The organism is Vannielia sp. ABF1_015 (genome assembly GCF_056160745.1).
The window spans coordinates 639,377-694,270 of record NZ_JBSWXT010000001.1; the positions used below are offsets into that span (position 1 = coordinate 639,377).

A 54,894-nucleotide genomic window follows, 5' to 3' on the forward strand; every position below is an offset into this window, starting at 1 on the left:
GCGGCTGGCCGAATGCGCTGCATCTGTCGGCGCGCGGGCATGATGTGACAATCGTCGACAACCTCTCTCGCCGGAAAATCGACATTGAGCTGGAAGTGGAGAGCCTCACGCCGATCCGCCCCATCGGGGAGCGGCTGCGGGTGTGGAAGGAGTTGACGGGCCGCGAGATTGGCTTTCATGACTTCACGGTGGGCGAGCACTATCACCGGCTGCTGACCCTGTTTGCCGAGGAAAAGCCGGATGCGGTGATTCACTTTGCAGAGCAACGCGCCGCGCCCTATTCGATGAAATCCAGCGCGCACAAGCGCTACACGGTGTCCAACAACCTCAACGCCACCAATGATGTGCTTTCGGCCATCGTGGAAAGCGGACAGGATATTCATCTTGTGCATCTTGGAACGATGGGGGTGTACGGCTACGGCACCGCCGGGATGAAGATTCCGGAGGGTTACCTGAAGGTGAAGGTGGACACGCCGGAGGGGCTGACGGAAACCGATATCCTCTACCCCACCAACCCCGGCTCGATCTACCACATGACCAAGAGCCAGGATCAGCTGTTCTTTGCCTTCTACAACAAGAACGACGGGGTGAAGATCACCGACCTGCATCAGGGCATCGTCTGGGGCACGCAGACGGAAGAGACGGCGCGGGACGAGCGGCTGATCAACCGGTTCGACTATGATGGCGATTACGGCACGGTGCTGAACCGCTTCATCATGCAGGCGGCGATCGACTATCCGATGACGGTGCATGGCACCGGCGGGCAGACGCGGGCCTTTATCCACATTCAGGACACGTGCCGCTGCATTGAGCTGGCGCTGATGAACCCGCCGCAGACCGGCGAGCGCGTCAACATTCTGAACCAGATGACCGAGACGCACCGCGTGCGGGATCTTGCGCAGTTGCTGCAAGAGCAGGTGGGGGCCGAGATTGCCTATCTGGAAAACCCCCGCAAGGAAGCGGCCGAGAACGACCTGCATGTGGCGAATGACCGGTTTCTCGGCATGGGGCTCGATCCGATCCGGCTTTCCGAGGGGGTCATCGCGGAAGTGCGTGAAATTGCGCAGAAGTATGCGGGGCGCTGCGACAGGTCCAAGATCCCCTGTGTGTCGACCTGGACGCAGGACCGTTCCTAGAGCCGCATTAACCGGCTTTTCACGGCTGTCTGCAAAACTCCGAAGAGCAAGAAAGCTGCCTGCGTCGAGGCGAGGGATGGGCGATTGCGGCGGCGTGCTGCCGCAAGTCCGTGTTGGAGAACGGGCCAGTGCTCGCCCGGGCGGCTTTGCGGAGTGGAACTAGGGTTTGGGGCTGGCCATGTTGCAGGCAACGCCGGAATGGCAGACGGCAGTTTCGGGATATGCGACGCGGGCCGATTGGCCGCCTGTGACCGTGTTGATGGCGGTGCATCGCGGCGCGGCGCATCTGCCCGACCAACTCGACAGCCTGACCGATCAGCAGCACAAGAACTGGGCCCTCGTTGCCAGCATTGATGGCGAAGATGACGGCTCGGATGACATCCTTGAGGCCCACCCCTCTGCGGCTCGGATCACCCGGATTGCCGGCCCCGGGCGGGGTGCTGCGGCGAATTTTTTGCACCTGATGCGGGAGGTCGAGCCGGGGAGCTACTGGGCCTTCTCTGATCAGGATGATTTTTGGCTTCCGCACAAGCTGGGCCGGGCGGTGGAGCGGCTTGAGGACATGCCGTGGAACACGCCAGCGATGTATCATAGCCGGAGCCTTGTTACCGATGGCGGGCTCGACAATCATCGCCTGTCTGCCGCCCGCCCCAGGCCCCCGAGCTTTGCCAACGCGCTGGTGCAGAACATCGCCGGTGGCAACACCATCGTGCTGAACCCGGCTGCCAGTCGCCTTGCTCATGCCGCCTCGCATGACGTGGAGGATGTGGTGGTGCATGATTGGTGGCTGTATCAGCTGATCACCGGCGCGGGCGGCACCGTGATTCATGACGACGCACCGAGCCTGCTGTATCGCCAGCACGGCGACAACCTGATCGGCGCGAACGATGGCATGCGCGCCCGGGCGAGCCGGCTGCGGATGGTATTGGATGGCACCTACAAGACCTGGATGGAGGTGAATCTCGCCGCCCTGCAGGCCTGTGCCAAGTATTTCACCCCCGAGAACCGCAGCCTGTTGCGCCGATTGGTCATTGCCCGACACCAGCCGCTGGCTGTGCGCATGAAGATGCTGCGCAACGTGGGCATTCACCGACAAACGCAATTCGCCAGCTCGGTGATGTGGCTTTCGGTGATCTTCGGGCGCCTGTAAGCGGCGCCCGCTCTCCCGATTTGCGGTCGCCCCCGCCGCGCGCGTCAGGCGGGGGGCGCTTGATTGTCGTAGCCAAACTCTTCGCGCAGGGCCTGATTGTGCCGCTCAAACACGGCCTCGATCCAGGCGATGCGCTCTGACGTTCGGCCTGCGTCGGGTTTGGAGGGCTCGTGCAGCGCCTTCTTTACGGCGGTGACGATCTCTTTCGGGGCCTCGCCGAGCCGGATCATCTTGGCGATGCGGTCGCAGTCTTCGGTGCGCAGGGAGGGGTTGGTGAGATCGCGGGGCACCTCCCAATCCAGCGTGGCCCCCTCCAAGAACGGCTCGATGGTGGTGCGGATCGCGCGGTGGCTGGCGAGGGTGAAGCGCGCCTCCGGCAGGGTCGTTCGCCATGCCTTCATCCAGCCACGGGGGTTCATCTGGCGAGCGCGGGAGACAACGAACTGCTCAAAGCTCTTGCCGCCGTAGGGGGCGGCGGAGGCGATGAAGGTGCGAAAGTGCTGCTTCATCATCTGCGAGTAATCGCCGAAGATGTATTCGTTGAAGGGCCGTGTGAAGGTGACAATCTCCACCTCTGCGCCCAGCTTTTCCACCGCGCGGGCAAAGGGCCGGGCCTTGGAGCCGAGGCTGATGAGGTCTTCGAAGGAGAGCACGAGCTTTTGATGCGGGCCAAAGAGGGCCTCCAGCCGTGCGGCCCCGGCGCGTTCGATCCCCTCGGCATTGCCGGGGTGTCCCTTGCCGTCATGCGGGTAGGCAATGCCTGCCTTCGCGAGGGCCTGCTGATTGCGCAGGAGCACCTGCTGAAGATAGGTCGATCCGCATTTGTGCATACCGATGTGAAGAAGAATGGAGCGGGTCATGCGGCGGCCTCCGATTTGGTTTGCACCTGCGAGAGCAGGTTAGAGAGCTGGTCCATCATCTCGTCGATCGGCAGGCCGAGTGGCGAGAGGTCGATATTGCGCTCGGCGTCAGGCACCGGGCCTGCGGCCCAGGCGTGGGACAGGGCGGCAGAGAGGCCCTCCGCCGTGGGCTGGGGCGAGAGGATTGCGGGAGACAGCCGCGAAAGATCCTTGCTGCCGTAGGTGTTGGTGACCACACGAACGCCAGAGGCGGCCATTTCGATTGGCGGGTGGCTGGGGTGCGGGGAGAGCATGAGCGAAAGCCCGAGGTCGACCGAGAGCAGGTAGCCCGGATAGTCCTCCCACGGGAGTTTGCCGAGGCTGGTGAGGCGGGCCCCGGTGGAGAACTCGACCGGATCATGCTGAAGCCCGACCGAGACAAGCTCGATGTCATCGCGGCCCAGCCCCTCGGCCACCACGAAGCGCTCCAGCGCCTCGATGGCCATCGGATACATGTTGCGCTCCACCTCGGGCCGACCGTAGAGCGCCAGCCGCCGTGGCCCGCTGCGGGCCGGGCGGGTGCCGGTGCTGTAGCGCGTAACCTCGATGGAAGGGCGGAAGGCCAGCGCATCCGGGGCGCAGAGGCCGAGATTGGCGCAGTGATCGCGCAGGAGCGTGGTGTTGAACACCGGCAGATAATCCATGCCATAGCTCTCGGCCGCTTCGGCAAAGGTGGTGCCCCAAGCGTAAAAGTTGGGCTCGTAGTCCTGAATCAGGTAGATGAAACGCCACTGCCCCATGTTGTATTCCTTGGTCAGGCTCCGGGCGACATGGGCTGTCCACCATGCGGTGGCGAGGAAGTAATCATCAATGTGCTGCGAGATTTCCGGCCCCTCGGGGCCGCTGGTGTCGCCGGTGATGCCGCAATGGAGCGATATCCGAGAGGCGGTCTCGGCCCCGCCATTGCCAATGCGGCCCTCGACGAAGGCGCGAGAGGCTGCGGCGTTGGCAATGGGCAGGTCGGTGGCGATCATCCGGACCCTGTGCCCGCGCGCGGCGAGGCCGATGCCGATGTCTATCGCGGTGGCGATGCCGGCAAAGGCCTCGGTGGGGTTGAGCGTGGGCACCAGTAGGGTGAGCGCGGGCTCCGGCGCATCAAACCGGGGCCGCCAAGAGGGCAGTTTGCGGGTGTCGATAAAGCTCGACGCGGGTTTGCTGCGTTGCTGGGGCGGCGGGGCGGGCTCCAGCGCCAGCTCCTTGATGATCACGTTGCCGCCGCTGTCGAGCTCGGGGGGTGCGACGCCGGGTGACAGCCCGTAAAGCCGCGTGTCGAAGCGGCCAAGGGACTCATTGAGCCCGCTCTTGAGCGCCTCACGCAGCGAAAGCCCGAGCCGCCCGGCGGTGATGGTGGCGTGGCACATGGAAGTGCGGGCCAGATCAAGCCGCCCGAACAGCAGGAGGCGCGCGGCATCAGCCACCAGCGGCAGGCCAATCCCGCGCCGTCGCAGGTAGGGCTTGAGCGCTTGAGTGTTGGCGGCATTGGGCGCAAGCCGCCCGGCGAGCACGAACTCGGAGATGCGGGCCTGCACCGATCTGGCGAGGTAGCGGGCAAGCGCATAGCTGGTGGCACGCCGCCGCCCCCAGGACCAGAGCGCCTTGCGCCCGAACTGTGGGCGCCACCCACCCCGCCCGCGCTGCAGGGCGCCGATGGCGTTGCCCTCGTGCTGGCGGTAGTCGACAAGCGGCTCATCCAACACCACCACCCGCCCCCGTGCGGTGGCCAGAAGCCCAAGCCACAGATCGTGATAGAAGTGCACGCCCGCCTGCGCCGGAAAGGGCAGCGACAGCTCTGCCAGCTCGCGCCTGAACAGCATTGTCATCCCGGTGACGTTGTTGCGCAGCAGCAAGTCGCGAAGGCCGGGCTTGCGTTGCCGCCGCTCCATCGCGAAAAGCGAGGGATGCATCACCGTTCCGGCGGCATCGACAACCCGGGCGTCGGAGTGCACGAGGCTGACGCTTGGATCATCGAGCGCCACGGCTCCGCGCTCCAGCTTGGCGGGGTGCCAGATGTCATCCTGATCGGAGAAGGCGATGAGCGCGCCGGGGGGCGTTTGCTCGGTTGCGGCGGTGAGCCCGGCGGCAAAGGCGCGGGGTGCATCGAGCCCCTGCTCGGGCACGACAAGCGAACACTCAAGCCTATGGCGGCTGGCGATCTCTTGCACCAGCGGCCCTGATTCCAGATCGGCGATGACGGCGATCAGCAGCGAGGGGCGCAGGGTTTGGCGCGCGATGCTTGCAACCTGCGCTTCCAGTTGAGTGTGGTCGGGGCGAAACACCGCCATGATGACTGCAACGTAATCCTGCCGATCCGACGCATCCGCGATTCCCTCGGTTGTGCCTGTCGGGTATGACAAGTCAGAACCGCCGGTAGGGCGGGCTGAATTTTGAGGAAGGCTGCGCGTGGCTTCTGCATGTGCTGGATTTACGGTAACGGCAGGTTTGCACTTTTCGGTCATGTATACGCCCTAGAATGGTCATCGGGCTCGGACAGGGTCCGGCCCACTGGTTCGGAGCCCAAGCTCCGTGTTCAGGCGCAGAATGGATGGGAATAGTTTAAAATGTGTCAGCTTTGCTATCAGGCGACCCCGCAGATTTCATTTTCTCCGATTTTTGGTGCCTTGCAGGGCTCTGACCTAAACCAGCATTTCCTCAATGATTTGCCAGCGGCAGACCATTTTGAAGGCGCTGACGCGGCTGCGGGCATGGGCACGGCCTATACCATCGAACTGGGCGATACCTTTGAGGGCGAGATCAGCTCTGGCAGCGATGACGACTGGGTGGCCATTGAGCTGACGGCGGGCGAATCGGTTGTTATCAACGTCTATGGCACCAATGGCGCCGTTGCGGGAATCACCGACACGACGCTGACTCTTTACAACTCGAATGGCACGCAGGTCGCCTTCAACGATGATGCCTTCTATTCCGGGCAGAACTACTTTTCGCTGATCGAATACACCGTGCCGGCGACCGGCACCTATTACATTGCCGTCAGCGGCTATGACTCCAGTGCGACCGGCGACTACATAATCCGCACCACCACCGATGATTTCCGCATCGAAGATATCGTCAGCCAGCTGACCGAGTTTGGCTGGGGCATTCCGACTGCGATCGGGCATGACGAGAACACCGGCGATACGATGTATGTCTACATCGCCAACCTTACCCCGGCTGGCCAGCAGCTTGCGCTTCAGGCGCTTGAGCAGTGGTCGGTTGTGACTGGCATCACCTTTAGCGTGACGTACAACTCCAGCATCGCCGACATTCGCTTTGACGACGATCAGAGCGGTGCCTTTGCCGGGCCTTCGAGCTTTAATCCGAACACAGGGGTGATCAACTACGCCGATGTGAACGTGGGTGCAGGCTGGCTGACATCTTACGGCACCACGCTCGATAGCTATTCCTTCCTGACCTACATGCACGAGATCGGCCACGCTCTGGGCCTCGTGCACTCGGGCAATTACGATGGATTTGCCAATTGGGGTGTGAACAACCACTTCAACAACGACAGCACGATGTTCACCATCATGTCGTATTTCGACATGGAAGAGGCGGGCTTTGCGCCCTATGCCAATGTCATCACGCCGATGATCGCCGATATTGCCGCCGTCTGGGCGCTCTATGGTGAGCCGGTCTCGGTTTATGGCGGTGATACCACGTGGTTTGCCAACAACACCCTCGGTGGCCTGACGGGCGATGTGATGGGCGCGATCTGGGATGGCGATGCCATCTCTTCCAGCATTTACCGAGGCGGGGACGTGGCCCTGACCGTGCTCGATACCGGCGGCACCGACACCTTCGACTTCTCGACCGTCTCGGTTGCGCAGACCATCGACCTGCGCGAAGGCCAGATCAGCCTTGTCGGGCAAGACAACGGCAACGCCGCCGCGATGCACAGCTTCGTCATCGCGCAGGGCACCGTGATCGAGAATGTCATTGGTGGCTCGGGTGCCGACACGATCTATGGCAATGACGCCAACAATGTCATCGAGGGCGGCGGCGGTAACGACCGGTACTTTGAGGGCCTTGGCGACGATACCTTCAACGGCGGCAACGGCACGGATCGGGTGGTTTATACCATCGACACCGGCGGCATCACCGTCACCGACATGGGCGGCGGAACGATTGAGGTGACTTCGAGCCTCGGCACCGACACTTACAGCAGCGTCGAGTTCTACGAGTTCAGCGACGAAACACTCACCTATTCGGACATGCTTGAACTGGCGGGCACAGAGCCTGAGCCGGAACCTGAGCCCGAGCCAGAGCCGGAACCCGAGCCAGAACCGGAGCCCGAGCCCGAACCCGGGACCGGCGGTTCGACCGGCGGCGGTGGTCTGTTCGGCGGCGGCTTGTTCGGTGGCGGCGGCGGCACGGGCGGTGGCTCGACCGATGGCGGCGGCTCGGGCGGTTCGACCGGCGGTGGTGGCGGCCTGTTTGGCGGCGGCCTCTTCGGTGGCGGCGGCGGTACGGGCGGTGGCTCGACCGATGGTGGCGGCTCTGGCGGCTCGACCGGCGGTGGTGGCGGCCTGTTTGGCGGTGGCATCTTTGGTGGTGGCGGCGGCACGGGCGGTGGCTCCACCGATGGCGGCGGCTCTGGCGGCTCGACCGGCGGCGGCGGTGGTGGCCTTTTTGGCGGCGGCATCTTCGGTGGCGGCGGCAGCAGTGGCGGCGGCTCGACCGACGGCGGCGGTGGTAGCACTGGCGGCGGAGGCGGTGGCCTGTTTGGCGGCGTCCTCTTCGGCCAAGAAGAGATGATCGTTAGCGAGGCGGATGTCTTTATCTTCAAGCAAGACACCGAGAATACCGCTGCGGAGCTTGGTGAGCCGGCGATGGATTTTGACATGCCGGTGGAGCTGGACCTTGACGGCGAGCTTGTGGATGGCACCGAGGACTACGCGCTTGGCGTTTCGGACCACTTCGACTTCGTCTGAGGCCTGACGACATGAATTGGCGGGCGCGGCGGGCATTCTCGCCTGCGCCCGTTTTTGCTGCGGCGCATACACCGCGCTGTTCTATCCGTTGTCGATGATCGTTTTGTGGTGGCGCCGCAAAAACAACAGGCCAAGCGCCAGTGATATGCCTCCGCAGGCCAGAACGTAGCCCACCGAGGCATAGCTTGCGTCATAGGTTGCATAGACACCTGCCCGCATGAAGCCGATGCAGTGGATCAGCGGATTGAACCAGAGCCAATCCTGATAGGGCTGGGGCACGCTGTCGAAGACGAAGAAGATGCAGGAGACGATGAAGAGGGGCCGGTTGAGAATGGCCCATGTCCGCTCCCATGGTGGAAAGGTGGAGAGCAGATAGCAGTTGAGCGTGCCCACGCCCAAAGCCAGCCAGAGCGCCAGCCCCATCCCCAGAGACAGGCGGGGTATGTCGAGGATGACGCGGATGTCGTAGAGCAGGATGATGCCGGCCATCACGATCATGGCCACGAGGATCTGGGTGATCGAATTGAGCAAGAACCGGGCGGCGAGGGCATCGACGAAAGTGACGCCGGGATAGAACATCAGCGGGCGTGAAAACCGCATCGACAGCGAGACCTTCTGGCTCACGTCCATGTAGGCCAGAAACGGCAGCAGGCCCGAGGCGTAGAACAGCGGAAAATTCGTGCCCAGTGAGGGCGAGCGAAACGCCAGAGAAAACACCAGCGACAGCAGCGCGATTCCGGCGACGGGCTCGATCACCGCCCAGGCGTAGCCCATCGCGTTGCGGCCGTAGGTTGTGGACATTTCGCGCACGAAGAGTGCCGCAATCGTGCGCCATGTGCGAAACCGAGCAGGCCGCGAGCCTGGGAGCGGTGGTAGAGGTGCCTTTTCGTTATCTGTGGGTGACTTTGTCACAGGTAGCGCAACCTCAACGGGTTAGTTACCTCTTGATTGCATAGCGGCAGGATGAAAGCCAACAGATTGAGCGACTCGCCCCAGAGCGAGGCCGCCGCCGCAGCAGCACCCCAAAGCCCCCCCGATAAGGCACCGCCTGCCGGGCCGGTCGCGGAAAACCGTGCCGGGCCTGCGGCCTCGCCGCCCGGCGCACCCCCCGCCAAAGCCGCGCCTCCCCAGCCCGTCCGCGCCCCTGCGCCGCGTGCGCGGCCCCGGCGGCGGCATTGGGGCCTGCTCATCTCGATGATCCTGATGGTGATTGCCCCGGTGACGGTGGCGGCGTGGTATCTTTTCACGCAGGCGGAGGACCAATACGCCAGCACCCTCGGCTTTTCGGTGCGCAAGGAAGACACCGGCAGCGCGGTGGAGATCCTTGGCGGGATCACCGACCTGACAGGTGGCTCATCGACCAACGACACCGACATTCTGTTTGAATACATCCAGAGCCCGAACATGGTGCGCGCCGTCATGCAGGAGGTTGACCTTGTTGCGGCCTATACCCGCGCTTCGGACCCGGTGTTTTCGCTCGGGGAGGACACCCGCATCGAGGCGATGTCGGATTATTGGACGCGCATGGTGCAGGTGTATTTCGACCGTTCGAACCACCTGATCGAGATACGCGTTAAGGCCTTCACCCCTCAGGATGCGCATGCCATCGCTCTGGCCATCCGCAAGGAGAGCGACCGGACGATCAACGCCCTGTCTGCCGTGGCCCGTGAGGATGCCACCCGCTATGCCCGTGCAGAGCTGGATAGGGCGCTGGAGCGCCTCAAGGCCTCGCGCGCCGCGCTGACGGAGTTTCGCACCCGCAACCAGATCGTTGACCCGGAGGCGGATATTCGGGGCCGTATGGGGCTGCTCAATACGCTGCAGGGCGAGTTGGCCAATGCGCTGATCGAGCTGGATCTGCTACGCCAGAACAGCCGCAACGATGACCCGCGTATCGTGCAGGCCGACCGCCGGGTGGATGTGATCCGCCAGCGGATCTCGGAGGAACGCGCGCGCTTTTCCAGCGAGGGCGATGCCAACCAAGAACGGGAGGCCTATTCGCAGCTTATCGGCCAATACGAGGCGCTGGCGGTGGATCAGAAGTTTGCCGAAGAGGCCTATGTGGCGACGCTGGCCGCTTATGATGTGGCGGTGGCGGATGGCCAGCGCCAATCGCGCTACCTTGCCACATACATCGAACCGGAATTGGCTGAGACTCCGCTGTTTCCGCGCCGTTGGAGCATACTGATGACGCTCTTGGGCGCACTTGCCACCACATGGACGGTGCTGACGATGGTGTATTACTCGCTGAGAGACCGGCGCTGACCGGCGCGGACGGCTGAACGATGATCGAACTGCGTAACCTGACCAAGGCCTATCACGTGAAGGGGGAGCGCAAGCTGGTGGCCGACAACCTCAGCATGACCTTTCCGGCGCAGACGGCTGTTGCCATCTTGGGCCGCAATGGCGCGGGCAAATCCAGCCTGCTCAAGATGATCTCGGGCGCGATGGAGCCAGACCGGGGTGAGGTAAAAATTCATGGCACGGTGTCATGGCCCGTGGGCTTTGCCGGGAGCTTTCATGGAGAGCTGACCGGGTTGCAGAACGTGCGGTTTTTGGCCCGGGTCTATGGTGTCGATACCGGCGAACTGGTGGAGTTCGTCGAGGATTTTGCCGAGCTTGGTGGGCACTTCAGGATGCCGGTGCGCACCTATTCCAGCGGCATGCGCTCGCGGCTCGCCTTCGGCGCGTCGATGGGGATTCATTTTGACACTTACCTGATCGACGAGATCACCGCCGTGGGCGATGCGGCTTTCAAGGCGAAGTCCGAGATGATGATTCAGGCGCGACTGAAGGAGGCGGGGGCGATTTTTGTCAGCCACGCGCTGGGGCAGGTGGAGCGGCTGTGCACCGAGGGCGCGGTGCTGGAGAATGGCCAGATGCACTATTACACCGATGTTGCAGAGGCGATCCGCCATCATCAAGAACTGATGAAGAGCCCGCCACCCGCGCTGTAGGGCCTTGGCCCCGCTTCAGACGAACACAAAGTCATCTACGCCCAGATCGAGAAGCGAGACATCTTCGAGCACCATCGTGTGGCTGCCGTAGGTGAGGTGCACATCATCGCCGATCTGGGTGGCGTCGAGCGCGTTGAAGCGATCCATCATGGAGCTGCCGCTCACCCCGGCGATCTGGATCACATCGGTGCCATCGGCCTCGAAATCGGTGATCACGTCATATTCGCCCCCACCATGGGTGGCAAAAACGAAGGTGTCGGCATCGGCGCCGCCGGTCATCACGTCATTGCCGGCGCCGGCGTTGATCCGATCTGCACCGTCGCCGCCCTCGATCACGTCGTTTCCGTTGCCGCCATTGAGGGTGTCGTCGCCATGGTCGCCCCAGATCTGGTCATCACCGTCACCGGCCCCAACGGTATCATTGCCCACGCCGCCATAGACCACATCCTTGCCCGCGCCGCCGCCGATGTTGTCATTGCCCGACCCGCCGAGCACGTGATCGGCACCGGGGCCGGCTGCGATCTGGTCGTTGCCTGAGTTGCCGGTCAGGGAATCGTTTCCGTAGCTTGCCGACATCTGGTCATCGCCCGCGCCGCCGTGGAGCGCGTCATTGCCCGCGCCGCCACCGAGCCAATCGTGGCCGTCGTCGCCATAGAGCAGGTCATTGCCCTCGCCGCCGCCGAGAAGGTCGTTGCCGAGGCCGCCGTGGATTTCGTCATTTCCCAGATCGCCGGGCATGTTGTCGTTGCCCGCGCCGCCTTCCATGTAGTCATTGCCGCCGCGTCCGAGCATGTCATCGTGCCCGTCACCGCCAATCAGCACGTCATCGCCGCCGAGCCCGTCGAGCCAGTCGTTGCCGCTGCCGCCCTCCAGCCGGTTTACAGCGTCAGTGCCGGTGATGTGGTCGGAGGCGATGCAGCCGGTGAGCGACTCGATATCGTAGAAGAGGTCATCGGCGGCTTCGCCCGTGTTCTGGCTGGCGTCGGAGAGGTTGACGCGCAGGGCCTGGCCGGTGCCGGCGAAGCTGACGGTATCCATGCCAGAGCCGCCCCAATAGCTATCTGCGCCGCCGCCGGAGATCATCAGATCATTTCCGCCGCCGCCGTGCATCTGGTCGTCACCCGCCGTGCCTGTCAGCACATCGGCCTCATGCGTGCCGAAATACTCGGCCCCGGTGTTCGGGCCGGGCTCTTGCAGCGGGGCGCGCACCACATCGTAGCTGCTGGAGAAGGTGAAGGAGATACGGTTGAAATCCTCCACGGTCATTGGCGTGCCATCGGAGGAAAACACGTCGAAGCTGTTGTTGCCGCAGGTGATCCGCAGGGCGCCGGTGGACAGGGCCTTATAGGTCATCCACTGAGTTCCATAGCACATACTCCATGCGCTCAGGTCGATGGTATCGACCCCGAACTCGTAGTCGAGGATGCGGTCTCGCTCCGCATCGCCGTCGATCAGCACGAAGGTATCGGCGCCCGCATCTCCGGTGAGCCTGTCGCGGCCCTGACCGTCGACGATGATGTCATCGCCCGCACCCGCATGAACCTGCACCGGCTCGCTCCCGGCGATGATCAGATCACCATGCGCAGATCCGTGGTGGGTGCCGGAGGTGGTGAAGGTGAGGTTGCCGATGTCGGACACATTGAGGGTGAACTGCGTCACGCCGGGCGCGCCCTCGGTGGTGACAAAGAGATCGAGGCTGTCGCCGGTGAGGTTGGTGCCGATGGCCGAGATCCTGTCGAGCGGTGCATCGGTGCTGCCTTCGATCACCTGAAAGGGCACGAGGTGGCCATCGGGCAGCAGCGAATACACGGTGAGCCCGCCATCGTTGCCCCCGGCAATCACCAGCACCCGCCCACCGCCAAGCTCGACGACATCAAGCGCGGTGACGCCGGACATGCGGGTATCAAGGCTGTCGACCACGTGTTCTGCCGGGTTGAGCGCGCCGCCGGGGGCGACTTCGAGCACTGTCAGCGAGCTGGAGCCGGAGGAGGCCACCACCACGTAGTGCCTGCCGTCAATTTCCGCGCTGTCCATCGCGGTGACGGTTTGCACCGGCAGGCTCTCGTCGCGGCCAAAGCTGTCGGCCTCGGTGAGCGTGCCATTGGAGCCCACGGCATAGCTGGTAACGCCATGCTCGCTGGAAGAGCCCACGAGCAGATAGGTGGTGCCGCTCACCTCAACCACCGACATGGCAGAGATACTGGCGGCATAACTGCCCTCTGTGTCTCCGACACTGTCGCGGAACGTCAGCGTGTTGCCGTTGTTGGTGACGGCATAGACAGCCACGCCGCCGCCGTTTTGCGGGGCGACGAAGAGATAGTCGGTGCCGCTGACCGTGGCGCAGAGCACCGACGCGGCGTTGGCCTGGTTTTCGGCGGTGGAAAGATAGGCACGCTCGGAGCCACTATCGCCCGCAGCGGCCTCGGCGAGGGCTGCGTCAATCACCGTGCCCGCGAGGCTGACCCCCTGAGAGAAGAGCGAAAAACTTATGCGGCCGCCAAGCGAGCCGCTTGCGCCCACCTCTGCCAGACCGCTTGAGGTGGCATCATAGGTGCGCACCACGTTGTTGCCGTGGTCAAAGAGAATGACCCCGTTGGTGGTGTTGGCGAGGGTGCCAAGCATTGTCGGAAAATCCGTGCTCCCGCTTGCCAAAACGCCTGTCAGTACAAACTCAGCCATGTCGGCCACACTCCAAGATGCGATGGACGTGTGATGCCGCTGGCCCTTGGCAGGAGGCGGGAGGGAATGTGGCCGAAGCCGGTTAAATGCCTCGAAATCCGCTAAAACACCGTTCAAACCGAGCCGTTCGCTACGGCGCGTGGTGGCGATGCACAAAACCTATGCGTACCTGTGCCTGCCCCATCATCTAGGTTGACCCTGCGCGCTGCCCCACAGTATTTTGCGCTTATGCTGAGGCGCGAAGACCGCAGCGAAAGAGTGCAAGGGGCAGCCGTGATCAACGTTTTCCGACCTTTGGTGGTCTTTCTGCTGCTTGCGGCCTGTTCGCTTCCACGCGGCGCTGCAATCTCCAACGAGGTGCTGCGGGCGCAAAACTCGGACAACCCGCAAATCGCCGTTTATCCGGTGACCCGCGCCCTGCTGCCGCGCTTTTCCTCTTGGCCCTATACCGGCAAGAGCATTCGCTCTGACGGGTGGCTGCGCGGCTCGGGACGCACGGGCGAACCGCGGATCAGGCCCTATGACAGGGTTGATCTGATTGTCTGGGATTCGGAGGACAACTCGCTCATCGCACCGACCGGCGCGAAGCTGGTGGAGATGAAGAACCTCCGCGTCAGCCAGAGCGGCCACATCTATGTACCCTACCTTGGCCGACAGCGGATTGCAGGCAAGACGCAAGAGGCCGCGCGCCACCAGCTGGAAACCCAGATGATTGATGTCGTGCCATCGGCGCAGGTGCAGCTTTCGGTCTTGCCCGGTACGGGCAGTGCGGTTTCGCTCGTGGGGGGCGTGAATGCACCCGGCACCGTGGCGCTGCCTGATGGCGGCTTTACCGTGCTCGGGCTGATCGCGCAGGGCGGCGGCCCGCAGGCCACGCTGCGCAACCCGCGCGTGCGGCTTGTGCGCGGCGGGCACACCTATGCCACCTCGCTGCAGCGGCTCTACGACGATCCGCGCCTCGACACGACGCTGGTGGGCGGTGACAAGGTGATGCTGGTGTCGGATGATCGCTACTTCCGCGCACTGGGGGCCAGCGGAAAAGAGCAGCTGATCTACTTCGAGAAAGAGCAGATTTCGGCGCTTGATGCGATGTCACTGATCGGCGGGCTGGAAGACTCGCGGGCCAACCCCAAGGGCGTGCTGATCCTGCGGCAGTATAGCCCGCGCTCGGTGCGGGCGGACGGGGTGAAAGGGCCGCAGAACACGCGGACCGTTTTCACCATCGACCTGACCAGCGCGGACGGGCTCTTCTCGGCCGAGAAATTCGCGATTCATCCGCAGGACACGGTGCTTGTTACGGAAAGCCCGGTGACCAGTGCGCGCACTGTCTTTGCGCTTGTCGGCAGTGCCGTGGGCGTCAGCAATCAGCTTTCGAACTGAGGCGAGTTGCCCGTGCCAAGCGCGGCGGGATCAGAGAAATCCGAGCCGCTCGATCGCCTGACGGGCCATTTTGCGCGAATCGGCGCTGCCTTGGCGTGTTCCGTCATTCAACAGGTGCAGCTTGGCGCTCAGGCGCTTTTGCGACACTTCGGATCGAATGAAATCAGCCACTTCCACGTCGCGGAGCGAGAGTATTTGCTCGGCCACACCTTGCACGGATTGATCTTGCATTGCTGTCCCCCAAACGCGTTTTGCTCTCCCCGACAAGAGGTTAGCCACGCCCGCGGAGTGGCGCAATCTCGACGTGGCGGTGGGGGATTTCATTGTGGGCTGTGCGTGCGATAACGGGCCGATGAGCAGAGCGCGGGCAATAGGATGTGACGGCGGAGGCAGCGGTGCGCGGCTGGCGCTGGTGTGGGATGGCATGCGCCACGAGGTTTGTGGCGGGCCGGCCAATGTGACGAGCGACTTTGAGGGCGGCGTGGCGGAGGTTTCGGGGCTGTTGCACAGGGCGGCTCAGCTTGCCGGGGCGTCGCTGGAAGATTTGCGCGGCGTGCCGGCCCATTTTGCGCTCGCGGGAGTGGTGGATGAGCGCGTGGCCGCGCGGGTGGCGGCGGCGCTTCCGCTGGCGGGGGTGGTGGAGGAAGACCGGCGCGCTGCGGTGTGCGGGGCTTTGGGCGAGCGGCCCGGCCATGTTGCGGGCATCGGCACCGGGTCTTACCTCGCCCGGCAGAGCCCGGAGGGGTTTGAGACCATCGGTGGCCACGGACTGGTGCTGGGTGATGAGGCCTCGGGCGCATGGATGGGCCGGGCGCTGCTGAAGGCGGTGCTGGCGGTGGAGGACGGGGTGGAGCCTGCCACCGCGCTGACACGGCAGATTGCCGAAGAGATGGGCGGGGTCTCTGGCATTGTGGCCTTTGCCGCCGAGGCGGCGCCGAGCGATTTTGCCGCTCTCGCACCAAGGCTCCTCGACGCCAAAACAGATTCGGCGGCACGGCACATCATTGTTGCAGGTGCCGATTACATTTCGCGCGGCCTTCTGGCGTTGGGCTGGAAAGAGGGCGGTGCGATTTGCCTGATCGGGGGCATCGGCGACAGATACGCCGATTTTCTGCCCACGCAGATGCAGAAGGCGCTGGTGGGGGCCGAAGGTTCGGCGCTGGATGGGGCATTGGCTCTGGCGATGGAGCAGGGCGGATGACTGCAACCGCCTATATTGCAGGGGCCGTGCATGACGGCGCGGCGCTGCGCCGGGGCGTGGCGCTGGTGGTGCAGGGGCCGCAGGTGGTGACGCTGGCCGAGCCGGGCGATCTGCCCGAGGGCTGCGCGATTGTGGAGACCGGGGCCGAGATCCTCGCGCCGGGTTTCGTGGACCTTCAGGTGAATGGCGGCGGCGGGGTGATGCTGAATGATGGCCCCTCGGTGGCGCGGCTGGAAACGATGGCCCGCGCCCATGCGGCCTGCGGCACGACGTCGATTCTGCCAACGCTCATTACTGCCACGCCGGAGGTGACGGCGGCGGCGCTGGACGTGGCCGGTGCGGTGGTGCGGGGCGTGATCGGACTGCATTTGGAAGGGCCGCACCTCGATCCGGTGCGGGCGGGGGCGCATAGCCCGGCGCTGATCCGCGAGATGGGCGAGGATGACCTGCGCCGTCTGCTGGCCGCACCGGGCCGGCTGAAGGTAACGCTGGCCCCGGCCTCCGTGAGCCCGGCGCAGGTGGCGCGGCTGGTGGCGGATGGGGTGCTGGTTTCGCTTGGGCATAGCGATTGCAGCTACGAAGAGGCGACGCGCTATGTGGAGGCGGGCGCGACCTGCGTGACCCACCTGTTCAACGCGATGAGCCAGTTAGGGAGCCGCGAGCCGGGGCTGGTTGGCGCGGCGCTGGCCGAGGGGCGGTTGAGTGCGGGCGTGATCTGCGACGGGTTCCATGTGCACGCCGAAACCCTGCGGATGGCGCAAAGGGCAAAGCAGGGGCCGGGGCGGCTGTTTTTGGTGAGCGATGCGATGGCCTGCGCGGGGAGCGACGTTGGCAGCTTCACCCTCGATGGCCGCGAAATTGTGCGCCGCGACGGGCGGCTGACGTTGGCCGATGGCACATTGGCCGGGGCCGATCTGGTGATGGCGCAGGCGGTACAGAATGCGGTGCGCTTGGTGGGGCTGAGTGTGGAGGAGGCGATTGCAATGGCCACCGGCATCCCGGCGGCGCTGGTGGAGGCGGAGGTAGGGCGGCTGCGGCCCAAGGCACCTGCGGATTTTGTCGCGCTCGACGCGGAGTTGAACGTACAGAGGGTCTGGCAGGCCGGATCAGAGCTTTAGCGGGGCGCGGCTGAGGGCATTGCCCGCCTCGGTGGCCTTTTGGAGCAGGGCGAGGAAAGTGTTGCGCTCGGCGGCGTCGAGCCCGGCGAGGATTTCGGCCTGAAGCGCAGCGACCACGGGTTTGGCCTCGGCCAGCAGCGCTTCGCCCTCGGCGGTTAGCGAGAGTTCGCGGGCGCGGCGATCACGGGGAGAGACGCGGCGGGTGATAAGCCCTTTCTGCTCCATTCGGTCGAGGACGCCGCCGATTGTGACCTTGTCATAGGCCACCGCGCCTGCCAGCGACGCCTGCCCCAGCCCATCGGTTTCAGCCAGGGTGGAGAGCACGGCATATTGCATCGGGGTCAGCTCCAGCCCGGCCTCTGCGGTGCGGTCGGAGAAAACGGCAACCGAGATCTGGTTGAGCCGCCGGATCAGGTGCCCGGGAATGTGCTGGATCTCTGCCACCATGCCTCCTTGCTTGAGCGCTGCGCAACCGGCAGGCTATGCGGCGCGCGGCCTGTTGACAAGTATGCGTATAGTAAGGATGCTAACTATTGCCGCGACAGGGAGGACAGGATGGCGCAACTTGGAACGCTCGAAGAGCTGCCGGAGGACTATCGGGAGGAGATGTCAGCAGCGGGGGTGGCCCCGCTTTGGCCGATGATGCGCAACGTTCTGCCCCATGGCGCACCCAAACCCGTCACCAAACCCGGGCACTGGCGCTACGAGGCGATTCGCCCGCTGCTGCATCGCGCGGGAGAGCTGACCCCGGTGGAAAAAGCCGAGCGCCGCGTGCTGGTGCTTTCTGACCCCGGGCGGGGAGTGGGGGCGATGCAGGCGACCTCTTCGATCTACCTTGGACTTCAGTTCCTGCTGCCGGGCGAGACGGCCCCGGCCCATGTGCACACGCCTAGCGCGGTGCGGATCATTGTGGAGGGCGAGGGCGGCTATACGGTGGTGGACGGAGAGAAGCTGCCGATGCAGGAGGGCGACCTTGTGCTCACCCCCGGCGGCGAGTGGCATGACCACGGGCATGAGGGCAAGGAGCCGGTGGTTTGGCTCGATGCGCTTGATCTTCCGCTGTTTGTTTACCTCGAAGGCTCCTACGCCGAAGAGGGACCACTGCAGAACCAGCGCAACCGTCCCGATGCCAGCCAGATTGACTATCGCGCTGCCGGGTTGGCCCCGGCCCGCAAGCTCGGTGCGCAGAAAAAGCGCTATCCGATGACGCGCTACCCCTGGGCCCGCACACGCGAGGCGCTGGTGGAGACGATGAAGTACGACGGCGGCCCGGTGGTGGAGCTGGATTACATCAACCCCGAGACCGGGGCCGATGTGCTGCCCACCATGGGCTTCACCGCGATGATGATCGAGGCCGGGGGCGAGGAAAAGCCGGTGCTGCGCAGTTGCTCCAGCGCCTTCCACGTGATCGAGGGCAGCGGGCACTCCATCGTCAACGGCGCGCGCATCGACTGGGCCGCGAAAGACACGTTTACCGCCCCGGTCTTTGCAGAAATCACCCATCACGCGGATGAGGAAGCCTTTCTCGTTCGCATCCATGACCGCCCGCTTCAGGAGAAGCTGGACTACTACGAGGAACGCAGCCGATGACCGATTACCTTTTTGACGCCCCAAGGGTGCAGAGCATCCCCGTGAAGGGCGAGGCCGCCGAATACCCGATTCACCGGATTTTCTGCGTGGGGCGCAACTATGCCGCCCATGCGGCCGAGATGGGGTTTGAGGTGGACCGGGAGGCGCCGTTCTACTTTTCGAAACAGCTGCACTCGGTGCTAGCGACGGGCGGCACCCTGCCTTACCCGCCGGGGACCGATGACTTCCACTTTGAGATGGAGCTTGTGGTGGCGCTGGGGGCTGAAGTGTTCAAAGGCACGCCTGAGCAGGGCGCGGCGGCGGTCTATGCCTATGGCTGCGGGCTGGACATGACCCGGCGCGACCAGCAGATCGCCTCGCGCAACAAGAAGCGCCCGTGGATGCTGGGCAAGGATGTTGAAGGCTCCTGCGTGCTTTCGCCGATGACAAAGGCGAGCGAGTTTGCGGTGGGCGAACAGCGGATTCATCTGGAAGTGAATGGCGAGCAGAAGCAGGACAGCACGCTCGACCTGCTCATTCACAAGGTGCCCGAGGTGATCGCCCACTTGTCTGGCTTTTATCACCTGCGGCCCGGCGACATCATCCTGACCGGCACCCCCGAGGGGGTCGGCCCGGTTGTGGCGGGTGACAAGATCACTGGCGGGATCGACGGGCTTGACCCGATTGCGCTGAACATCGGGCCGGCGAAATGAGGTTTCATGGCTACTTCCGGTCTTCCTCGTCCTACAGGTGCAGGATCGCCTGCAACCTGAAGGGCGTGGAGTATGACTTTGAGTCGGTCCATCTGGCGCAGGGGCAGCAGAAGGCAGAGGGCTTCAAGGGGTTGAACCCGCAAGCCCTCGTGCCCGCCTTCGAGCTGGAGGACGGGGAGGTGCTGACCCAGAGCCCGGCGATTCTAGAATGGCTCGACGAGACGCACCCGGAGCCGAAGCTGCTGCCCGATGATCCGCTAGAGCGGGCGCATGTGCGGGCGTTCTGCGCCGCTATCGCCTGCGAGATCCACCCGCTGCAAAACCTGCGGGTGCTGCAATACCTGCGGGCGGAATACGGGCAGGAACAAGAGGGTGTGGAGGCCTGGTGCCAGCGCTGGATCGGCGATGGGCTGGCGGCTTGCGAGGCGCTTTTGGCCAAGCGCCCGGCGCACACCTTCTGTTTTGGCGATACGCCGGGCATGGCAGACATCTACCTTGTGCCTCAGGTGTTCTCGGCAGCGCGGTTCAAGGTGGACCTGAGCGAGATGCCCAACGTCACCCGCATCGCGGCTGCCTGCAACGCCCTCCCCGCCTTTGCCGAAGCGCACCCGAGCAAGCAGCCAGATGCCGAGTAGTCTGACCTTCAGAAAAAGTGGGTTTACAGGAGGCCGACGAATATAGTTATATGTCATAACGATTTCGTCGGGTGAGTCTGGCGGTGCATGCAGTTTTGAGGCGCGTTAATTCAAAAAACGTAACTCATGCTGGATTTGGCGAGCAAGGCGGACTACTCCACAAACGCCGGCCGCCGGAGGAGACCATGGCCCGGCGGACCCTTGGGGAGGGGGAGAGCAGTGCTTAGATTCATGATTGGCTTGGCGCGCACCATGGCCCTTGCTGGCGGTGTGGTGCTGGTTGTTCTGATCCTGCTGACCTGCATCAGCGTGGCGGGGCGCGGGATGAACACCTTTGCGCATTCGGATTTCCTTGAAGGCCTTGCCGCCGGACTGGCCGAGATGATCAAGTCGAGCGGGGCAGGCCCCGTCAACGGCGATTTCGAGATTGTCGAGGCGGGCATCGCCTTTGCGATCTTCTCCTTCCTGCCGATCTGCCAGCTCTTCAGCGCCCATGCGACGGTGGATGTATTTACGTCCTTCCTGTCGCGCCGGGCCAACGCGCTCATCATGACCTTTTGGGAGATTGTCTTCACCATCGTGGTGCTGCTCATCACGTGGCGGCTCTACTTCGGCCTCGAAGACAAGATCGGCAATGGCGAGACCTCGCTGCTGCTGCAGTTCCCGATCTGGTGGGCCTATCTCGCAAGTTTCACTGCCGCCGTGGTGGCCGCATTGGTGGCGGTTTACTGCGCCATCGGGCGCATCATGGAGCTGACAACCGATCAGCACTGGCTTCCTAAGGCAGAAGGAGCAGCACATTGACCGTGCTTGAGCTGGGATACGCCTCGTTCCCCATTCTCCTCGTGATGATCTTCATGCGGGCGCCGATAGGCCTTGCCATGCTCGTCGTGGGCATTGGAGGGCTTTATTACGCGACCGGGGGCACGACCGTCTTTCTCGCAAAGCTGAAGAGCGAGGTTTACACCACCTTTTCAAGCTACTCGCTGAGCATCATCCCGATGTTCCTGCTGATGGGGCAGTTCGCCACGCTTTCGGGCATGTCGACGGCGCTGTTCAAGGCCGCCGAGAGCTGGCTGGGCCACCGTAAGGGCGGCGTGGCGATGGCCTCGGTCGGGGCCTGTGCGGGCTTCGGCTCGATCTGCGGCTCCTCGCTCGCCACCGCGGCCACCATGAGCCGGGTCGCCCTGCCCGAGCTGCGCGCCTATGGCTATTCGGGCGGATTCAGCACGGCAACGCTGGCTGCGGGCGGCACGCTTGGCATCCTCATTCCGCCCTCGGTGATCCTCGTGATCTACGCGATCCTGACCGAGCAGAACATCGCCAAGCTGTTCCTCGCGGCCTTCATCCCCGGCATCCTCGCCGCCATCGGCTACATGATCACCATCAGCATCTACGTGCGGATGTATCCTGACGCCGCTGGCACCCGTGAGCCTGTGCCTTATGCCGAGCGCTTGAAGGCTCTGCTAGATGTGTGGCCGGTGCTTCTGGTGTTTGGCCTCGTGGTTGGCGGTATCTACCTTGGCTGGTTCACCCCCACCGAGGGGGCCGCCGTGGGCGCGGCTGGCACTGGCCTTATCGCGCTGGTCAGCGGCCAGCTTGATTGGGCGCGGTTTAAAGAGAGCATCATTGCCACTGCACAGGCAACGGCGATGATCTTCTTCATCGTGCTGGGCGCGGGCTTTTACAATGCCTTCCTCGCCCTCAGCCAGGTGCCGCAGGAACTTTCCAACACCATCGTCGGCCTCGGTTGGAGCCCGTGGATGGTGCTGATCATTATCCTCGCCTTCTACCTCGTCTTCGGCTGTCTGATGGACAGCCTCAGCATGATCCTGCTGACGATCCCGATCTTCTTCCCGATCATCTCCAACCTCGACTTTGGCCTGATCTCGCTGCACGCGCTGCAGGAGGCCCGCTTCGAGGCGTGGTTTGCCGATGCGCAGATGTGGTTTGAGGGGCTACAGGCGGGCGCGATAGAGGGCATGCGGGAGAGCCGGTTTGAACGGGCCTTGGCGGGTGCGAATGAGCATATGGCCGTGCTCGGGCTGGGCACTGTGGCTGATGCGGCCAACCTCGCCCCGGCGCAGATTGCCGCGATCTATGGCGAGACCACGCCCGAAGTTGTGCAGGCTGCCCGCGCGACGCTGGAGAGCGGCGGAACGCTGTATGGCGATGCGCTGCGCGAGTTGGGCTTGCGGGGCGCGACCGAGGCCAACCTTGCCCGCGTCAGCCTTGAGCATGTCGCCATCTGGTTTGGCATTCTCGTGCTGATCGTGGTGGAGGTGGGCCTCATCACGCCGCCGGTGGGGATGAACCTCTTCATCATCAACGCGATGGACCGGACAACCCCGATGGTGGAGACCTACAAGGCCGTCATGTGGTTTGTTACATCCGACATCCTGCGCGTGGCGATTCTCGTGGCCTTCCCCATCATCACGCTCTTCCTCATTCCGATCTGAACGGGCCTGATCCGGAGCACGCCATGGTTGCGAAAATTTAGGTATGAGATATAACGGTATCAAATTCGTCTGGGAGGACTCATGGATATCAGCGGAACGGTAGCCCTCGTCACGGGTGGTGGCAGCGGGCTTGGAGCGGCGACGGTGCGACATCTGGCCAAGCTTGGCGCCAAGGTGGCTGTGCTCGACTTCAACGCCGAGGCGGCGGAAGCCGTGGCGGCGGAGGTGGGCGGCGCGGCCTGCCCGGCGGATGTGTCTGACGAGGCGGCGGTGAAGGCCGCAGTGGAAAAGGCCGCGGCAGACTTGGGCGAGGCCCCACGCATCGCGGTGAACTGCGCAGGCCTTGGCCTTGCGGCGCGCATCGTGGGCCGGGAGGGCAAGCTCTCCACCGATCTCTTCGAGAAGGTGATGAAGGTGAACCTTTTCGGCACCTACTACGTGATGTCCCACGCTGCCCGGCTGATGCAGGAACTGCCCGCGCTGAACGAGGATGGCGAGCGCGGCGTGATCGTGAACACCGCCAGCGCCGCCTATCAGGACGGCCAGCTTGGCCAGGCGGCCTATGCGGCCTCCAAGGGTGGCGTGGCCTCGATGTGCCTGCCGGCGGCCCGCGAATTTGCCAAGACGGGCATTCGCGTGAACGCCATTGCCCCCGGCCTCTTCAACACTCCGATGATGGAGAGCCTGCCCGAAGAAACCACGGCGGCTATCGTCGCCAACGTGCCCAATCCCCACCGCCTCGGCCACCCGCGCGAATACGCGCTGCTGGTGCAGCACATGGTGGAAAACCCCTACCTGAACGGCGAGGTCATCCGGCTGGATGGCGCCACCCGCCTGCCCCCGCGATAAGGATACCCAATGAGTGACATGCTGAAGATCGAGGTGCGGGACGACGGCATTGCCGTGCTCACCATGAACCGCCCCGGCAAGCGCAATGCGATGTGCGACGAACTGCTGGAGGCGATTGATGGCTTCTTCCGCGCCATTCCCGAGGGCGTCCGCGTGGTGGTGCTGACGGGCACCGAGGGGCACTTTTGCTCCGGCCTCGACCTGAGCGAGCACAAGGCGCGCGATGCCGAGGGCACCATGCGCCACTCGCGTGGCTGGCATGAAGTGATGGAGCGCATTCAGTTTGGCGGCGTGCCGGTAGTGTCGGCGATGTTTGGCGCGGTGATTGGCGGCGGGCTGGAACTGGCCACCTCGACCCATGTGCGCATCGCCGAGCCTTCGACGATCTTCCAACTGCCCGAAGGGCGGCGCGGCATCTTCGTGGGCGGCGGTGCAACCGTGCGCGTGGGCCGCATCCTTGGCGCCGACCGGATGATCGAGATGATGCTGACTGGCCGGAAATATGGCCATGAAGAGGGCAAGGCGCTGGGGCTCGCCCATTATGCTGTGGGCGAAGGAGAAGCGCTGGAGCTGGCGATGGATCTGGCCCGCAAGATCGCCTGGAACGCGCCGCTCTCCAACTACATCATGGTGCAGGCGATTGCCCGGATCGAAGACATGGCAAAGGCCGATGGGCTCTTTACCGAAAGTCTCTGTGCCGCCCTGACTCAAACCTCGCCCGACGCGCTGGAGGGCCTTGCCGCCTTCCTCGAAAAGCGCGCGCCGAAGTTCAGCTGATGGCCGCCACGCGCCCCCGGCTGGTGCAGCCCGAGCCGAATGACGAGGGGCTGAGGGCGCATGTCGGCTACAACATGAAGCGGGCGTTTCACATGATCCAGATGGATGTGAACGCCACGCTCGCCCCCTTCGGCCTGCGGATGGTGACCTTCTCCGCGCTGGTGGTGGTGATGGAAAACCCCGGCCTGAGGCAATCGCAACTGGCGGAGCTTCTGGCCATTGAGCGGCCCAACCTCGTGGTGATCCTCGACGAGTTGGAGCAGGCCGGGCTGCTCACCCGCGACCGCGCCCCGGACGATCGCCGCGCCTATGCGCTGCATGTCACCGCAAAGGGCCTGGCCCTTGGCGAGGAGGCTCGGCTGGCTGTGCAGGCGCATGACAAACGCATGACCGAAGGCCTCGACGAAGCAGAGCTGAACTTGCTCATCACCGCCATGAGGCGGATCGAACGTAATGGTAAAGAGGGGAGGAGCCCGAAATGACCATGGATGGCCGTTACCGCGCCCACAACGTGACCCGCGAAACCCGCCCTGATGGCACCATCCTGCTGCGCTCCGGCTATGAGCCAAGCCCGCCGGCACGTGTTACCGGTGACTGGCTTCACCGTTGGGCCGGGGAGGCGCCTGACCGCGTGTTCATCGCCGAGCGCTCCGGGGCGGGCTGGCGCGAATTGAGCTATGCCGAGGTGCTGGAACAGGTTCGGGCCATCGGCGCTGCACTTGTTGGGCGCGGCATGGGGCCGGAAACGCCCATTCTGGTGATGTCAGGCAACAGCGTGGACCACGGCCTTTTGTCGCTGGCCGCGCAGTATGTTGGCATCCCGCTGGTGCCGGTGGCGGAGCAATATGCCCTGATCCACGGTGCCCACGGGCGGCTGAAGCACGCCGTGGAGCTGGTGAAGCCCCGCATGGTGTTTGCCGATGATGCCGCCCGCTATGCCGAGGCGCTGGCCCTGCCCGAGATCGCCGCGCTGGAGCGCCTCGTGTCGGCCGATGCCGAGCCGGGCATGGTGGCTTTCGACGAGCTGCTTAAAGGCGATGCGGGCATAGAAATCGACACTGTTTATGCCGAAATCGGGCCGGACACGGTTGCAAAATACCTGCTCACGTCCGGCTCCACCTCCAACCCGAAGGCTGTGATCACAACGCACGCGATGATGTGCGCCAACCAAGCGCAACTTCTCGATGCGCTGCCCTTTCTCGCCGCAAAGCCGCCCCGGATCGTGGACTGGCTGCCGTGGAACCACGTGTTTGGTGGTTCGCATAACTTCAACATGATGCTCGCCAACGGCGGCTCGATCTATATTGATGACGGAAAACCGACGCCCGCGCTGATTGACCGAACGCTGGAAAACCTTTCGATGAAGGCCGGGACCACGTGGTTCAACGTGCCCGTCGGCTTTGGCATGGTCGTGGATGCGATGAAGAGCGATGAGGCCCTGCGCCGCTCCGTCTTCTCCGAGCTCGATATGATTTTCTACGCGGGGGCCTCGCTGCCGCAGGATATCTGGTCGGCGATGGAAGAGATGGCGATGGAAGTCCGCGGCTCTCTCCCGCTGATGACCTCGTCCTGGGGCCTGACAGAAACCGCCCCCGCCACCCTGCTCCAGCACGAACCGACGGATCGCTCCGGCATCGTGGGTGTGCCGCTGACAGGGGTGACCACCAAGCTCATTCCCGATGAGGATATGCGCTGCGAAGTGCGGGTGAAGGGCCCCAACATCATGCCGGGTTACTTTGAAGACGCGGAGAAGACCAAGGAGGCCTTCGACGAGGAGGGTTTCTTTATCACTGGCGATGCGATGGTGTTTGTTGATCCGGAGGATGCCAATAAGGGCATGAAGTTTGATGGGCGGATCTCGGAGGACTTCAAGCTGCAAACCGGCACCTGGGTGCGGGCGGCAGGCTTGCGGATGGAGGCGCTCAAGATGATGGACGGGATCGCGGGTGATCTTGTGATCACAGGCGCAGACCGCAAGGAGATCGGGCTGCTGATCTTCCCGAACGCCGGCGCGCTCAAGAAGGCGGGATTTGTGACTGAAGAGGACAACGGTGCGCTGGTGGGCGACCACCTGAAGCGTGAAATACGCCACCGTCTTGCCGAGCGTGCAGGCCAGACCTCGGGCTCCGCCTCTCGCATCACCCGCGCCCTAGTGCTGGCGGAACCGCCCTCGATGGGCGATGGCGAGATGACGGCCAAGGGCAACCTCAACTTCCGCAAGGTGCTGACGCGCCGTGCCGAGTTGCTGGAACGGCTTTATGACAACGCCGATCCGGCTGTGATCACATTGAAGGACAGCTGACATGGTAGATATTTCCAAGGTCCGCGCGATCGACATCCACACCCACGCCGAAGAGCCCTGTGGCTGCCACTCGGACGATGGCTACGACGATCTGCAGAGCACGATGGCGAAGTACTTCCGCGCGCCGTGGGAGCATCCGCCCACCATCCCGGAAACCGCCGCCCACTTTCGTGAGCAAAACATCGCTGCGGTGATCTTCCCGGTCGATGCCGAGCGGGAGACGGGCTATCGGCGCTACTCGAATGACGAGGTGGCCGAGCATGTGGCCGAGAACAGCGATGTGCTGATTCAGTTTGCCTCCATCGACCCGTGGAAGGGCAAGATGGCTGCGCGGGAAGCACGGCGGCTGATCCGCGATTACAAGGTGAAGGGCTTCAAGTTTCACCCGACAATGCAGGGCTTCTTCGCCAACGACCGCATGGCCTACCCGCTTTATGAGGTGATCGAAGAAGAGGGCTGTATTGCGCTGTTCCACACCGGGCAGACGGGTGTTGGCAGCGGTATGCCCGGCGGCAACGGGATGCGACTGAAGTACTCGAATCCGATGTATATGGATGATGTGGCGGTGGACTTCCCCGACATGAAGATCATCCTCGCGCATCCCTCCTTCCCTTGGCAGGAGGAGGCTCTGGCGGTGGCCCAGCACAAGCCCAACGTCTACATCGATCTCTCCGGCTGGTCGCCCAAGTATTTCCCAGACATCCTCGTGCGCTACTGCAACTCGATCCTGAAGAAGAAGGTGCTCTTCGGCTCCGACTGGCCGATGATCACGCCAGAGCGCTGGCTGGCCGATTTCGAGAAGATCGGCATCAAGGACGAACTGCGCGAAGATATCATCAAGGGCAACGCGGCGCGGCTTTTGGGGCTGGCATAGAGCCTACTGCAGGGCGGGAGTAGTCCCGCCCTACGGGAGCAGCTTGCCGGGGTTCAGGATGCCTTTCGGGTCCATCGCCTGCTTGATCGCACGCATCGCTGCCAGCGCAGGGCCGTGCTCGGATTCCATGTACTTGCGCTTGCCCAGCCCGATGCCATGCTCGCCCGAAACGGTGCCGCCAAGGCTCAGAGAAACCTCGGCCAGCTTGGCCGAAAACGTCTCTATCATGGCGATTTCGGCAGGGTCTTCCGGATCAAAACCGATGCCGGTGTGAAAATTGCCGTCGCCGACATGGCCCACAATCACCGGCTCCAATCCCAGATCACGGGCAGACTCCTCGGCAGCAGAAACCGCCTCTGCCAGCTTGGAGATGGGCACGCAGACGTCGGTCGCCAGCATGCGCTTGCCCGGGTAAAGCGCCTTTGAGGCGTGGTGCGCGTTGTGGCGCATGGCCCAAAGCGCGTTGCGATCTTCCGCCTTGGTGGCGCGGGTAAAATCCTGTGCGTTGAAGTCGGCGGCAATCTCTCCGAAAAGCTCGGATTGCTCCTGCACCGCCGTTTCAGAGCCTGCAAACTCGAGGAACAGGTGCGGCTCTTCGGGCAGCCCGGCATTGCTGCCAAGGTTGAAGCCACGCACCATGGCGGAATTGACCAACTCGATCCGGGCCATGGGGATGCCGCTTTGGATCGTTGTGATCACACAGTTCACAGCATCCTCGACGGACGGGAAGCGGCAGGTGGCGGCTACAATGGCCTCGGGCTGGCCGTGCAGCTTGAGGGTGATCTCGGTGATGATGCCGAGCGTGCCTTCAGAGCCGATGAGCAGGTGAGTGAGATCGTAGCCGGACGACGACTTGCGCGCGCGGGAGCCGGTGCGGATGATCCGCCCGTCGGCGAGCACCGCTTCAAGCGCCAGGATATTCTCGCGCATGGTGCCATAGCGCACCGCCATGGTGCCGCTGGCCCGCGTGGCCGCCATGCCGCCGAGCGAGGCATCGGCGCCGGGGTCGATTGGAAAGTAGAGGCCGGTGGCGCGCAGCTCATCGTTCAACTGGCCACGGGTGATGCCGGGCTGCACGGTCACATCCATATCGGCGTCATGCACGGCGAGGATGCGGTTCATCAGTGAGAGGTCGAGCGTGAGCCCGCCCTGCACGGGCAGGTGGTGGCCTTCCAACGAGGTGCCGGTGCCGAAGGCGGTCACCGGCATGCCTTCGGCATGGGCCACTTTCATGATCTCCGAGATTTCCTCGGTGGTTTTGGGGTAGGCCACTGCATCGGGCAGGGCATCGGCGAAATGCGCCTCGTTCTGGCCATGGGCTGTACGTTCGGCGTCGCTCTGCTTGAGCCGGTCGCCAAGGAGCGTTTCGAGCTGGGTTAGAGCCTGTTCATGAGCCATTCAGCCCTCCAGAGCCTTGCCAATCCGTGTCAGTGCCTCGCGGATGTTATCCTCGCTGTTGGCATAGGAAAACCGCAGGAAGCCCTCACCATGCGCGCCAAAGCTGGTGCCGGCGACGGTGGCAACGCCGCAGGTTTCGAGGAAGCGATCCTGCGCCTCGCGGGCCGTGAGGCCGGTGCCCTCGATGTTGGGGAAGGCATAAAATGCCCCGGCGGCATCGGAGCAGCGCACGCCGGGGAGGGCGTTTAGCCCATCGACGATAACTTGGCGGCGGCGGTCGAAGGCCTCGACCATCTTCACCACTTCGTCCTGCGGGCCTTCCAGCGCGGCAATGCCGGCGAACTGGGTGGGTGCGTTGACGCAGGAGTGGTCGTTGATGCAGAGCCGGGTGGCATGATCGACCAGCGCATTGGGCCAGACGGCATAGCCGAGGCGCCAGCCGGTCATCGCGTAGGTTTTCGACCAGCCATCGAGCATGATCAGCCGGTCGCGGATTTCGGGGTAGTTCAACAGGCTCGTATGCTGGCGGCCGCCGTAGAGCATGCAGGAATAGATCTCGTCCGACATCAGCACCACATCGGGGTGATCGGCGAGGCCTGCGACCAGCTTGTCGATCTCCTCCTTGGGAGTGACGCCGCCGGTGGGGTTGGCAGGGGAGTTGATGATGATGAGGCGGGTGCGCTCGGTGATCTGGCCCAGCACTTCCTCGGCGGAAAAGGCAAAGCCCGCCTCCTCGCGCAGCGCGATCGGCACGGGCGTTGCGCCGGAATACTTGATGACGCTCTCGTAGATCGGGAAGCCGGGGTTGGGATACATGATCTCGGCGCCGGGCTCGCCCAGGAGCATGCAGGCAAAGAACATGGTGGGCTTGCCGCCGGGCTGCACCACCACGTTATCGGGGTTCACCTCGGCTCCATGCCGCCGGTGCAGATCAGCTGCCACTGCCTCGCGCAGGGCGGGGAGGCCGTTGGCGGGGGTGTAGCCGTGGTGGCCATCGCGCAGCGCCTTGATCCCGGCCTCGACGATATGTGCGGGCGTCTGAAAATCGGGCTGGCCGATGCCGAGATTGATGATGCTGCGCCCCTCGGCGGCCAGCTTCCCGGCGCGGGCGAGAACCTCAAATGCGCTCTCGGTGCCAAGCCGGCTGGTGCGCTGCGATAGTGTGACCATGGATCTTCCTCCTCGGCACAGCTTTTCGCCCGCCGGGCGGGAAATGAAAAGGCCGGAGGGCGCGCGCATTGTTAAGCATGGCTTCAGGATTGATCGCCCTGCCCGTGCGGGCTACACCCACCCGGCGCGGTCCCGTGGCTCAACTGGATAGAGCAGCCCCCTCCTAAGGGGCAGGTTGCAGGTTCGAATCCTGCCGGGATCGCCAGTTCTAGGCGGCGGATTTCTTGAGGGATGGGGTGGCCTCGATTGCGGGCAGCATCCGTGGGCCGTAGAGCAGAAGGTCTGGCAGGTGAGCACGCTCCTTTTCCTGCATTTCTGCGGCAAGCTCCGCCATGCGCTGGCTGTCTTCGAGAATCGTGTTTCGGTGGGTGTTCGCCCGGTCTTGGGCGGCGGAGAGTTGCGCGATGATGTCTCCGATCCCGGCATTGGCCTCGCCTGAGCGGCTGTCTTCGATCTTGAAGGCGACGCGGAGTGTATCGAGGCCCAACAGCATGCGTTTCATATCGCGGCAGGAGTTGACGATTCGGCCCGCCTCCGTGGCCACGAGGGCATAGGCCTCCCGGGATTTGGCCTTGTAGTCGGCCTGTAGCCTTCCGAGCATTTCACGTTCCGGCGATATCTCCACCCCGCCCAGCTCGCGACGTTCTGACAGCAGCTGGCAGTCGCAGCGGGCCAGAATGGTTGCGACGGAGCCGACGAGCATGGCGCGCTCTATGGTGCGGCGGATGGAGGAGAAGCTGGTGTTCTCACCCACTACATGTGCCTCGAACCACTCGGACATATCGACGGACATGCCCTCGTAGTTTCGCGCCAGCACGCTGAGCGGCCCATCGGTGCGCTCAACCCGCGCGGCCTTGATCTGGAGGTTGCGGGGAATGCCGCCGAGATAGGTGAACTCGGTCGAAAGGCGCTCGGTTGCGGTGATGATGGAATCGGCCAGGCCAACCAGCTCGCGGGCCCCGGTGACACTTCCGATCGGTTCGATCCCGAGGGTGTGGCATTCGCTCAAGAGCTCCTCCCCCACCGCGTCGACAACGAAGGCATCGTAATTGGTATAGCCCATGCCTTGCAGTGCATCGAGCATCATCTGCGCGCTGTCATCAATAGATGTGCCCCGGCCCTCTGCCGCGAGCATCTCTTCGTAGAGCGCCTTAACTGGCTCAAAAAGTTCGCTGGTCGGTTTGACGCGCGCCGAAAGATAGCCGCCCTCGCAGGGCGCAACGATGGCGAAGACCCAATAGTTGAGCCCGTCCTTGGCGCGGTTGTTGACGTAGGCAGCGGTGACCTTGCCGGCCTTCAGCTCTTCCCAGAACACACGAAACACCCCTTTGGGCATGTCGGGGTGGCGCACCGTTTTATGCGGTGCGCCCAAGAGCTCATCCCATTCGTAGTGCGCAACCCGCTGGAACACGTAGTTGCCGCTTTTAATGACGCCCCGATCATCGGTGCGGGAATAGAACACCTCGCCCAGATCAAACGGAGCCTCGCCGTTTTGCGGGCGAAACTCGTTGCGCTGCTCTTCGATGGGGTCCATCCGGATGCTCCTCGGTCCTGCGGCTCAGGCCTTTGTGCCTGCTCCGCCCGAGTGCTACCGCCAAACCCCTATCGTTCGGTTAATCGCTGCGCCCAAGCTTACTCTTCCAGCTTGCCGTCGAGGATTTCTGCGAAGTCCTCATAGCTCATGTTGGTGTGTTTCTCGCCGTCGATGATGAAAGTGGGCGTGGACTCGACCTCATCGGCCTCGGCATTCTGGAGGAACAGCGCATACATCGCCTGTGCCTTATCGGCATCGCCAAGGCAGGCATCCACCTGCTCACCATCGAGGCCGGACTTCAAAGCCAGTTTGCGCAGGTCACCGTGAATGCCGTTCAGGTCGCGCGATTTGAGCCATTCTGCCTGCTCGGTGTAGATCGCATCGGCAATGCCGAAGTAGCGCATCGGGCCTGCGCAGCGGGCAACCATCCCGGCCCAGAGGCCCGGCTTGTCGAAGTAGATCTCGCGGTAGATGAAGTGCACCTTGCCGGTGTCGATATACTCGGTCTTCAGCTTCTTGAAGACATTGGCGTGAAAGCTGGCGCAATGCGGGCAGGTGAAGGAGGCGTATTCGATAACGGTCACCGGCGCGTCTTCTTCGCCCAGCGTCATCTCGATGATGCCGGAGGTATCGACCTCCTCCGGCGTTTGCGCCTGAGCGGACAGGTCAAAACCGGTGCCTCCGGGCTGGCTGGTGCGGTTGATGGCAAAGTAGCTGCCTGCCGCAAGGGCCGCGACAAAGATGGCGGAATAGAGGATTTTGGTGTTCATGGGTGGCCTTTCGGTCTGCTCGGGCGGGCTTGGTTCAGCCGCGTTCGGACTTGTGGATGACATGGGCGCCGAGCCGGCTCAAGGCCGCTTTCAGCGCGGGATCAGTGACGCCTTCGGCCAGCGCTTCGGCCGCCTTGCGCTCGGCAGGGGCGGGCTGTGCCCGGCGCTTGGGCGCGTGGCTGAAATCGGCCTGACCCTCGGCGAAGCCGGTGGGGGCGGTTTGGGTGAACTGGATGCGAGAGATTGCCGCGTAGCCATAGACGGAGTTGATCCGCTCGCGAATCTGCTCCTTCTGCATTTCCAGCATCGGGGCGTTGGCCCCGGTCGTCAGCACGCGGAGGGTGGCCCCGAAGGCACCGCGGCCAAACTTGACCTCAAGCGGGCGCGTGACCGCGGCTGTCTGCTCGCCTACGATCTCGGCCCAGTGGGTCAGCACGCGCATCTCGGCAAAGCCCCGCTTCTCGCTCGCCTTGCGGATATCCGCAGAGACGAACTTTGCCGTTTGGGCGAAGCCGCGCATGTGGCGCTTGGGAGATTTCGCAGGTGCCTTGGCCATGGCCTCGCATTTCAGTGGTTTGGCCCCTATCTTACCGCCCGCGGCCCGGAGGGGGCCAGCCAAATGCGGGCAGGGGAGCCATAAAGATTGCGTGACGGGAAGATGAGCGCGGCGCTGCTGGAGTGGTATGACGCCCACGCCCGCGTGCTGCCGTGGCGCGTGCCGCCGGGGAGCGGTGAGCGGGCCGACCCGTATCGCGTGTGGCTTTCGGAGGTGATGCTGCAGCAAACCACGGTGGCGGCGGTGAAGGATTACTTCCACACCTTCACCCGGCTCTGGCCCTCGGTCGAGGCGCTGGCGGCGGCGAGGGACGAAGACGTGATGGCCCGTTGGGCCGGGCTTGGCTACTACGCACGCGCCCGCAACCTGCTGAAATGCGCGCGGGTGGTCGCAGAGCGCGGGGAGTTTCCCGATACGGCGGAGGGGCTGCGCGAGTTGCCGGGCATCGGCCCTTACACCTCTGCCGCGATTGCCGCGATTGCCTTTGATCGGCCCGAGGTGGTGGTGGATGGCAATGTGGAGCGGGTGATGGCGCGGCTTCATGCGGTGGAAGAGCCTCTGCCCGGCTCGAAACCGCTGCTCACCGACCATGCTGCTGCGCTGACGCCCGAACGCCGGCCCGGGGATTATGCCCAGGCGGTGATGGACCTCGGCGCAACGATCTGCATCCCCAAGAGCCCGGCCTGCGGCATCTGCCCGTGGCGAGAGCCCTGCGCCGCGAGAGCGGAGGGCATCGCCGCCGAGTTGCCGAAGAAAACCCCGAAGAAGCCCAAGCCGGTGCGGCTTGGCCATGCCTATGTGATACGCCGGGCCGATGGAGCGTTTTTGCTGGAGCGCCGCCCCGAGCGTGGTCTTCTGGGCGGGATGCTTGGCTGGCCGGGGGCGGAATGGCGCGAAGAACCTGCCGCTGCAGCGCCCCCGGTGGAGGCTGACCTGCATGAGATCGGGGAGGTGCGGCACACCTTTACCCATTTCCACCTGATCCTTCGTGTGCATGCCGGGCGGGCCGAGGTGGAGGCTCCGGAGGGGTTGCACTGGCAACGGCTCTCGCCCGCCGCCCTGCCCACGGTGATGCGCAAGGCCTATGATCTCGCCGCAACGTCAGCCGCGCTTGATCTGGCGGGTGATTGAAACCGCGCCGCGCGCCTCTATGATCCGGGCGGGGCGCGCATGACCATCGGGAGAGGGCCAATGGCCTCTGCATCCATCTCAAATTTCCGAGCAGCGGCGCCCTTCTGGGTGTCGCTCCTGACCGTGCCGCTGGTGATCGCCTCCGCAGCCTGGGGCGGGCTTTGGGTGCTGTCAGTGCCGCTGTTCACGCTGGCGGGCGCCACCCTCGCCGATGGGGCGCTGGGGCTGAACCTCGACAACCCGGACACGGAGACCGACGAGGCCCAGCTCTTCTGGTATCGCCTTGTCACCTTGCTGTGGTGCCCGGTGCAGCTGTGCCTGCTGTTGGTAATGCTGGCGTGGGTGCCCGGCGCGGCGCATTTGAACGTGGTGGAGAAGATCGTGATCTTCTTCGGCCTTGGCGTGGTGAACGGCGCAATCGGCATCGTCTATGCCCACGAGCTGGTGCATCAGCGCAACCGGCTGGAGCGCTGGCTGGGTGACATTTTGCTGGCCTCGGTGCTCTACTCGCATTTCCGCTCGGAGCATCTGCTGGTGCATCACCGGCATGTCGGCACCCGCGCCGATGCGGTGACGGCACGCTATAACGAGAGCTACTGGAGCTTTCTGGCGCGGGTGATGCGGGAGGAGCCGGTGAGCGCCTTCAAGGCCGAGAAGGCCATGCTGGCACGCAAGGGCTTGCCGTGGTGGCACCGGAGCAACCCGCATTGGCGCTACTGGGCGCTGCAACTGGCCTTCATCGTGGCGGCCTGTGTGCTGGGCGGCTGGGCCGGGCTGCTGTTGTTTCTTTACCAGGCGCTCACGGCGGTGTGGCTGCTGGAGCTGACGAATTACATTGAGCATTACGGGCTGACGCGAAAGCACCTTGGTGATGGCCGCTACGAGCCGGTTCGCCCGCATCACTCGTGGAACGCGGCGCATAAGGCGACGAACTGGCTGCTGATCAACCTCCAGCGCCACTCGGATCATCATTACAAACCATCGCGCCGCTTTCCGCTTTTGCAAACCTATGACGAGGGGGAGGCCCCGCAGCTGCCTTACGGATACCCGGCGATGGGGTTCATGGCGGTGATCCCGCCGCTCTGGCGCCGCCGGATGAACCCACGGGTGCGCAAGTGGCGGGCGATGTACTACCCGGAGATCACCGACTGGGGGCCTTACAAGCGCGGGGAGTTGCCGTTGCCGGGGTGAGGGTGCGCGGCCGCCCGATGCGCGCCGCAGGCGCCGGGCAGCGCCGTCCCGCCCCCCGGGGCGGCGCTTCGGTTAGGCTGGGGCCTACCCCTTAGGGAAGATGACGACTGCGCAATAAAGTGCCACGAACCACCGTTGCTGGCGCCACCCCGCGGGACGGCGCTGCCCGGCGCAGGCTTAGACCATCCGGATCACGTCCTTGTCGATGGCGAGCATGTAGCCTTTGCGGGCGATGTTCTTCACCAGCAGTTCCGAAACCATCTGGTTGCCGAGGCTGTCGCGCAGGCGTTTGATGCGGGTCGCCCCGGCGGCTTCGTCGCAATCGGCCTCGGGCTTGCCTTGGATGACGCCCTCGATGGCGGCGCCGGAGAGCACGTCTTCATCCATACGGGCCTCGGCGAGCACGGCGAGCGTTTCTATCGCCGCCTCGGTGAGCTTGAATTCCATGTTGTTCAGCAGCACGACCCGCTCTTCGCGCGAGATTACGAGGCTCGACACCTGAATACCCTGCTTCTCGATTTCGCCCATCCGCTTGTTCAGCGCGATGATGGTGACGAGAAACACCAGCGCGGCGATCAGCAGGGCGGTGGAGAAGAGGAGCAGCACGAAGATGACGATCCGGTAGCTGACCAGAACATCCCCAAAGGCGGTGCCGGATTGCGCGAGGATCTCCAGCAGTGTGACGGCCTCGCCCGACACAAGCGCATCATTCTCGGTGAAGATCTGCTCGACTCGCGCGTTGAAGGCGTTGCCGTCCGGCAAGGTCAGAAACAGGAACACCGCCGCAATCGCAAGAATGGCGACGATGCCGGCAATGCCGAAGGTGACGACTCGGTTGCCTGTGCTGCGCAGGTCAGTAGCGAAGGAAGTTTGATCCGGCATTCTGCTGCTGCGCCTTGCTGGGGGTGCCCTCGAAGAGCGAGATGACGTTGAGTAGCACCCAACCGCCGCGCTGCAAACGGGCGGCGATTTGTGCCTGTGCCTCGCCGCGCGGCGGGCAGGCGTTGCCAAGCTCCATCACACCGTAATGGAGCTTGAGCGGATTGTCCTGCTTGGCCTTGTACTCGGCATAGCAGGCGGCCCCCGCAGGGGCGGCCGCCAGCGCCAGAGCGAGCGCGGCGGCGGGAAGGGTGAGGAGCGTTTTCATACGCGTAGTCATGCGGTTGCGGCCGCCGATATTCAATAACAAAGGCCCCCGCGCGGCCTGATATGCGATAGCCCGGCGGCGATATTGTTTGTCCGGCCCGGCACCGCCCATCCTTGCCTCATCACCGCCCCGGCGCGTCTCGGACAGACGCCCATAACGGGCATCCGATGACGCACATTAAGGACGACGCCATGTTCAAGACCCTTATCACATCCGCCGCCGCTGCCGCCGTGGCTCTCACTTCCTTCGCCGCCCCCGCACAGGCCGATATGGACCGGGGCGAGACCCTGCGCCTGCTTCTGGGCCTTGGGGCTGTTGGCGCGCTTATCGCTGCCAATGAGCGCAACAAGGACCGCCGCTCCGACCGGGCGGACCGCTACGACGACCGGGTGGTCACCGTCACGCCGAACCGGGGCAAAGGCCGCTACAAGGACCGTGGCCGCCATGCCCGCCTCCCTAGCCGCTGCGAAACCGCGGTGCCCACGCGCCGGGGAACGCAGGTGTTTTATGGTGCGCCCTGCCTTCAGCGTCAGGGCTTCAGCGCCCGGCTGCCGCGCGAATGCTCCTACACGCTCGACGTGGGCCGCAAGAAGGTGAAGGCCTACGAGCAGCGCTGCCTGCGGCGCAACGGTTTCCGCACCTGAGCGGATAGAGATCAGGCAAGGGGCGTCCCGGTCTCCTGGGGCGCACCTGCGAGCAGGGCGTGGCTGTCATCCCCATGGGGCCACGTCTGAACTTGGGGGCGGAAGGTGAGGCTTTCCGCCCCTTTTTTTGTTGCGCTGGCCCGGCGCAAAGGCGAGGTGGGGGGCATGAAGAGCTTTCCTGATTTTGCACTGGAAGAGGCCGCGATGGCCCGGGGGCTGGCCCGTGTGGCCGGCGTGGACGAAGTGGGCCGGGGGCCGCTGGCAGGGCCGGTGACGGCGGCGGCGGTGGTGCTGGACCCGGCCCGCATTCCGCCCGGGTTGAACGACAGCAAGAAGCTGACGGAAAAGCGCCGCCTTGCGCTGGCGGAGGCGATCCAACAGAGCGCCGAGGTTTGCATCATCCACGTCGAGGTGGAGGAGATAGACCGGATCAACATCCTTCAGGCTGCGCTCGCCGCGATGAGCCGCGCCGTGGCCGGGCTGAACACGCGCCCCGATCACCTGCTGATCGACGGCAACCGGCTGCCGGAGGGCTGCGGTTCGGCCGAGGCGGTGGTGAAGGGGGATGGCAAATCACTCTCCATCGCGGCGGCTTCGATCGTGGCCAAAGTGGCCAGGGATGCGCTCATGGTGGATTTGGCGCAACAGCACCCCGGCTACGGCTGGGAGAGCAACGCGGGCTACGGAACAAGTGTGCACTTGAGGGCACTCGAAACCTTGGGTGTGACACAACATCATAGGCGTTCCTTTGCACCGATACGCAATATCTTGTTGCAACAAAAATCTACAAACCCCTGATTCAAAAAAGAAATTGACCGCGAATCGCCTCTGACTCATGCTCAAGCCAACAACACCGAGCGCCACAAGAGCGCAGGGACAGAGGCAGACAGATGACGAAGACGACGACCCGCAGAGGGCAGCAAGGGCTGCCACTGAACCGGATACTTGCCGGCGATTGCATCGAGGAGATGAACAAGCTCCCCGCGGCCTCCGTTGACCTGATCTTCGCGGACCCACCCTATAACCTGCAGCTCAAGGGCAATCTCCACCGCCCCGACAACAGCCAGGTGGACGCGGTTGACGACCACTGGGACCAGTTTGACAGCTTCAAGGTATATGACACCTTTACCGAGCAATGGCTGGCCGCCGCGCGCCGCATTTTGAAACCAGATGGTGCGATCTGGGTGATCGGCTCTTACCACAACATCTTTCGCGTCGGGACCAAGCTACAGGATGCAGGTTACTGGATTCTGAATGATGTGGTCTGGCGCAAATCCAACCCCATGCCCAACTTCCGCGGCATGCGGCTGACCAACGCTCATGAAACCATGATCTGGGCGAGTAAATCCGAGGGTGGCAAATACACCTTCAACTACGAAGCCATGAAAGCGCTCAACGACGACGTGCAGATGCGGTCGGACTGGGTGCTGCCGATCTGTAATGGCCATGAGCGGCTGAAGAACTCCAGGGGAGAGAAGGCGCATCCGACGCAAAAGCCGGAAGCGCTGCTCCATCGTGTGCTGCTCGCCACGACAAACCCGGGCGACGTGGTGCTGGACCCGTTCTTCGGGACCGGCACCACGGGCGCCGTGGCCAAGATGCTGGGCCGTGACTTCATCGGCATCGAGCGCGAGGCCGACTATCGCGAGGTGGCCCAGAAACGCATTGATAACGTGCGCAAAATCGACAGCGATGCGATGCAGGTGAGCATTAGTAAACGTGCCGAGCCACGGGTGCCCTTCGGCCAGTTGGTGGAGCGCGGGATGCTGCGGCCGGGCGAGATGCTGGTGAGCGGTAACGGCAAGCGGGCGGCCAAGATCCGGGCCGACGGGACGCTGGTGGCCGATGACATCAAGGGCTCGATCCACAAGGTCGGCGCGCATCTCGAAGGCGCACCAAGCTGCAACGGCTGGACCTATTGGCACTTCAAGAAAGATGGAAAGCCGGTGAGCATTGACGTGCTGCGCCAGCAGATCCGCGCCGAGATGCGCGACTAGCAACGACATTCAACAGTTACCGCCGGTGCCTGTGGCCTGACACATGGCACGACCTCTGGCCCCGTTTGCCCTTGTGGCAACGGGGCCCCTTTTTTGATGGCGGGGTGGTGGGCAGATTGCCCACCCTACGGGCTGATCAGGCGCTGCGGGCCTTGTGTTAACCCATAGGGGTTAATGGCGGAGAGATGGGGGCAACATGTGATGCACAACCTATGCACATCCTATGCATACGATTTTCCGGCCACGGCCATTAATCAATGCGGCGTTCGATGGTGACGGGGGTCACCCGAGCGACAGCCCGGCCAGTGCGTGCTCCAGCGCGGACCAGTCGGCAACCTCAAGGCGCACGGGCAGGGTGAGCACCTTGGCGCGGAAGTCGGCGGGCAGGCGGACGGCGTCTTTTTCGGTGGTCACGAGCTGGGCGCCGAGGGTGGTGGCCTCTAGTTCGAGCCGGGCCATCAGCGCGGGGGTCAGCGGCTGGTGATCGTCCAGCGCCTCGCCGCGGTTCAGATCTGCCCCGAGCCCGCGCAGGGTGGCGAAGAACTTTTCGGGGTGGCCGATCCCGGCGAAGGCGAGGGTGGGCAAGCCCTGCCAATCCATCCCGGTTTCCAGCGGGGCGAGGTGGCCGGTGAGGTGGGGCACGGTGATGGCCGCGCCCCAATCGGCGGCGAACTTCTGTTGCGCGGCCTCCGGGCCGATGGAGAGTAGGAGGCTGGCGCGAGACATTCCGGCAGCAACCGGCTCGCGCAGGGGGCCGGCGGGCAGGCAGCGGCCATTGCCGAAGCCACGGTGCGCGTCGACCACCACCAGCGACAGGTCTTTGACCACCGAGGGGTTTTGGAAGCCGTCGTCGAGGATCACGGCGGTGGCCCCGGCGGCCTCGGCGGCCCTGACCCCGGCTGCGCGGTCCTTGGCGACCCATGTGGGGGCGAAGGCGGCGGTGAGCAGCGGCTCGTCGCCGACCTCTGCGGCCTTGTGCTTACGCTCCTCAACCCGCACCGGGCCTTCGAGCGCGCCGCCGTGGCCGCGCGAGACGACGTGGACGCCGAGGATGCGCTGGGCGAGGGCGATCACGGTGGGGGTTTTGCCGGTGCCGCCGGCGTTGATGTTGCCAACGCAGATCACCGGCACAGAGGCGCGGTAGCCGGGGCGGGCGACGCGGCGGGCGGTGGCGCGGGCGTAGAGCGCGCCTAGGGGGGCCAGCGCGCGGGCTTGCCACGCGGGCGTTTGCGGTGGGGTGAACCAGTAGAGGGGCGCGCGCATCAATGGGCCCCCTGCGCATCGAGCTGGGTGGCCAGATGGGTTGCGAGCCGGGCGATCACCTCGGCCCCTTCGGACATCTCGCTCCATGCGGCGGCGGCGAGCTCGGCGGCGCGATCGGGGGCCAGCAGCTCGGAGACCGCGCCGGGCAGGGCGGCCCCGCTCGCAAGGGCCCGCGCCGCTCCGGCCCCGGCAAGGCGCGACATGTTGGCGCTCTCCGCCCCGCCGGAGGGGCCAAAGCAGATGGCCGAGCCGAGGGCGGCCGCGGGTGCCGCGCTTTGCACCGGGCCACCCGGCGTGAAGGTACCGCCGAGAAAGCAGACCGGGGCGAGGCGAAACCAGAGCCCGTCTTCTTCCGGGGCGTCGCGGTCTGTGATGTAAATTTCCGTGGTGTCGCCGGGCTCTTGGCCCTGCGCCCGGCTGGCGGTGACGAAGCCTTCGGCGGTGAGCCGTTCGGCAAGGGCGCTGTCATCGGGGCAATCGGAACCGGGCATGAGCAGAAGCACGGCGCGGTGGGCGATGGCGAGCGCGGCGCGGTGGGCTGCCAGCACATCGGGCAACTCGCCTGCGAGCGGGCGGGCGGCGAGCCAGATTGGCCTTGCGGCAAGGCGCTCTGCCAGCTCTTCGCGGTCACTCTCGATGCAGGGCGGCGGGCTGGGCGGGGCGAAGAGCGGCCCCGACAGGCGGATGCGCGACACTCCCACCCCCGCCGCGCGGGCGGCGCGGACGGTGGCGACATCGCTTGCCCAGAGCTCGGTAACGAGGCGGAGGGCGGCGCGGGCGGACCGCTCGGCCCCGGCCAGCGTTGCCTCGCTTTGCGCGATGAGGGTCGTCGGGCAGGCGGCGGATTGGGCCGAGAGCAGGGCACCGGGCCGGGGCGGGCCGAGCCAGAGCGCCGCATCGGGCCGCCAATGCGCAAGAAAGCCGCGCATTTCGGCGCGGCTGGTGCCGGGGGTGGGCCGGTAGAGCAGCGTGGCCTCGTCCAGCTCCAAAGTGCCGCCCGGGCGGCTGCCGGTGACTAGCAGGGTCACCGGGTGCTGTTCGCCAAGGTCGATGGCCAGCTCACGCAGGGTATCTTCTGCATCACCGTCGGCACCGTCGGCGGTGTGCACCCACACCAGCGGCCCGGCGGGCCGGTTGGGGGCCGGCGAGTCGGCCAGCGCCCCGGGCTCCGGACGGCTGCGCCCGGTGAGCCCGGCGAAGGCGCGGGAGAGCGGGAAGCGGCTCATAAACAGGTCACGGCCTGCCGGGGCGGCGGGCGGCGATCAGCCCAGTTCCTCGGTGGGAGAGGCCTCGGCCTCTTCGTCGCGCAGCCGGTGGATGTGGGCGATGTAGTAGCGCATGTGGGCGTTATCGACGGTGCGCTGGGCGGCGGCTTTCCACGCGTCGAAGGCGGAGGCGTAATCGGGGAACATGCCGACGATGTCGATGGCGTCGACATCCTTGAAGGCGCTTTTGGAGGGGTCGATCAGCTCGCCGCCGAAGACGAGGTGCAGGCGCTGGGTCATGTAGGGCTCCGGGGTTTGGGTGTGTTGCGGGGAGGGTAGAGGATTCCCTGTCGGGGTTGAAGAAGGGTTGAGGCGGGCGGGGCACGCGCCCACCCACCCGCCCCGCTGTGCCCCGCCCGCGCCTGCCGCGGCGATGCTTTGGACCCTGCGCCGATTTGCCCGCCATCCCGCATCTTTACCCCGGCGGCCAATTTGCGCTATTGGCGGGGAAGGACAGATTTTCGGGAGAGACCCATGGCCGAGCACAAGCATGGCGAGATGGATACCAGCGTTCAGCAAGCCACGTTTGACGGCTTCATGAACTTCGTCAAATGGTCGGTGATCCTGATCCTTGCCTTTCTGGTGTTCCTCGCTCTGGTCAACGGCTGACGAGCGGGTAAACTCGCCCTGCGTATAGGCGGGGTTGGAGACCGGATTTCATGAAGCGGATTTATCTGGCGATCCTGTTGCCGCTGATTCTGGTGGCCTGCGGGGCGGCGGAGCCTGTGTGGGCACCGGACCACGAGGTGGCGCGGGCTCGATACAGCCATGGCGCGCCGCCGTCTCTCACGCTCGTCACGGTTATCAACAATGAGACCGGCGCGGGCGGGCACACTGGCCTTATAGTAAACGCCAGCCAGCGGGTGATTTTTGACCCGGCGGGCAGCTTCAAGACTCCGCAGGTGCCGGAGCGCAATGACGTGATCTTTGGGGCCAACCCGCGGGTCATGGCATTTTTTATCGACTACCACGCGCGGCCCGATTGGCGGGTGATCACGCAGGAGGTGCGCGTGAGCCCTGAGGTGGCGCAGCGGGCGCTGGCGCTGGTGCAAAACAACGGGGCGGTGAAGAAGGCGCATTGCGCGAAGTCGACCACGGCAATTTTGCGCCAGTTGCCCGGCTTCGGTCACGTCACGCAGACGTGGTATCCGAAGCAGGCGATGGCGGCCTTTGCGAAGACGCCGGGGGTGAAGACCGAGGTGTTCCGCGATCCGGAAGAGGAAGAGCGCGGTTATGTGACGCCCAATCCGGAGTTTTTTCGTTAGAGCCCGAGCGCCGCCGCGCTGTAGAACACCACCAGACCAGCGAGGATGGCGAAGAGCAGGGATTTGCTGCGCCAGCCTACCAGCACGGTGGCCAGTGCGGCGAGAAGGCGGGGCGCGTCGGTGACGCCATCGGTGGCGGCGGGCCAGGCGAGCATGGGGGCGACGAGGGCGGGGAGCACCGCGACCGGGGTGTAGCGCAGGTAGCGCAGCAGGCCTTCGGGCAGGGGGCGGTTGCCGGTGAGGCCGATGAAGGAAAACCGGATGAGGAAGGTGCCCACCGCGAGCGCGGCGATGATGAGCCAGATTGGGTAGCTGTCCATCAGGCGGCCCTCCGGGCCATTGCGCGCTCTACCTCGGCCCCGGCGATCATGCCGAGCATCCCGGCGGCGATGACGCCGGTGGAAAACGGCATCCAGGCCAGCAGGAGCGAGGCGACCAGCGCCACGAAGGCGGCGGCGATATGCGCGGGTGTGCGCAGGCCCGGCGCGACGATGGCGAGGAAGGCCAGCGGCACCGCCACGTCGAGTGACCAGCTCTCGGGGATCGCCGTGCCCGCCAGCGCCCCAGCCAGCGTGCCGAGATACCACATTGGCGCAACCGGGGTGATGGTGCCGAGGAAGTAGGTGACCTTGGTGCGCACGTCCCACTGCGGCTTTTCTTCATATTTCAGCACCGAGGCGGCGTAGCTTTGATCCACCAGCAGGTAGCTTATGAGCGCCTTTTGCCAGAGCGGCGCGCTGCCCACATGGGGGGCCATGGAAGCGGAATACATCGCCATCCGGGCGTTCACCGCCAGCGCCGTGGCCAGCACGATGATTGTGGGCGCGTTGTCTTGCATCAGTTGCAGCGCGGTGATCTGCGCCCCGCCTGCGATGACCAGAACGGTGAAGGCCATGACCTCGGCGATGTTGAGGCCTGCCTCCATGCCGATCACCCCGAAGATTGCGCCAAAGGGCACCACCACGATGAGGAAGGGCAGCCCGGCACGGATGCCGGAGGCATAGGCTTTTTTCGGTGTGGTGGATGGCATCGGGGGCCTCTAGCATGGGCCGCGTGGTGGCCCGTTGGGGGGAGAGGATGGCAGCAAACTTGAGCACGTCAAGTAATTACCTGGTGGCTCCTGACATCGGGGCGGAGGGGCTGACCCGCCGCGTGGTGGGCCGCGACCATGAGGGCCGTGAGGTGGAGATGCAGGTGGTGGAGGAGCGCCCGCTGACGATTTACCTCAACCGCACCGAGATTGTCACTGCGATGACGATTGGCGACCATCCGGAGCTTCTGGCGGTGGGATTCCTTGCCAATCAGGGGATGCTGAAGCGCGGTGAACTGGAGCGGGTGGATTATGACGGTGAGCTGGGCGTGGTGGTGGTGCGCACGGGCCGCGAGACCGACTACGAGGCGAAGCTGAGCAAGAAGGTGCGCACCAGCGGCTGCGCGGTTGGCACTGTTTTTGGGGACATGATGGAGGGGTTGGAGGGGCTGACCCTGCCGGAGGCGCGGGTGCGCGTGGCCGACCTTTACGCGCTGGCCAAGGAGATCAACATCACGCCTTCGCTTTATCTCGAAGCGGGGGCGATCCACGGCACGGTGCTCTGCGAGGGCGCGCGCCCGCTGGTTTATATGGAAGACGTGGGCCGCCACAACGCGGTGGACAAGGTGGCGGGCTGGATGCTGCGCGAGAGCGCCGAGGCCGGGAACAAGGTGCTTTACACCACCGGGCGGCTGACGAGCGAAATGGTTATCAAATGCGCAATCATGGGCATTCCGGTGCTGGTGAGTCGCTCGGGCTTTACCGCATGGGGCGTGGAAATTGCGCGGCAGGTGGGGCTGACGCTGATCGGGCGCATGCGGGGCGAGCGGTTTATGTGCCTCTCGGGCGAAGAGCGGCTGGAGTGGCCGGGATGAGTGAGATTGCCCTCGAATATCGGGTGAGCCGTCAACTTGCCCAGCGATCTGCGCGATACCGGCCCGAGGGCAGCTGGCCAGGCTGGCTGTGGCTTCTGGTGTTCTGGGCGCCGCTGGTCGGCGTCTCCGCGGTGTTCATGCTCAACCCCGACTGGGGCCTGCCTGCTGAGGCCGCGCTGACCTTTCTGCTCGGTGCAGGCGTGGTCATGGTGGTGAGTTGGATGCTGGAGGCCGCGCGGTTGAACGCGGTGGTGGATGCCGCGATGGCGCTTCAGAAGAAGGAAGGCCCGTATCGGCTGATGTGTGGACCTGAGGGTTGGCGCCTTTCCTTTTTGGATTACGAGGCGGTTTCGGGTTGGAGCACCGTGACGGCGGTGCGCCGGATCGCGGGGGCGACGGTGCTGGAAACCGGTGGGTTGCCGCTGAGCGTGCCAGACGAAGCCTTGCCCCAGGGCATGAGCGGTGAGATGTTCCGCAGGCAGCTGGACAGCTGGAGGGGAAAGGCATGAGCGAGGCTGCGATCACCCTCAGGTTTAGCCCCGAATGGCCGCTGGCGCGTGAGAGCATGCGGGCGAGCCTGCGCAAGACACCATCGCGGCGCCCTGGGTGGCGGCTCTTTGCCATTATTCTTGCCGTGGCCGTGGCGGCGGGCATCGCCGTTGCACTTGGTGCCGATTGGCTGGCGCGATGGATCGGCCTTGCCACGATTATGGGCTTTTTTGTCGGTTTCTACCTGTGCTTCGGCGTCGTCCTTTTGAAGGGGCGCGCGAACTGGGCACAGTTGCGCACGCGCTGGGAGGCGCATCAGGCGCGGTTGGGGCCGTGGGAGATGACCTTTTCGCCCGAGGGGTATCGGATTGTTACCGCTGTCAGCGAGGTGCGGGCGGATTGGGCGATCATCGCGGATATCTTCGCCTTGAAGGGCGGCACCGCGTTGCAGGCGGGCCCGTCGATGCTGCTGGTGCCTGACGCAGCCCTGCCGGACGGGATGACCCCAGACGACTTTCGCACGCGGCTGGAGGCGTGGAGGACGGCATGAAAGTGGTGGGCGTGATCCTTGCAGGCGGGCAGGCGACGCGGATGGGCGGCGGCGACAAGGGGTTGCTGGAGCTTGGCGGGGTGCGGCTGCTGGACCGGGTGATTGGCCGGTTGGGGCCGCAGGTGGAGGCGATGTGCCTCAATGCCAATGGCGATCCGGCGCGGTTTGCCGGGTTTGGCCTGCCGGTGGTGGCGGATACGGTAGAGGGCTTCGCCGGGCCGCTGGCGGGGGTGCTGGCCGGGATGGATTGGGCGGCGGGCGAGGGTGCGAGCCATGTGGTGAGCGCGGCGGCGGATACGCCGTTTTTTCCGCGTGATCTGGTGGAGTGGCTCATCGCCGGTGGGGCCGCCTCTTCGCCCGTGCTGGCCGCCGTGCGCGAGGCCGGGCGGGTGCGGCGGCAGCCGACCTTCGGGCTTTGGCCGATTGCGCTGCGCGATGACCTGCGGGCCGCGCTGGAGGGCGGTTTGCGCAAGGTGGTGCATTGGACCGAGCGGCATGACGGGCGCGAGGTTGTCTTTGGCTCATCCGATGCCTTCTTCAACGTGAACACGCCGGAAGATCTGGCGCGGGCGGAGTTGATGCTGTGAAGGTGTTTGGCGTCGTTGGCTGGAAGAACTCCGGCAAGACCGGGCTGATGGAGCGGCTGGTGGCCGAGATCACCGCGCGGGGCTTCAGCGTGAGCACGGTGAAACATGCGCATCATGCGTTTGACCTCGACCAGCCGGGCAAGGATTCGCACCGGCACCGGATGGCGGGGGCGCGCGAGGTGCTGGTGGCGAGCGGGGCGCGCTGGGCGCTGATGCATGAGGGGCCTGCGCCGGAATTGGGCGACCTGCTGGGCAAGCTGGGGCCGGTCGATCTGGTGCTGGTGGAGGGCTACAAGCGCGAGGGCCATGCGCGGATCGAGGCGCATCGCGGCGAGACGGGTGCGGGGCTGCTGGCGCGGGAGGACAGCGGGATTGTGGCCGTGGCCAGCGATGTGCCGGTGGAGGTGGGCGTGCCGGTGTTCGACCTTGATGACACCGGGGCGATTGCGGATTTCGTTTTGGCGCAGGTCGGGCTTGGCGCGAAGGACGGCGAGACACGCCCGGCCCTGCGGGATGATTGCTTTGCCCTGCCTGCAGGGGTCGACTGGGTGCCGGTGGACGAGGCGCAGGCGCGGCTCAGGGGCAGCCTCGCAACGGCTGTGGGGCGGGAGGCCGTTGCCGTGGCGGCGGCCTGCGGGCGCGTGTTGGCGGAGGATGTGGCGGCGGTGCGGAGCAATCCGCCGGGGGCCAACGCAGCGGTGGATGGCTGGGGGTTTTCCCATGCCAGCCTGCCTGCGGCAGAGGCAGATGGCATGATTGCCTTGCCGATCGAGCCCGGGCGGGCGGCGGCGGGGGTGCCATTCAACGGCGCGGTTCCGCCGGGGCGGGCGCTGCGGATACTGACCGGGGCGCTGCTGCCGGAGGGCGTGGATACGGTGGTGCTTCAGGAGGACGTGACCGAGACGGGCGGGCAAATTGCCTTTCGCGGCGCACCAAAACCGCGCGCCAACACCCGGAAGGCGGGTGAGGATGTGAAGGCGGGCGCGGCGCTGCTGCGGGCGGGCCACAGGCTGAGGGCGCCGGATGTGGCGCTGATGGCGGCGACCGGGCTGGCTGAGGTGCAGGTGCGCAAGGCATTGCGGGTGGGCGTGCTCTCGACCGGCGACGAGATTGTGGAGCCGGGCACCACGGAGGCGGCGGCGCATCAGACCTATGATGCGAACCGGCCGATGCTGCTTTCGATGATCAGTGACTGGGGCCATTCGGCGGTGGACCTTGGCCGGGTGGGCGACGACAGGGCCGCGCTGCGGGCGGCGCTGAATGGCGCGGGTGTGGATGTGATCCTGACCTCGGGCGGAGCCTCGGCGGGGGAGGAAGACCACCTTTCGGCCTTGCTGCGCGAGGAGGGCGACCTGACCGCATGGCGCATCGCCCTCAAGCCGGGCCGCCCGCTGGCGCTGGGCCGCTGGGGCGGGGTGCCCTTGTTTGGCCTGCCGGGCAATCCGGTGGCGGCGCTGGTGTGCGCGGCGCTGTTTGCCCGCCCCGCGCTGGAGGTGCTGGCAGGGGGGCAGTGGCTGGAGCCGGAGGGCTTTGAGGTGCCTGCGGCCTTCGAGAAGCGCAAGAAGCCGGGGCGGCGGGAGTTTTTGCGGGCGCGGATGGGGCCGGGTGGCGTGGAGGTGTTTGCCTCGGAAGGCTCGGGCCGGATCAGCGGGCTCAGCTGGGCCGAGGGGCTGGTGGAGCTGCCGGACGGGGCGCTGGAGGTAAAGCCGGGCGATGCGGTGCGTTTCATCCCCTACGCGGCGCTCGGGCTGTGATGGAAATCCGCGCCGGGTTTGACGAGGCGCATCGTGCCGAAGTGGCGCGGCTCTTTTGGGGTGCGTTCCGGGGCAAGCTGGGGCGCATTCTATGGCCGGAGCGCAAGGCGCTGGCGTTTATCGGCGAGATCATCCAGCCGGGGTATTCGCTTTCGGCTGTGGATGGCGGGCAGCTGCTGGGCGTGGCCGGGTTCAAGGTGCCGGGCGGCGGGTTTATGGCCGGGACGATGGCGGATATGGCGCGGCACTACGGCTGGCTGGGCGCGGCGTGGCGCGGGCCGTTGCTGGAGTTGTTCGAGCGGGACATGGTGCCCGGGCAGTTGCTGATGGATGGGATCTTTGTGGCCGAGGCAGCGCGGGGGCGCGGGGTGGGGACCGCGCTGATTGGCGCGATCAAGGCGGAGGCCGTCGCTCGGGGCTGCGGCGAGGTGCGGCTTGATGTGGTGGAAGGCAACGAGCGGGCGCGGGCGCTCTATGAGCGAAGCGGGTTTGAAGCACGGGGCGAGGTGCGGGCCGGGCTGCTTGCGCCGCTGCTCGGGTTTAGCCGGGCCACCACGATGGTGGCGGAGGTGAGCGGTGCGCCATGAATGCGCACCCTACGGTGTTTCACATGGCGGCAGGGCGGTTTAGAGCAGCGGCATGAACTATGACGTCATCATTCTGGGCGCGGGCGGTGCGGGGCTGATGGCCGCGGCCACGGCGGGGCAGGCCGGGGCGCGGGTGCTGCTGCTCGACCATGCGGAGAAGGCCGGGAAGAAGATTTTGATCTCGGGCGGCGGGCGCTGCAACTTTACCAACCTTGGCATCGAGCCGGGGTGCTTCCTTTCCGAGAACCCGCATTTCGCCAAGTCGGCGCTCAGCCGCTACACGCAATGGGATTTTCTTGATCTGGTGCAGCGGCACGGGATTGCCTGGCATGAAAAGACGCTGGGACAGCTGTTTTGCGATGGCTCGGCGCGGCAGATCGTGGCGATGCTGGAGGAGGAATGCGCCAAGGGCGGGGTGGAAACCCGGCTCGGCGTGAGCGCGACGGCGGTGCGGCATGGTGATGGCATGTTCAGCGTGGCGGGAGAGCGGGCGCCCCGGCTGATTGTGGCCACGGGCGGCCCGTCGATTCCGAAGATGGGAGCAACTGGGCGGGCCTATGAGATTGCCCGGCAGTTCGGGCTGGAGGTGGTGACGCCGCGCCCGGCGCTGGTGCCCTTCACCCTGCCCGAGGCGGATAAGCTCTTTACCACCATCTCGGGTGTTGCCGTGCCCTCGGTGGCAATGGCGGGGGGCGTCTCGTTTGAGGAAGCCACGCTGATTACCCATCGCGGGCTGTCCGGCCCGGCGATCTTGCAGGTGTCGAGCTATTGGCGTGAGGGCGAGGCGGTGCGGCTCAACGTATTGCCGGGTGCGCTGGAGCGGCTGAAGGCGGCGCGGGCCAAGGCCCCACGGGCGGGGTTGAAGGCGGCGCTGGCGGAGGATCTGCCCGCGCGGCTGGCGGATGCGCTGGCAGAGCGGATCGGCTTTGCCACCGAGATGGGCAACGCGCCGGATGCAGAGCTGGCACGGGCGGCGGATGTGCTGGAGGGTTTGACGTTTTATCCCGATGGAACCGAGGGCTACGCCAAGGCCGAGGTGACAGCGGGCGGGGTTTCGACCGCCGAACTTTCGAGCAAGACGATGGAGGCCAAGGCGGTGCCGGGGCTCTATTTCGTTGGCGAGGCGGTGGATGTGACCGGCTGGCTGGGGGGCTACAACTTTCAGTGGGCCTGGGCCAGCGGGGTGGCCGCTGGGCAGGCGGTGGCGGCCGCCGCGCAAGGATAAGCGGAACTTTTAGCCTCAGTCGAAGGTGCCGGAGACCTTGCCGAGCAGCATGAAGGCGCGGGCGGTGCGGGTTTCGCTCACGGCGATGATTTCGGTGTCGGAGGCGGTTTCGGCGAAGGCGGCGAAGGTTTGGTCGAACTTGCGCAGGAAGTGGTGCACCGCGTCGCGGAAGATCGGGTCGGCGCGCATGCGGCCCGCCGTGAGGGCGAGGCAGCTGCGGTCTCGCACGCCATCCATGCCCGCGATGGCCTCGCCGCGCAGGCCCTTGCCGAACCTGCGCCAGACGGCGGGCCGGGCGGGGGCTGGGGAGAGGTCATCCATATAGATGCCGTCTTCGGAGAGCAGGGTGAGCACATCTTGCGCGGAGTGCACGAGGCCGGAGATCTTTGGCTCCCGCAGGGCTTTGCGGAGCGCGGCGAAACCGGCCTTGTCCTTCTCGTTTTCGGGGAAGTTCAGCGCGCGGGTGAACTCTTCGACCGAAATCGGATCGCCGCTGCTGGTGGCGGGGGTGCCAAGATCAAACGTTGGCTGGGCCTCTGCCTCTGCGGCGGGCTCGGGGCGGGACAGGGCGGGTTTGCCGGGCAGGGGCACCTCGGCGGCAAGGCCTGCGCGCGAGGCGATGCGGGCCAGCGCGGCCTCGGCGTTGCGCTGCGCTGTCACCAGCTCTTCGAGCTTGCGTTCGATGGGTGAGCTGCGCCCTTCGGAGGCACCGCCCTGCGACTGGGTCACGTAGCTGGAGCGCAGGGCATCCACCGCCGCCCGCAGGCGCGCGCTCTCTTCGCGCATGATCCGCGAGCTTTTGGCTGCCGCAACGCCGATCCAGATCAGGGCGACGGGCATGAAGATGGCAAAGAGCACCATGACAAAGGTGATCGGGTCAAACGCGCCGTCGCCCTCGGGCACGAGCAGGAAGAAGCCGCCGACCATCAACCCCCAGAGCAGGGTAAGCCCCAGCCCGATGACCTCACCCGAGCCGAAGCCGCCACCGGCCTCGTGCGCGCCCTGCGCAGAGCGCAACGGCATGGGGGCAGGGCGCATCGGGGGATGCGTCGTGCTGGTGGATTCCTCGGCGTCGCTCACCCCTGCCAAGCTCCTGTCAGATGTATTTGATGCTCAGAACTTCGTAGCTCTTGTCGCCGCCGGGTGTGCGCACTTCGACGCTATCGCCCTCATCCTTGCCGATCAGCGCTCGGGCGATGGGCGACTTGATGTTGAGCAGCCCGCGCTCGATGTCGGCCTCGTGCTCGCCAACGATCTGCCAGGTCTTCTCTTCGTCGGTGTCTTCATCGGCCACGGTCACGGTGGCGCCGAACTTGATCGAGCCGGAAAGCCGCGCCGGGTCGATCACATCGGAGAGCGAGAGCACGCCCTCGATCTCTTTGATCCGGCCCTCGATGAAGCTCTGCTTTTCCTTGGCGGAATGATACTCGGCATTCTCCGACAAATCGCCATGCTCGCGGGCTTCCGCGATCGCCTTGATGATTGCGGGGCGCTCAACGCTTTTGAGCTGCTTCAATTCGGTATCGAGCGCGGTATGGCCCGCGCGGGTCATCGGTATCTTGTCCATGTCTGACGCGGATCTTTCACTGGGAGAAAGGGCAACACTCGGGCTGTTAACTCAATCGGGGCAGGGAAAGTCAATAGTCCGGAAAGGGTTGCGGGGCTAGGGTGGCGGAAAACGGGCGTGGCCCGATAGAGGCAGCAGCAGGCGGGCGGTTCATGCGCAACTTCCTGAGATTCGTGGCATTCTACTTCCTCGCGGGAGTGGCGTTTGTGGTTTTGGTGCGGGACGATCCGGTTGCCCTGATCCTCGACCTCGGCGCATCGCTGCCGACATCGGCCATCTTTTTCGTGCAGAAGGCGTGGTGGCTCATCCTCGCCTTCGTGGCGCTCTTCTTCGTGCTGCCGAAGGGCGAGTTGGTGAGCCGCATTCCGCGCGCCTTTGTGGTGCTGATGGCCTGCAACCTGTTTTTCCTCACCTTTACCATGGTCAAGACCAGCCTGCCCTATGCCCTGCCCTTCTGGGCCGACCCACCGCTGGCCGAGATTGACCGGCTGCTGCACTTTGGCGTTGACCCCTACGTGCTGACCCATGCCGTGGGCAGCTGGATTCCGCCCGGCGCGGCGATGGCTCTTTATATGGGAATTTGGCTGGTGCCGGCGATGTATCTGCCTGTGATCCTTGTGCTTTTTGACGGCGACCGCGCCCGCGTGGGCCGGTTTTTGCTGCTCTATTGCGTGGGTTGGGCGCTGCTCGGATCGGTGCTGGCGCTGGGCGGCATGTCGGCCGGGCCGATCTTTTATGACCGCCTGCTCGGGGGCGAGCGGTTTGCCGGGCTAATCGCGGCGCTGGAGGCCAGTGGCATCAGTGACAGCACGGTGGGTGGCGTGCAGGACTTTCTGTGGAGCGTTTATGAGAGCGGCACGCAGGGCGTGGGCTCGGGCATTTCGGCCTTCCCCAGCGTGCATGTGGGCATGGCCTGTGTTGTCTCGCTTTACCTTTATGAACGCGCCCGCTGGCTCGCCCCGCTGGCCTTGGCGGTGGTGGCGGCCTTCCAGTTCTTGTCGGTGCATCTGGGCTGGCACTATGCGGTGGATGGCTATGTTTCCATTGCGGTGATTGTCGCCACATGGGCCTGGGCGAAGCGCCGACAATCGGTGAGAGCTGCCCCGGAAATGGCGGATTTCAGCCCCGAAACCATCTGATTGCGATGGCACCAAGAGCCCCGAAAAGGACGCCCGTACTACGGGTGACTGGGACTATCGAGGGGTTTTGGGCCATGTTTGGCAATGCGATTGCACATCTGCGCAGGGGGGCGGACCAGCCCTTTCACTCCCATGAAGTTTCATGGTTTCTGCGCTTCGCCCTGCTCTATTTCACCGCCGCCACGGTCCTCGTCGGTAGCCTTGTTGGCCTGACCGCCGTGGCCGTTCCGGCGATGGGCGGGGGGATCAACTTTTTCTTCTTCATCCGCGATGTGCTGCTGGGCGTCTTCCCGGTTCTTATTGTGCTCTTCATCGTTATCGGATGGCAGCGGATCAAGCTGCGCGGCGGGGCGCTTCTGAAGGTGTTTGCAGCCTGCGTGATCATGCAATCGGGCTTCACCATGATGAAGGGCTCGCTGCCGATGCTGACGCCCTTCTACGCCGACCCTTTCTTTGCCGATCTGGACCTCGCCCTGCATGGGGTGGACCCGTGGGTTTGGGCGCATCGCCTGATCGGAATGGGCGAGGGGCAGAAGCTGTTCCTTGCCTATACGACGTTCTGGGGCGTTTGGGCGCTTCTGTTTCCGGTGATCCTCGTGCTGGTCGACAGTGACCGGGCGCGGGTGAAGCGGTTCTTGATCCTGTTCCTCGCCACATGGGTGCTGCTGGGCAACGTGGTGGCCTTTGGGGGCCTCTCCGTCGGCCCGATCTTTTATGACCGGCTGCTGGGCGGCGAGCGCTTTGCCGGGCTGATTGCGGTGCTGAACGAGGGCGGCATGCAACAGACCACCATCGGAATGACGCAGGACGCGCTGTGGAGGCTGTATTCACAGGGGGCCGACTCTATCGGCTCGGGCATCTCGGCCTTCCCCAGCGTGCATGTGGCGGTGGCCTCGGTGGCGGCGTTCTACCTTGCCGAACGCAGCCGCTGGCTGGCGCTGCCGGGCTTTGGCTATCTCGCGCTTGTGCTGTTTCTATCGGTCTACACCGGCTACCACTACGCGGTGGATGGCTATGCCTCGATACTGGTGATCGGCGCGCTCTGGGCGGCGCTGAAGTGGCACGCGGCAACCCGCGCCGCCCGCGCAGAGAGCCCGGCCGGGGCGCTCACCCCGGCCGAGTAGGTTGCCGGGCGACTAGAGCAGCGTGCCGCCGGAGGCCTCGATGCGTTGGCCGGTGATCCAGTTGCTCGGGCCTGACAGCAGGGCCGCGACGGCGGTGCCGATATCTTCGGGCAGGCCGGGGCGGCCCATGGCGGACATCTCGGAAATGCGGGCCTTCATTTCGGGATCGTCACGCACCATGCCACCGCCGAAGTCGGTTTCGATCGCGCCGGGAGCCAGCGTGTTGACGGCAATGCCGCGCGCGCCGAGTTCAAGGGCCATGTAGCGGGTCATCACCTCGACCGCGCCTTTGGCCATGGAATAGGCCGCCATGCCGGGGAAGGAAAAGCGGGTGAGGCCGGAAGAGACGTTGAGCACGCGCGCGCCATCGGCGAGCAATGGCAGCAGCGACTGGGTGAGGAAGTAGGGGCCTTTGACGTGCACCTGCATCATCGCATCGAAATCGGTCTCTGAGGTTTCGCCAATCGGGGTGTGGGCACCGTAGCCGGCATTGTTCACCAGAATGTCGAGCCGGGTGCCGCCGAGGGTGGCGAGCGTCTTTGGCAGGGCCTCAGCGAAACCGGCGAAGCTGGCGGTGTCTTCGGTGTTGAGCTGCAGCGCTGCGGCCTCCACCCCGGCGGCGCGAGTTTCGGCCACCACCTCTTCGGCAGCGGTGGCGTTAGAGTGGTAGGTGATGATCGGCGTCACCCCGCTTTGCGCGAAATGGGTGGCCATGGCGCGGCCAAGGCCACGGCTGCCGCCGGTGATGAGGGCGATGGGGGATTGGGTTGGCATCTTGGTATTGCCTCCTGTGGGGTTGCGATACTGCCGAAATGGGCCGCTGCCACCGCTTGGGCCTGCCGCATTCTCCGCCGGAGCTGCCCGATCCTCCGAAACCCGCCGCCGGGCCCTGTTGAAAGCTGCTGCGCGTGCTGCATCTTCAAAAGGACTACGAAAGGAACCGTGCCAATGGATCGCCGCGCCCTGATTGCCGCCCTCAACGACCAAGCCGACCGCGCCGGGGCTGGCGA

The 54,894-nt window shown here is 64.9% G+C and carries 56 protein-coding genes and 1 tRNA gene (2 of these 57 only partly in view); 36 read left to right on the forward strand and 21 right to left on the reverse strand.

Annotated elements, in window-relative coordinates; all coding sequences use genetic code 11:
- Both ACXAG6_RS03245 and ACXAG6_RS03250 read left to right on the forward strand, forming a co-directional pair.
- Positions 1 to 1,136: the 3' portion of an NAD-dependent epimerase/dehydratase family protein gene (locus tag ACXAG6_RS03245; RefSeq protein WP_475334977.1), read on the forward strand. It extends 34 nt beyond the left edge of the window; the window shows 1,136 of its 1,170 coding nt (coding positions 35–1,170); its start codon lies off the left edge, out of view; the stop codon is at positions 1,134 to 1,136.
- A gap of 178 nt (positions 1,137 to 1,314) precedes the next feature.
- Positions 1,315 to 2,286: a glycosyltransferase gene (locus tag ACXAG6_RS03250; protein ID WP_475334980.1), complete on the forward strand. Its 972-nt coding sequence runs from the start codon at positions 1,315 to 1,317 to the stop codon at positions 2,284 to 2,286.
- A gap of 44 nt (positions 2,287 to 2,330) precedes the next feature.
- On the opposite strand, the gene ACXAG6_RS03255 is transcribed toward ACXAG6_RS03250, so the two are convergent.
- Positions 2,331 to 3,146, reverse strand: coding sequence for a hypothetical protein (locus ACXAG6_RS03255; RefSeq protein ID WP_475334981.1), 816 nt, complete (start codon positions 3,144 to 3,146; stop codon positions 2,331 to 2,333).
- Complete coding sequence (locus tag ACXAG6_RS03260) at positions 3,143 to 5,539, reverse strand: rhamnosyltransferase WsaF family glycosyltransferase (protein ID WP_475334984.1); 2,397 nt, start codon at positions 5,537 to 5,539, stop codon at positions 3,143 to 3,145. Before ACXAG6_RS03260 ends, ACXAG6_RS03255 begins: the two co-directional genes overlap by 4 nt.
- Before the next feature lie 303 nt (positions 5,540 to 5,842).
- Between ACXAG6_RS03260 and ACXAG6_RS03265 the strand changes: the two genes are divergently transcribed.
- Positions 5,843 to 8,113, forward strand: coding sequence for a M10 family metallopeptidase C-terminal domain-containing protein (locus ACXAG6_RS03265; RefSeq protein ID WP_475334987.1), 2,271 nt, complete (start codon positions 5,843 to 5,845; stop codon positions 8,111 to 8,113).
- An 81-nt stretch (positions 8,114 to 8,194) separates the two neighbouring features.
- On the opposite strand, the gene ACXAG6_RS03270 is transcribed toward ACXAG6_RS03265, so the two are convergent.
- On the reverse strand, positions 8,195 to 9,025 hold the full coding sequence (locus tag ACXAG6_RS03270) for an ABC transporter permease (RefSeq protein ID WP_475334989.1): 831 nt from the start codon (positions 9,023 to 9,025) through the stop codon (positions 8,195 to 8,197).
- 66 nt (positions 9,026 to 9,091) lie between these two features.
- On the opposite strand from ACXAG6_RS03270, the gene ACXAG6_RS03275 reads away from it, so the two are divergent.
- Positions 9,092 to 10,378 (forward strand): KpsE/RkpR family capsule polysaccharide export protein, encoded by a 1,287-nt coding sequence (locus ACXAG6_RS03275; protein WP_475334992.1) that lies wholly within the window; start codon positions 9,092 to 9,094, stop codon positions 10,376 to 10,378.
- A gap of 20 nt (positions 10,379 to 10,398) precedes the next feature.
- The gene (locus tag ACXAG6_RS03280; RefSeq protein WP_475334994.1) at positions 10,399 to 11,070 is read left to right on the forward strand and encodes an ABC transporter ATP-binding protein; all 672 of its coding nucleotides are present in this window, start codon (positions 10,399 to 10,401) and stop codon (positions 11,068 to 11,070) included.
- A 15-nt stretch (positions 11,071 to 11,085) separates the two neighbouring features.
- Here the strand turns inward: ACXAG6_RS03280 and ACXAG6_RS03285 are convergent, their stop codons facing one another.
- Entirely contained in the window at positions 11,086 to 13,749 is a 2,664-nt protein-coding gene (locus ACXAG6_RS03285; protein ID WP_475334996.1) for a calcium-binding protein, read from the reverse strand.
- Positions 13,750 to 14,022: 273 nt separating this feature from the next.
- Between ACXAG6_RS03285 and ACXAG6_RS03290 the strand changes: the two genes are divergently transcribed.
- Positions 14,023 to 15,129: a polysaccharide biosynthesis/export family protein gene (locus ACXAG6_RS03290; protein WP_475334998.1), complete on the forward strand. Its 1,107-nt coding sequence runs from the start codon at positions 14,023 to 14,025 to the stop codon at positions 15,127 to 15,129.
- A 30-nt stretch (positions 15,130 to 15,159) separates the two neighbouring features.
- Here the strand turns inward: ACXAG6_RS03290 and ACXAG6_RS03295 are convergent, their stop codons facing one another.
- On the reverse strand, positions 15,160 to 15,360 hold the full coding sequence (locus ACXAG6_RS03295; protein ID WP_475335001.1) for a hypothetical protein: 201 nt from the start codon (positions 15,358 to 15,360) through the stop codon (positions 15,160 to 15,162).
- Between the two features lie 121 nt (positions 15,361 to 15,481).
- Here ACXAG6_RS03295 and ACXAG6_RS03300 point away from each other — a divergent pair, with 121 nt between their 5' ends.
- Together ACXAG6_RS03300 and nagA are read left to right on the forward strand one after the other, a co-directional pair.
- A complete protein-coding gene (locus ACXAG6_RS03300) occupies positions 15,482 to 16,330 on the forward strand; it encodes a glucosamine kinase nucleotide-binding domain-containing protein (RefSeq protein WP_475335002.1) in 849 nt (282 codons plus the stop codon).
- Positions 16,327 to 17,448, forward strand: a complete 1,122-nt coding sequence (gene nagA, locus ACXAG6_RS03305) for an N-acetylglucosamine-6-phosphate deacetylase (protein ID WP_475335004.1) — start codon at positions 16,327 to 16,329, stop codon at positions 17,446 to 17,448. The genes ACXAG6_RS03300 and nagA overlap by 4 nt, the downstream gene beginning before the upstream one ends.
- On the opposite strand, the gene ACXAG6_RS03310 is transcribed toward nagA, so the two are convergent.
- The gene (locus ACXAG6_RS03310; RefSeq protein WP_475335006.1) at positions 17,437 to 17,895 is read right to left on the reverse strand and encodes a MarR family winged helix-turn-helix transcriptional regulator; all 459 of its coding nucleotides are present in this window, start codon (positions 17,893 to 17,895) and stop codon (positions 17,437 to 17,439) included. The two genes, nagA and ACXAG6_RS03310, sit on opposite strands and share 12 nt — an antisense overlap.
- A 108-nt stretch (positions 17,896 to 18,003) precedes the next feature.
- Between ACXAG6_RS03310 and ACXAG6_RS03315 the strand changes: the two genes are divergently transcribed.
- The 10 genes from ACXAG6_RS03315 to ACXAG6_RS03360 all read left to right on the forward strand — a co-directional run bounded on the left by ACXAG6_RS03315 (position 18,004) and on the right by ACXAG6_RS03360 (position 27,626).
- Positions 18,004 to 19,038, forward strand: coding sequence for a cupin domain-containing protein (locus tag ACXAG6_RS03315; protein WP_475335008.1), 1,035 nt, complete (start codon positions 18,004 to 18,006; stop codon positions 19,036 to 19,038).
- Positions 19,035 to 19,730, forward strand: a complete 696-nt coding sequence (locus ACXAG6_RS03320; RefSeq protein ID WP_475335009.1) for a fumarylacetoacetate hydrolase family protein — start codon at positions 19,035 to 19,037, stop codon at positions 19,728 to 19,730. The genes ACXAG6_RS03315 and ACXAG6_RS03320 overlap by 4 nt, the downstream gene beginning before the upstream one ends.
- Positions 19,727 to 20,365, forward strand: coding sequence for a maleylacetoacetate isomerase (gene maiA / locus ACXAG6_RS03325; protein WP_475335012.1), 639 nt, complete (start codon positions 19,727 to 19,729; stop codon positions 20,363 to 20,365). The genes ACXAG6_RS03320 and maiA overlap by 4 nt, the downstream gene beginning before the upstream one ends.
- 219 nt (positions 20,366 to 20,584) lie before the next feature.
- The gene (locus ACXAG6_RS03330; protein WP_475335014.1) at positions 20,585 to 21,169 is read left to right on the forward strand and encodes a TRAP transporter small permease; all 585 of its coding nucleotides are present in this window, start codon (positions 20,585 to 20,587) and stop codon (positions 21,167 to 21,169) included.
- Positions 21,166 to 22,824, forward strand: coding sequence for a TRAP transporter large permease (locus ACXAG6_RS03335; protein ID WP_475335015.1), 1,659 nt, complete (start codon positions 21,166 to 21,168; stop codon positions 22,822 to 22,824). The genes ACXAG6_RS03330 and ACXAG6_RS03335 overlap by 4 nt, the downstream gene beginning before the upstream one ends.
- Before the next feature lie 81 nt (positions 22,825 to 22,905).
- The gene (locus ACXAG6_RS03340; protein ID WP_475335018.1) at positions 22,906 to 23,673 is read left to right on the forward strand and encodes an SDR family NAD(P)-dependent oxidoreductase; all 768 of its coding nucleotides are present in this window, start codon (positions 22,906 to 22,908) and stop codon (positions 23,671 to 23,673) included.
- Between the two features lie 9 nt (positions 23,674 to 23,682).
- Complete coding sequence (locus tag ACXAG6_RS03345) at positions 23,683 to 24,450, forward strand: crotonase/enoyl-CoA hydratase family protein (protein WP_475335021.1); 768 nt, start codon at positions 23,683 to 23,685, stop codon at positions 24,448 to 24,450.
- Positions 24,450 to 24,932 (forward strand): MarR family winged helix-turn-helix transcriptional regulator, encoded by a 483-nt coding sequence (locus tag ACXAG6_RS03350; RefSeq protein ID WP_475335022.1) that lies wholly within the window; start codon positions 24,450 to 24,452, stop codon positions 24,930 to 24,932. Before ACXAG6_RS03345 ends, ACXAG6_RS03350 begins: the two co-directional genes overlap by 1 nt.
- A complete protein-coding gene (locus ACXAG6_RS03355; RefSeq protein WP_475335024.1) occupies positions 24,929 to 26,752 on the forward strand; it encodes a feruloyl-CoA synthase in 1,824 nt (607 codons plus the stop codon). Before ACXAG6_RS03350 ends, ACXAG6_RS03355 begins: the two co-directional genes overlap by 4 nt.
- Position 26,753: 1 nt before the next feature.
- A complete protein-coding gene (locus ACXAG6_RS03360) occupies positions 26,754 to 27,626 on the forward strand; it encodes an amidohydrolase family protein (protein WP_475335027.1) in 873 nt (290 codons plus the stop codon).
- Between the two features lie 30 nt (positions 27,627 to 27,656).
- Here ACXAG6_RS03360 and ACXAG6_RS03365 read toward each other — a convergent pair whose 3' ends face one another.
- Complete coding sequence (locus ACXAG6_RS03365; RefSeq protein WP_475335029.1) at positions 27,657 to 29,024, reverse strand: FAD-binding oxidoreductase; 1,368 nt, start codon at positions 29,022 to 29,024, stop codon at positions 27,657 to 27,659.
- A complete protein-coding gene (locus tag ACXAG6_RS03370; RefSeq protein ID WP_475335031.1) occupies positions 29,025 to 30,194 on the reverse strand; it encodes a pyridoxal phosphate-dependent aminotransferase in 1,170 nt (389 codons plus the stop codon).
- 128 nt (positions 30,195 to 30,322) lie between these two features.
- On the opposite strand from ACXAG6_RS03370, the gene ACXAG6_RS03375 reads away from it, so the two are divergent.
- A tRNA-Arg gene (locus ACXAG6_RS03375) sits at positions 30,323 to 30,399 on the forward strand.
- 3 nt (positions 30,400 to 30,402) lie between these two features.
- On the opposite strand, the gene ACXAG6_RS03380 is transcribed toward ACXAG6_RS03375, so the two are convergent.
- The 3 genes from ACXAG6_RS03380 to ACXAG6_RS03390 form a co-directional block, all read right to left on the reverse strand.
- Entirely contained in the window at positions 30,403 to 31,728 is a 1,326-nt protein-coding gene (locus tag ACXAG6_RS03380) for a PAS domain-containing protein (RefSeq protein WP_475335032.1), read from the reverse strand.
- 98 nt (positions 31,729 to 31,826) lie between these two features.
- Entirely contained in the window at positions 31,827 to 32,498 is a 672-nt protein-coding gene (locus ACXAG6_RS03385; protein WP_475335035.1) for a DsbA family protein, read from the reverse strand.
- A 34-nt stretch (positions 32,499 to 32,532) separates the two neighbouring features.
- The gene (locus ACXAG6_RS03390) at positions 32,533 to 33,054 is read right to left on the reverse strand and encodes a DUF721 domain-containing protein (RefSeq protein WP_475335037.1); all 522 of its coding nucleotides are present in this window, start codon (positions 33,052 to 33,054) and stop codon (positions 32,533 to 32,535) included.
- Positions 33,055 to 33,156: 102 nt separating this feature from the next.
- Here ACXAG6_RS03390 and ACXAG6_RS03395 point away from each other — a divergent pair, with 102 nt between their 5' ends.
- Both ACXAG6_RS03395 and ACXAG6_RS03400 read left to right on the forward strand, forming a co-directional pair.
- A complete protein-coding gene (locus tag ACXAG6_RS03395; protein ID WP_475337910.1) occupies positions 33,157 to 34,185 on the forward strand; it encodes an A/G-specific adenine glycosylase in 1,029 nt (342 codons plus the stop codon).
- 60 nt (positions 34,186 to 34,245) lie between these two features.
- Entirely contained in the window at positions 34,246 to 35,376 is a 1,131-nt protein-coding gene (locus tag ACXAG6_RS03400; RefSeq protein ID WP_475335038.1) for an alkane 1-monooxygenase, read from the forward strand.
- Between the two features lie 177 nt (positions 35,377 to 35,553).
- Here ACXAG6_RS03400 and ACXAG6_RS03405 read toward each other — a convergent pair whose 3' ends face one another.
- Positions 35,554 to 36,258 carry a winged helix-turn-helix domain-containing protein gene (locus ACXAG6_RS03405; RefSeq protein ID WP_475335041.1) on the reverse strand — a complete coding sequence of 235 codons (705 nt, stop codon included), beginning with the start codon at positions 36,256 to 36,258 and terminating at the stop codon, positions 35,554 to 35,556.
- Complete coding sequence (locus ACXAG6_RS03410) at positions 36,230 to 36,523, reverse strand: hypothetical protein (RefSeq protein ID WP_140012610.1); 294 nt, start codon at positions 36,521 to 36,523, stop codon at positions 36,230 to 36,232. Before ACXAG6_RS03410 ends, ACXAG6_RS03405 begins: the two co-directional genes overlap by 29 nt.
- 191 nt (positions 36,524 to 36,714) lie before the next feature.
- Here ACXAG6_RS03410 and ACXAG6_RS03415 point away from each other — a divergent pair, with 191 nt between their 5' ends.
- The 3 genes from ACXAG6_RS03415 to ACXAG6_RS03425 all read left to right on the forward strand — a co-directional run bounded on the left by ACXAG6_RS03415 (position 36,715) and on the right by ACXAG6_RS03425 (position 39,164).
- On the forward strand, positions 36,715 to 37,167 hold the full coding sequence (locus ACXAG6_RS03415; RefSeq protein WP_475335042.1) for a hypothetical protein: 453 nt from the start codon (positions 36,715 to 36,717) through the stop codon (positions 37,165 to 37,167).
- A gap of 165 nt (positions 37,168 to 37,332) precedes the next feature.
- Entirely contained in the window at positions 37,333 to 37,965 is a 633-nt protein-coding gene (locus tag ACXAG6_RS03420; protein WP_475335045.1) for a ribonuclease HII, read from the forward strand.
- Positions 37,966 to 38,057: 92 nt separating this feature from the next.
- Positions 38,058 to 39,164: a DNA methyltransferase gene (locus ACXAG6_RS03425; protein WP_475335048.1), complete on the forward strand. Its 1,107-nt coding sequence runs from the start codon at positions 38,058 to 38,060 to the stop codon at positions 39,162 to 39,164.
- 282 nt (positions 39,165 to 39,446) lie between these two features.
- Here the strand turns inward: ACXAG6_RS03425 and lpxK are convergent, their stop codons facing one another.
- From lpxK to ACXAG6_RS03440, 3 genes are read right to left on the reverse strand one after another with little or no spacing between them, the layout of a single operon-like run.
- On the reverse strand, positions 39,447 to 40,427 hold the full coding sequence (gene lpxK / locus ACXAG6_RS03430; protein WP_475335049.1) for a tetraacyldisaccharide 4'-kinase: 981 nt from the start codon (positions 40,425 to 40,427) through the stop codon (positions 39,447 to 39,449).
- Positions 40,427 to 41,653: a hypothetical protein gene (locus tag ACXAG6_RS03435; protein ID WP_475335051.1), complete on the reverse strand. Its 1,227-nt coding sequence runs from the start codon at positions 41,651 to 41,653 to the stop codon at positions 40,427 to 40,429. The genes lpxK and ACXAG6_RS03435 overlap by 1 nt, the downstream gene beginning before the upstream one ends.
- Positions 41,654 to 41,689: 36 nt before the next feature.
- On the reverse strand, positions 41,690 to 41,932 hold the full coding sequence (locus tag ACXAG6_RS03440; protein WP_140012616.1) for a DUF4170 domain-containing protein: 243 nt from the start codon (positions 41,930 to 41,932) through the stop codon (positions 41,690 to 41,692).
- A gap of 234 nt (positions 41,933 to 42,166) precedes the next feature.
- On the opposite strand from ACXAG6_RS03440, the gene ACXAG6_RS03445 reads away from it, so the two are divergent.
- Together ACXAG6_RS03445 and ACXAG6_RS03450 are read left to right on the forward strand one after the other, a co-directional pair.
- Entirely contained in the window at positions 42,167 to 42,301 is a 135-nt protein-coding gene (locus tag ACXAG6_RS03445; protein ID WP_475335054.1) for an aa3-type cytochrome c oxidase subunit IV, read from the forward strand.
- Between the two features lie 50 nt (positions 42,302 to 42,351).
- Positions 42,352 to 42,957: a hypothetical protein gene (locus ACXAG6_RS03450; protein WP_475335055.1), complete on the forward strand. Its 606-nt coding sequence runs from the start codon at positions 42,352 to 42,354 to the stop codon at positions 42,955 to 42,957.
- Here ACXAG6_RS03450 and ACXAG6_RS03455 read toward each other — a convergent pair.
- Together ACXAG6_RS03455 and ACXAG6_RS03460 are read right to left on the reverse strand one after the other, a co-directional pair.
- Positions 42,954 to 43,277: an AzlD domain-containing protein gene (locus ACXAG6_RS03455; protein ID WP_475335057.1), complete on the reverse strand. Its 324-nt coding sequence runs from the start codon at positions 43,275 to 43,277 to the stop codon at positions 42,954 to 42,956. The two genes, ACXAG6_RS03450 and ACXAG6_RS03455, sit on opposite strands and share 4 nt — an antisense overlap.
- Positions 43,277 to 43,987, reverse strand: coding sequence for an AzlC family ABC transporter permease (locus tag ACXAG6_RS03460; protein WP_475335060.1), 711 nt, complete (start codon positions 43,985 to 43,987; stop codon positions 43,277 to 43,279). Before ACXAG6_RS03460 ends, ACXAG6_RS03455 begins: the two co-directional genes overlap by 1 nt.
- Positions 43,988 to 44,034: 47 nt before the next feature.
- Here ACXAG6_RS03460 and ACXAG6_RS03465 point away from each other — a divergent pair, with 47 nt between their 5' ends.
- The 7 genes from ACXAG6_RS03465 to ACXAG6_RS03495 are packed head-to-tail and all read left to right on the forward strand — an operon-like array spanning position 44,035 to position 50,054.
- Positions 44,035 to 44,862, forward strand: coding sequence for a formate dehydrogenase accessory sulfurtransferase FdhD (locus ACXAG6_RS03465; RefSeq protein ID WP_475335062.1), 828 nt, complete (start codon positions 44,035 to 44,037; stop codon positions 44,860 to 44,862).
- Complete coding sequence (locus tag ACXAG6_RS03470) at positions 44,859 to 45,371, forward strand: hypothetical protein (RefSeq protein WP_475335064.1); 513 nt, start codon at positions 44,859 to 44,861, stop codon at positions 45,369 to 45,371. Before ACXAG6_RS03465 ends, ACXAG6_RS03470 begins: the two co-directional genes overlap by 4 nt.
- Entirely contained in the window at positions 45,368 to 45,901 is a 534-nt protein-coding gene (locus ACXAG6_RS03475) for a hypothetical protein (RefSeq protein WP_475335065.1), read from the forward strand. The genes ACXAG6_RS03470 and ACXAG6_RS03475 overlap by 4 nt, the downstream gene beginning before the upstream one ends.
- On the forward strand, positions 45,898 to 46,488 hold the full coding sequence (gene mobA / locus ACXAG6_RS03480; RefSeq protein ID WP_475335068.1) for a molybdenum cofactor guanylyltransferase MobA: 591 nt from the start codon (positions 45,898 to 45,900) through the stop codon (positions 46,486 to 46,488). The genes ACXAG6_RS03475 and mobA overlap by 4 nt, the downstream gene beginning before the upstream one ends.
- A complete protein-coding gene (locus ACXAG6_RS03485) occupies positions 46,485 to 48,242 on the forward strand; it encodes a bifunctional molybdopterin-guanine dinucleotide biosynthesis adaptor protein MobB/molybdopterin molybdotransferase MoeA (protein WP_475335070.1) in 1,758 nt (585 codons plus the stop codon). Before mobA ends, ACXAG6_RS03485 begins: the two co-directional genes overlap by 4 nt.
- Positions 48,242 to 48,829, forward strand: coding sequence for a GNAT family N-acetyltransferase (locus ACXAG6_RS03490; RefSeq protein WP_475335073.1), 588 nt, complete (start codon positions 48,242 to 48,244; stop codon positions 48,827 to 48,829). The genes ACXAG6_RS03485 and ACXAG6_RS03490 overlap by 1 nt, the downstream gene beginning before the upstream one ends.
- A gap of 52 nt (positions 48,830 to 48,881) precedes the next feature.
- Positions 48,882 to 50,054 carry a BaiN/RdsA family NAD(P)/FAD-dependent oxidoreductase gene (locus ACXAG6_RS03495; RefSeq protein ID WP_475335075.1) on the forward strand — a complete coding sequence of 391 codons (1,173 nt, stop codon included), beginning with the start codon at positions 48,882 to 48,884 and terminating at the stop codon, positions 50,052 to 50,054.
- A gap of 15 nt (positions 50,055 to 50,069) precedes the next feature.
- Here the strand turns inward: ACXAG6_RS03495 and ACXAG6_RS03500 are convergent, their stop codons facing one another.
- Together ACXAG6_RS03500 and greA are read right to left on the reverse strand one after the other, a co-directional pair.
- Positions 50,070 to 51,134: a hypothetical protein gene (locus ACXAG6_RS03500; protein WP_140012630.1), complete on the reverse strand. Its 1,065-nt coding sequence runs from the start codon at positions 51,132 to 51,134 to the stop codon at positions 50,070 to 50,072.
- 16 nt (positions 51,135 to 51,150) lie between these two features.
- Entirely contained in the window at positions 51,151 to 51,621 is a 471-nt protein-coding gene (gene greA / locus ACXAG6_RS03505) for a transcription elongation factor GreA (protein ID WP_140012631.1), read from the reverse strand.
- Positions 51,622 to 51,773: 152 nt separating this feature from the next.
- Between greA and ACXAG6_RS03510 the strand changes: the two genes are divergently transcribed.
- Together ACXAG6_RS03510 and ACXAG6_RS03515 are read left to right on the forward strand one after the other, a co-directional pair.
- A complete protein-coding gene (locus ACXAG6_RS03510) occupies positions 51,774 to 52,760 on the forward strand; it encodes a phosphatase PAP2 family protein (RefSeq protein WP_475335079.1) in 987 nt (328 codons plus the stop codon).
- Positions 52,761 to 52,804: 44 nt separating this feature from the next.
- Positions 52,805 to 53,884: a phosphatase PAP2 family protein gene (locus ACXAG6_RS03515; protein WP_475335081.1), complete on the forward strand. Its 1,080-nt coding sequence runs from the start codon at positions 52,805 to 52,807 to the stop codon at positions 53,882 to 53,884.
- Between the two features lie 12 nt (positions 53,885 to 53,896).
- Here ACXAG6_RS03515 and ACXAG6_RS03520 read toward each other — a convergent pair whose 3' ends face one another.
- Positions 53,897 to 54,658 carry an SDR family NAD(P)-dependent oxidoreductase gene (locus ACXAG6_RS03520; RefSeq protein ID WP_475335082.1) on the reverse strand — a complete coding sequence of 254 codons (762 nt, stop codon included), beginning with the start codon at positions 54,656 to 54,658 and terminating at the stop codon, positions 53,897 to 53,899.
- 174 nt (positions 54,659 to 54,832) lie between these two features.
- Here ACXAG6_RS03520 and ACXAG6_RS03525 point away from each other — a divergent pair, with 174 nt between their 5' ends.
- Positions 54,833 to 54,894 carry the start of an AraC family transcriptional regulator gene (locus tag ACXAG6_RS03525; protein WP_475335084.1) on the forward strand. It continues 808 nt past the right edge of the window, so the window shows 62 of its 870 coding nt (coding positions 1–62); it begins with the start codon at positions 54,833 to 54,835; its stop codon lies beyond the right edge, outside the window.

Coding starts and splice junctions, on each gene's coding strand:
- ACXAG6_RS03450 (WP_475335055.1), top strand. CDS start 42,352: ATGAAGCGGATTTATCTGGCGATCCTGTTGCCGCTGATTCTGGTGGCC.
- ACXAG6_RS03300 (WP_475335002.1), top strand. CDS start 15,482: ATGAGCAGAGCGCGGGCAATAGGATGTGACGGCGGAGGCAGCGGTGCG.
- ACXAG6_RS03285 (WP_475334996.1), bottom strand. CDS start 13,749: ATGGCTGAGTTTGTACTGACAGGCGTTTTGGCAAGCGGGAGCACGGAT.
- ACXAG6_RS03340 (WP_475335018.1), top strand. CDS start 22,906: ATGGATATCAGCGGAACGGTAGCCCTCGTCACGGGTGGTGGCAGCGGG.
- ACXAG6_RS03310 (WP_475335006.1), bottom strand. CDS start 17,895: ATGGTGGCAGAGATCCAGCACATTCCCGGGCACCTGATCCGGCGGCTC.
- ACXAG6_RS03510 (WP_475335079.1), top strand. CDS start 51,774: ATGCGCAACTTCCTGAGATTCGTGGCATTCTACTTCCTCGCGGGAGTG.
- ACXAG6_RS03420 (WP_475335045.1), top strand. CDS start 37,333: ATGAAGAGCTTTCCTGATTTTGCACTGGAAGAGGCCGCGATGGCCCGG.
- lpxK (WP_475335049.1), bottom strand. CDS start 40,427: ATGCGCGCGCCCCTCTACTGGTTCACCCCACCGCAAACGCCCGCGTGG.
- ACXAG6_RS03380 (WP_475335032.1), bottom strand. CDS start 31,728: ATGGACCCCATCGAAGAGCAGCGCAACGAGTTTCGCCCGCAAAACGGC.
- ACXAG6_RS03490 (WP_475335073.1), top strand. CDS start 48,242: ATGGAAATCCGCGCCGGGTTTGACGAGGCGCATCGTGCCGAAGTGGCG.
- ACXAG6_RS03445 (WP_475335054.1), top strand. CDS start 42,167: ATGGCCGAGCACAAGCATGGCGAGATGGATACCAGCGTTCAGCAAGCC.
- ACXAG6_RS03475 (WP_475335065.1), top strand. CDS start 45,368: ATGAGCGAGGCTGCGATCACCCTCAGGTTTAGCCCCGAATGGCCGCTG.
- ACXAG6_RS03390 (WP_475335037.1), bottom strand. CDS start 33,054: ATGGCCAAGGCACCTGCGAAATCTCCCAAGCGCCACATGCGCGGCTTC.
- ACXAG6_RS03435 (WP_475335051.1), bottom strand. CDS start 41,653: ATGAGCCGCTTCCCGCTCTCCCGCGCCTTCGCCGGGCTCACCGGGCGC.
- ACXAG6_RS03425 (WP_475335048.1), top strand. CDS start 38,058: ATGACGAAGACGACGACCCGCAGAGGGCAGCAAGGGCTGCCACTGAAC.
- ACXAG6_RS03415 (WP_475335042.1), top strand. CDS start 36,715: ATGTTCAAGACCCTTATCACATCCGCCGCCGCTGCCGCCGTGGCTCTC.
- ACXAG6_RS03355 (WP_475335024.1), top strand. CDS start 24,929: ATGACCATGGATGGCCGTTACCGCGCCCACAACGTGACCCGCGAAACC.
- ACXAG6_RS03280 (WP_475334994.1), top strand. CDS start 10,399: ATGATCGAACTGCGTAACCTGACCAAGGCCTATCACGTGAAGGGGGAG.
- ACXAG6_RS03345 (WP_475335021.1), top strand. CDS start 23,683: ATGAGTGACATGCTGAAGATCGAGGTGCGGGACGACGGCATTGCCGTG.
- ACXAG6_RS03405 (WP_475335041.1), bottom strand. CDS start 36,258: ATGCCGGATCAAACTTCCTTCGCTACTGACCTGCGCAGCACAGGCAAC.
- mobA (WP_475335068.1), top strand. CDS start 45,898: ATGAAAGTGGTGGGCGTGATCCTTGCAGGCGGGCAGGCGACGCGGATG.
- ACXAG6_RS03410 (WP_140012610.1), bottom strand. CDS start 36,523: ATGAAAACGCTCCTCACCCTTCCCGCCGCCGCGCTCGCTCTGGCGCTG.
- ACXAG6_RS03295 (WP_475335001.1), bottom strand. CDS start 15,360: ATGCAAGATCAATCCGTGCAAGGTGTGGCCGAGCAAATACTCTCGCTC.
- ACXAG6_RS03250 (WP_475334980.1), top strand. CDS start 1,315: ATGTTGCAGGCAACGCCGGAATGGCAGACGGCAGTTTCGGGATATGCG.
- maiA (WP_475335012.1), top strand. CDS start 19,727: ATGAGGTTTCATGGCTACTTCCGGTCTTCCTCGTCCTACAGGTGCAGG.
- ACXAG6_RS03400 (WP_475335038.1), top strand. CDS start 34,246: ATGGCCTCTGCATCCATCTCAAATTTCCGAGCAGCGGCGCCCTTCTGG.
- ACXAG6_RS03495 (WP_475335075.1), top strand. CDS start 48,882: ATGAACTATGACGTCATCATTCTGGGCGCGGGCGGTGCGGGGCTGATG.
- ACXAG6_RS03520 (WP_475335082.1), bottom strand. CDS start 54,658: ATGCCAACCCAATCCCCCATCGCCCTCATCACCGGCGGCAGCCGTGGC.
- ACXAG6_RS03370 (WP_475335031.1), bottom strand. CDS start 30,194: ATGGTCACACTATCGCAGCGCACCAGCCGGCTTGGCACCGAGAGCGCA.
- ACXAG6_RS03455 (WP_475335057.1), bottom strand. CDS start 43,277: ATGGACAGCTACCCAATCTGGCTCATCATCGCCGCGCTCGCGGTGGGC.
- ACXAG6_RS03365 (WP_475335029.1), bottom strand. CDS start 29,024: ATGGCTCATGAACAGGCTCTAACCCAGCTCGAAACGCTCCTTGGCGAC.
- nagA (WP_475335004.1), top strand. CDS start 16,327: ATGACTGCAACCGCCTATATTGCAGGGGCCGTGCATGACGGCGCGGCG.
- ACXAG6_RS03385 (WP_475335035.1), bottom strand. CDS start 32,498: ATGAACACCAAAATCCTCTATTCCGCCATCTTTGTCGCGGCCCTTGCG.
- ACXAG6_RS03465 (WP_475335062.1), top strand. CDS start 44,035: ATGGCAGCAAACTTGAGCACGTCAAGTAATTACCTGGTGGCTCCTGAC.
- ACXAG6_RS03320 (WP_475335009.1), top strand. CDS start 19,035: ATGACCGATTACCTTTTTGACGCCCCAAGGGTGCAGAGCATCCCCGTG.
- greA (WP_140012631.1), bottom strand. CDS start 51,621: ATGGACAAGATACCGATGACCCGCGCGGGCCATACCGCGCTCGATACC.
- ACXAG6_RS03470 (WP_475335064.1), top strand. CDS start 44,859: ATGAGTGAGATTGCCCTCGAATATCGGGTGAGCCGTCAACTTGCCCAG.
- ACXAG6_RS03395 (WP_475337910.1), top strand. CDS start 33,157: ATGAGCGCGGCGCTGCTGGAGTGGTATGACGCCCACGCCCGCGTGCTG.
- ACXAG6_RS03440 (WP_140012616.1), bottom strand. CDS start 41,932: ATGACCCAGCGCCTGCACCTCGTCTTCGGCGGCGAGCTGATCGACCCC.
- ACXAG6_RS03255 (WP_475334981.1), bottom strand. CDS start 3,146: ATGACCCGCTCCATTCTTCTTCACATCGGTATGCACAAATGCGGATCG.
- ACXAG6_RS03350 (WP_475335022.1), top strand. CDS start 24,450: ATGGCCGCCACGCGCCCCCGGCTGGTGCAGCCCGAGCCGAATGACGAG.
- ACXAG6_RS03315 (WP_475335008.1), top strand. CDS start 18,004: ATGGCGCAACTTGGAACGCTCGAAGAGCTGCCGGAGGACTATCGGGAG.
- ACXAG6_RS03460 (WP_475335060.1), bottom strand. CDS start 43,987: ATGCCATCCACCACACCGAAAAAAGCCTATGCCTCCGGCATCCGTGCC.
- ACXAG6_RS03360 (WP_475335027.1), top strand. CDS start 26,754: ATGGTAGATATTTCCAAGGTCCGCGCGATCGACATCCACACCCACGCC.